The following is a 57,014-nucleotide window of genomic DNA, read 5'->3' as shown; positions in this document are numbered from 1 at the left end:
GCAGCGAGGTGGTCTTGCCGGCGTTGTCCTGTTCGATCATGCGCACCAGCGTGTCGGCCCGGGCCACGAATTCCGGCAGGGTCTCCAGATAGGTGGCGGCATCCGGCTGCGCCAGGGCGCGCGTGGCGGCCGGCTTCATGACGTCGTACCAGTAGGCGGCCACGTCATGCCATTGCTTGCGGATGGCTTCGTCGTTGGGAATGAACAGCGGGCGCGCAGGATTGCCGCGCGCCAGGCGGGCGATGGTGTCATCCATGAGCTGCACCTGCTCGTTGGTGCGGAACTCGCGCCCGGCCTGCGGCCGCATCAGCTCCACCGCCACCCGGTTGGCCCGCATGCGCAGGCTGCCCGTATCGTTGATGGCCGCGCCCGCGCCTTCCAGCTGCCAGGACAGCCACAGCGTCCAGCTGACCATGGACAGCACCACCACGAGCGCCACCAGGGAGCTGATGACGATGCGCGTGGACAGGCGATGCCAGGGCGAAGGCAGGCCGTCGGCTGGGGCGGCGGTATCGGTGGGCTTCATGGCTTTCAACGCGGTCTTGCTGTAGGAATGCTGCGGCTTCCAGTGTAGCCGCTGCGCCTCCTGCTCCCGAGCCAGGCCCTCAAGCCAGCCCCAGGGTACGGCAAATGAAATCCGCGACTTGCGCCGGCTCGTTGAGCGGCAGGCAGGGCAAACCGGTATCCAGCGGCGCGTCGGTGGCCACCGCCACGAAACTGCTGTCTTCCGCATGCAGCGGCGGCTTGCCCACGGCGGGCCGGTACACCTCGATGCGCGGGATCGCGGCCTGCTTGAAGCCTTCGACCAGCACCAGGTCGGCCGGCGACAGGCGCGCCAGCTGCTCGTCCAGCGTGGGTTCGGGCGCGTCGCGCAGCTCGTGGACGATGGCGTAGCGGAACGGCGAGGCCACCATCACCTCCAGGGCCCCCGCCTGGCGGAAGCGCGCGCTGTCCTTGCCGGGCGGCTCCATCTGGAAATCGTGGTGGCTGTGCTTGATGACGCTGACCCGCAGGCCGCGCGCGGCCAGCAGCGGCAGCATCGCCTCGATCAGGGTGGTCTTGCCGCTGCCGGAACGGCCGGCGACGCCGAAAACTGGGGTCATGCAAGCTCCGTGAACAATGGGCATACGATGGGCAGGAATGCGTCCGCCCGCGCCGAGTATGCCAGCAAAGCGCCTGCCACCAGGTCGAAATACCAGCCGTGCAGCGTCAGGCTGCCCGCCTCCACCGCACGCCGCACAAAGGGCAGGTCCTCCAGGTTGCGCAGCGAAATCAGGATGGAGGCCTGTTCGCAGGCGCGCCGGCGCTCGGCCGCGGTTGCCTGCGGCATCTGTTGCAGCACCTGCCTGCGGGCCGGTTCGGCGATGTCCATCCAGCGTTCCAGGTAGTCGGTCTCGCCGTCGCCCCGGGTGCGTCGGTCCATCAGCGCCCGTATGCCGCCGCAGTGGGCGTGGCCCAGCACGATGATGCGGCTGACCTGCAACTGCTCCACCGCGAACTGTATCGCGGCCAGCACGCCTTGCAGGCCGCGGTCGGTGCTGGCCGGGGGCACCAGATTGGCGACGTTGCGCACGGTGAAGATGTCGCCGGGGTCGCAGCCCAGCAGCATGGCCGGATCCACCCGCGAATCGCAGCAGCCAACCAGCAAGGTGCTGGGGTGCTGGCCTTCGCGCAGATTGCGGTAAAGCGATGGCGCGTCCTCGTAGTACTGCTGCTGAAAGCGCTGGAAGCCGTCGACCAGCCGTTCGATATCGCGCATGTCAGCCTCCTGTCTGCGCCATGAAGCGCACGATGCGTTCCGGACGGGCCACGAAATCATGGCGCTCCGGCTTGGCGGCGATACCGGCCCGGATCGCCGCTACCAGTTCGGCGTCGCTGGCGCCCGCGCGCAGCAGGCGACCCAGCGGCACCTGGTCTTCCTGGCCCAGGCAGAGGTACAGGGTGCCGTCCACGCCCAGCCGGACGCGGTTGCAGCTTGCGCAGAAGTGGCGCGACATGGGAGTGATCACGCCCAGCACCGGCGTGCCATGGCCCGTGGTCCAGTAGCGCGCCGGTCCCGCGCCCGCCCCGTTCAGCGCGGGAACCAGGCCGGTTTCGGCGGCCAGCCGCGCGCCCATGGCGTTCAGGTCGGTGTGGGCGTAGCCCTGGCCGCAGCTGCCCATGGGCATGGGCTCGATCAGGCGCAGCACGAAGCCCTGTGCCATCGCGTAGTCCAGCAGCCTGCGCACTTCGGCCTCCGGCGTGGCCGCGTGCACCACGCTGTTGAGCTTGATCGGCGCAAAGCCCGCGTCCTTGGCTGCAGCGAGCCCCGCCAGCACCGATTCCAGGCAATCCCGGCCCGTGATCTGGCTGAAGGCGGCAGCATCCAGCGTGTCCAGGCTGATGTTCAGCCGGTCCACGCCGGCGGCGCGCAGTTCCTGGGCATGGCGGACCAATTGGGTGCCGTTGGTGGACACGGACAAGTCCTGCAATCCCGGCATGGCGGCGATGACGCCGGCCAGTCCGGCCACGCCCCGGCGCAGCAGGGGCTCGCCGCCGGTCAGCCGGACCTTCTGCACGCCCAGCCCGACAAACAGCCCCACCAGCCGCGCCATTTCCTCGTGGCGCAGCCAGTTTGCTGGAGTTTCAAAACCTTTGAAATCCTTGGGCAGGCAGTAGCTGCAACGCAGGTCGCAGCGGTCCGTGACGGAGACGCGCAGATAGTCGATGCGGCGTCCGTAGCCATCCGTTAGAGGTCCCGCAGCCGGCTCGTCCATCATGCGGCGCTCCCGCCGTAGACGCGCTCGGGCTCCTCGCCCTGCAAATCTATGCCCTGGATATCGGCGCGCTCCACCAGCAGCTTGGCATACTGGCGCCAGGCAGTATCGCGGCTCATGGACGACAGCGCGGCAGCGATCTGCTTGTCCACATGCTCGTAGGGTTGCATGCGGCCCTCGATACGGCGCGTCACCCGCACGATATGCAGGCCGTGGCGGGTTTCCAGCAGCTGCGGCAGCAGGCCGCCGGCGGGCAGCGCGAATACCGCCCGCTCGAACTCCGGCACCGTGTCGCCCCGGCCCAGTTGTCCCAGGCTGCCGCCCAGCGCGGCGGACGGACAGTTCGATTGCTCGCGCGCTACCTCCGCAAAGCGCGAGGGATCTTCCAGCAGCTCGGCCAACACCACGTTGGCGTGGGCCCGCAGCATGTCCAGATTCACGCCCGGCGTGACCTGGAACAGGATGTGATCCGCCTCGATCAGCTCGCCCACCATGAAGCGCTGCGGATGCATCTGATAGAAGCGGCGGCAGGCGGCCTCGTCGGCTACGGGCGCGGGCGCCTCGCGGGCCAGCAAGGCGCCGATGGCGCCCTCCTCGTCCGCGGCGTCCAGGCCCAGGCGGCCAGCCTCGTCCAGCAGCACGCGGCGCAGCACCAGGGCAGTGATCGCCTCGCGCATGGGGTTGCCGGCCTCTGCATGCAGCGGCAGTTCGCGTTCCAGATCCGCGTCGTTCAGTTCGACGCCATTGACGATGACAGGCATGTTCGGCTCCTGGGACAGGGAATCAGCGCGGGCGGACCAGCTGCCAGGCGCGGCCTAGGTAGCCCACCGACGCGAAGCCGCTCCAGACGTGGACCAGGCGCGTGAACGGAAAGATCACGAACAGCGTGAGGCCCATGAAGAGGTGCGCCTTGAACAGCAGCGGCACGTCGGCAACATGGCTGGCCGCGTCGCCCTGGAAGGTGACGATGTGCTGCGCCCAGGTCATCAGGCGCACCATCATTTCGCCGTCCATGTGGCCTGCAGACAGCGCGATGGTGGACAGGCCCAGCAACAGCGTGACCAGGATCCACAGCAGCAACAGCTTGTCGCCGGGGCGCGTGGTGGCGCGGATGCGCGGGTCGCTCAGGCGGCGATGGATCAGGATCAGAAGGCCGATCAGGCACAGGCCGCCCATGACGCCGCCGGCCACCATGGCCACGGTCTGCTTGAGCGTGTGCGATACGCCCAGCGTGTCCCACACCACCACCGGCGTCAGCAAGCCAGCCAAGTGGCCGAAGAACAGACCCAGGATACCGATGTGGAACAGGATGTTGCCCAACCGCAATTGCCCACGATGCAGCAACTGCGAACTGTCCGTCTTCCAGGTGTATTGCTCGCGCTCGAAGCGCACGAGGCTGCCCAAGAGGAAGATCGTCAGCGCGATGTAGGGATAGATGCCGAAGAAGAACTGATTCAGGGAGTTCATGATGCGTCGTCCTGAAGATTTAATGAGCCGCGGGCGCGCGGGGATAGAAGCGCACGGTCTGCGCGCCATCGCCCGAGAACGGCCGCAGTAGCGGTTCCACGCCGTCCGCGCCTATGCCGAACGTTTCCATCGCCTCGTCCATGTCGCGCACGGGCGCCTCGGTCTGCTCGCGCGGAACCACGCGGGATTGCGCGCGCAACACCGCGAAAATGCAGGCGTAGGGGCTTTCGCCCTTGGCCAGGCGCGCGCCGATGGCGGCCAGCACGTGGATGGCGTCGTCCAGCAGATCCTGAGCCTGGGCCGGGTCGATGACGCCCAGGAACTCCAGGAACAGCGGCACATGGTCCGGCAATTCGGACACCACCGGCTCGAAACCGTGCTCGCGGTAGGTATCCAGCAGGTCCACCATGGCCTGGCCGCGGTCGCGGCTTTCGCCGTGCACATGCTCGAACAGATGCAGCGAATGCGAGCGGTTGCGGTCGAACGTGGCGACGTAGTTCTCCTGCAGCGCGATCAGGTCGTTGGTGGCCAGGTAGCCGACCAGCGGCTGCAGGGTTTCCTCCGCGTCGGGATAGTCGGCCAAGGCGGTCTCGACTTCGCCCAGCGCGTCCAGCAGCTCGGGTTCCGGGTAGCACAGCAAGGCGGAAAGCAGACGGTACAGACTCATGTTTTTCTCCTTTCCTAGACCGAGGCGGCCTTCTTGCGGGATTTCGGCATCTCGATGAAGATCTCGCTGCCCTGGGGCTTGCGTCCGAACAAGGTGCCTTCCGACACCCCGCCCGAGCAGCCGTTGCCAAAGGTGAAGCCGCAGCTGCCCTTCTCGTTGAAGCTGTCCTCGACCACTTCCTTGTGGCTGCTGGGCACCACGAAGCGGTCTTCGTAGTCGGCGATGGCCATGATCTTGTACATGTCCTGCACGGTGGCCTCCGTCAACCCGACCTGGTCCAGCAAGGCCGTGTCGCGTTCGCCGTGCACGGTCTCGGAGCGCTTGTAGGCGCGCATGGCCAGCATGCGTTCCAGCGCCTGCACCACCGGCGCTTCCTTGCCCGCGGTCAGCAGATTGGCCAGGTAGCGCACCGGGATGCGCAGGCTGGAGACGTCGGGGATCATGCCGCTCTTGCCCACCGTGCGGCGCGGCATCTGGCCGGACTCGGCAGCCGTCTGGATGGGCGACAGCGGCGGGATGTACCAGACCATGGGCAAGGTGCGGTATTCCGGATGCAGCGGGAAGGCGACGCGCCACTCCACCGCCATCTTGTAGACCGGCGACTTGCGGGCGGCTTCGAGCCACGATTCCGGGATGCCCTGTTCGCGCGCGGCGGCAATCACCTCGGGCGAATGCGGGTCCAGGAACAGGTCCAGTTGCGACTGGTACAGGTCTTGCTCGCTGGCGGTGGACGCGGCGTGCTCGATCTGGTCGGCGTCGTACAGCATCACGCCCAGGTAGCGGATGCGGCCCACGCAGGTTTCCGAGCACACCGTGGGCTGGCCGGCCTCGATGCGCGGATAGCAGAAGGTGCACTTCTCGGCCTTGCCGCTGCTCCAGTTGTAATAGATTTTCTTGTACGGGCAGCCGGAGATGCACATGCGCCAGCCGCGGCACTTGTCCTGGTCGACCAGCACGATGCCGTCGTCTTCACGCTTGTAGATGGAACCGGACGGGCAGCTGGCGACACAGGCCGGGTTCAGGCAGTGTTCGCACAGGCGCGGCAGGTACATCATGAAGGTGTTCTCGAAGGTCGAGTACATCTCCTTCTGCACGCCCTCGAACAGCGCGTCGCGGCTGCGCGCGCTGAATTCGCCGCCCAGGTCGTCTTCCCAGTTCGGGCCCCAATGGATCTTGTCCATCTTCTTGCCGGTCAGCACCGACACCGGACGCGCGGTGGGCGGCGTCTGCGACAGCGGCGCCTTCTGCAGGTGCTCGTAGTCGAAGGTGAACGGCTCGTAGTAGTCGTCGATCTGCGGCAGGTTCGGGTTGGCGAAGAGATTGGCCAGGATGCGCAGCTTGCCGCCCTGGCGCGGTTCCAGCTTGCCGGCGGCGGTGCGCTTCCAGCCGCCCTTCCACTTTTCCTGGTTCTCCCATTCCTTGGGATAGCCGATGCCGGGCTTGGTTTCCACGTTGTTGAACCAGGCGTACTCGACGCCGTCGCGGCTGGTCCAGACGTTCTTGCAGGTGACCGAGCAAGTGTGGCAGCCGATGCACTTGTCCAGGTTCAGCACCATGCCGATTTGGGCGCGTATCCTCATGATTGCTTCTCTTCTTGTTGCGTTTCAACCAGCGGACCTTCCAGCCAGTCCACCTTCTTCATCTTGCGCAGCACCACGAATTCGTCGCGGTTGGCGCCCACCGTGCCGTAGTAGTTGAAGCCGTAGGCCTGCTGGGCATAGCCGCCGATCATGTGCGTGGGCTTGAGCACCGTGCGCGTGACCGAGTTATGGATGCCGCCGCGCTTGCCGCTGGTTTCGGCGCCCGGCACGTTCACGATCTTTTCCTGTGCGTGGTACATCAGGCACATGCCCACCGGCACGCGCTGGCTGACCACCACCCGCGCCGTCAGCGTGCCGTTCACGTTGAAGACTTCGACCCAGTCGTTGTCGACCAGCCCGGCCTGCTTGGCCTCGGCTTCCGAAATCCACACGTGAGGACCGCCGCGGCTCAGCGTCAGCATGCGCAGGTTGTCCGAGTACGTGCTGTGGATGCCCCACTTCTGGTGCGGCGTCAGCCAGTTCAGGACCAATTCCTTCTCGCCGTTCGGGTAGCGGCCCAGCATGGGCGCGACCGTCTTGGTGTCGATGGCCGGCTTGTACACGCAGGAGCCTTCGCCAAAGTCCAGCATCCAGCGATGGTCCTGGTAGAACTGCTGGCGGCCGGTCAGCGTGCGCCATGGGATCAGCTCGTGCACGTTGGTATAGCCGGCGTTGTAGCTGACCTCTTCGCTTTCCAGGCCCGACCAGGTGGGTGCGGAGATGATCTTGCGCGGTTGCGCCTGGATGTCGCGGAAGCGGATCTTGTCGTGCTCGCGGCCGATGGCCAGGTGTGCGTGGTCACGCCCGGTGATCTTGCCCAGGGCTTCCCAGGCCTTGACCGACACGTGGCCGTTGGTCTCGGGCGCGAAGGTCAGGATCATCTCGGCCGCATCGATGGCGGTGTCGAGCTTGGGCCGGCCCTGGCTCACGCCCGGCTCGGTCACGGCCTCGTTGATGCCGGCCAGCTCATGCACCTCGTGCTCGGTGTTCCAGTTGATGCCCTTGCCGCCGTTGCCCAGCTTGTCCAGCAACGGCCCCACCGACGTGAACTTGCGGTAGATGTCGTTGTAGTCGCGCTCGACCACGGTCATGTTGGGCGCGGTCTTGCCGGGAACCAGGTCGCATTCGCCCAGCTTCCAGTCCTTGGGTTCGAAGGCCTGGCCCAGTTCTCCCGGGGTGTCGTGCATCAGAGGAGTCAGCACTACGTCGCGGCGCTTGCCCAGGTAGGGGCCGCCGATTTCGCTGAACTTCTTGGCCAGCAGCTTGTAGATCTCCCAGTCGGTCTTGCTTTCCCACAAGGGCTGCACGGCTTCGCTCAGCGGATGGATGAACGGGTGCATGTCCGAGGTATTGAGGTCGTCCTTTTCGTACCAGGTGGCCGTGGGCAGCACGATGTCGCCGTACAGGCAGGTGGTGCTCATGCGAAAGTCCAGCACCGTCAGCAGGTCCAGCTTGCCTTCGGCCGCGTCTTCCTGGTAGGTCACCTCGGTGGGCTTGATCGCCTCGGCTTCGTCGCCGAACACCGCGTTCTGCGTGCCCAGCAGGTACTTCAGGAAATACTCATGGCCCTTGCCGCTGGAGCCCAGGATGTTGGAGCGCCACACGAACATGTTGCGCGGGAAGTTGGCCGGATCGTCCGGGTTCTCGCACGACATGCGCAATTCGCCCGACTTGAGCTGCTCTGCGACGAATGCCACCGGATCCTTGCCCTGGCTTTCGGCCTGCGCCACCACGTCCAGCGGATTGGTGCGCAATTGCGGCGCCGACGGCAGCCAGCCCATGCGCTCGGCGCGGGCGTTCAGGTCGATCATGCTGAGGTCGCCGTAGCGGCCCCGGTCTGCCGTCGGACCCAGGATCTCCTGGACGTTCAGCTTTTCATGGCGCCACTGGCTGGTATGCGCATAGAAGAACGAGGTGCCGTTCATCTGGCGCGGCGGACGGACCCAGTCCGCGGCGAAGGCCAGCGGGGCCCAGCCGAACTGCGGACGCAGCTTTTCCTGGCCCACGTAGTGCGCCCAGCCGCCGCCACTCTTGCCCACGCAGCCGCACATCATCAGCATGTTGATGATGCCGCGGTAGATCATGTCCATGTGGTACCAGTGGTTCAGGCCGGCGCCGACGATCACCATGGACTTGCCTTCGGTGTCGTGGGCATTCTGCGCGAATTCGCGCGCCACCTGGATGACCTGCGCGCGCGGCACGCCGGTATGCTTTTCCTGCCAGGCGGGCGTGTAAGGCACGTCATCGTCATAGGAACTGGCGACGTTGCCGCCGCCCAGGCCGCGGTCCAGGCCGTAGTTGGCCATCTGCAGGTCGTACACCGTGGCCACCAGGGCTTCGCTGCCGTCGGCCAGGCGGATGCGGCGCGCCGGCACATTGCGCACCTGCAGCTCGCCATGCTCGCTGCCGAAATACGGGAAGCCCACGCCGACCACGGCGTCGGATTGGTCCAGCAGGCTCAGCGTGGGTTCGATCTCGCGGCCGCTGCCGCCGTCCTTGGACTCCAGGTTCCAGCGGCCGACCTTTTCGCCGCCGTTGACCGCGCCCTCGCCCCAGCGAAAGCCGATGCTGCCGTTGGGCGCGACCAGGTCGCCGCTCTTGGCGTCCAGCACCAGCGTCTTCCAATCGGGGTTGTTCTGTTCGCCCAGCGCGCCGTCCAGGTGCGAGGCGCGCAGGAAGTGGTCCGGCGCGTAGAAGCCGTCGCGCTCCTTCAGCTGCACCAGCATGGGCATGTCGGTGTAGCGGCGCACGTAGTCGCGGAAGTAGTCCGACGCGCCGGAGAGGTGGAATTCCTTCAGGATCACATGGCCCATGGCCATCGCCAGCGCGGCGTCGGTGCCCTGCTTGGGCGCCAGCCAGATATCGCCGAATTTGACCATTTCACCGAAGTCGCTGGACACGGCCACCGTCTTGGTGCCCTTGTAGCGGACTTCGGTGTAGAAGTGCGCGTCCGGCGTGCGGGTCTGGGGCACGTTGGAACCCCACACCATCAGGTAGGTCGAGTTGTACCAATCGGCCGATTCCGGCACGTCGGTCTGTTCGCCCCAGATCTGCGGGCTGGCGGGCGGCAGGTCGCAGTACCAGTCGTAAAAGCTCAGGCAGGCGCCGCCCAGCAGGCTGAGGTAGCGCGCGCCGGCGGCGTAGCTGACCATGGACATGGCCGGGATCGGCGAAAAGCCGATCACGCGGTCAGGGCCGAACTTCTTGATCGTCAGCGCGTTGGCGGCGGCCACGATTTCCATCGCCGTATCCCAGTCGGCGCGCACAAAGCCGCCCAGTCCGCGCACGGCCTTGTAGCGCTTGGCGCGCTTGGGATCCTGGCTGATCCATTCCCAGGCCGCGATGGGGTCCATGGTCTTGCGGGCCTCGCGCCACATTTCCATGAGGCGACCGCGGATCATCGGGTACTTCACGCGCTGCGCCGAATACACGTACCAGCTGTACGAAGCGCCTCGCGGACAGCCGCGGGGTTCATGGTTGGGCAGGTCCGGCCGCGTGCGCGGGTAGTCGGTCTGCTGGGTTTCCCAGGTGATCAGGCCGTTCTTGACGTAGACCTTCCAGGAGCAGGAGCCCGTGCAGTTCACGCCGTGCGTCGAACGCACCACCTTGTCATGCTGCCAGCGCGCGCGGTAGGCGTTTTCCCACTTGCGGTCCTCGTTGACCGTTTCGCCGTGACCGTCCGCGAAGGTGGACTTCACCCGCGACATGAACTTCAAGCGGTCCAGAAAATGGCTCATTCTCTATTCTCCAAGAGCGCCGGTCCGGCCGGCGCGTACTGCGATCAATGCTGTTGAATCCATTGTGGGCGCGGCCCGCCTGCCGGACCATTCGCCGGTGGCACAGGCCGGGCGCGGCAGAATGACTAGTCACTCCGGCCGCGTCCGTTTCGCTCTAGCAAGGCACCGGCGCATTGCGGCGGGCGTAGTACCACCAGGTGATGACCATGCAGGTGGCGTAGAAGCCGATGAAGCAATACAGGGCCGCCTGCACGCTGCCGGTCATCTCGAGCGAGGTGCCGAAGCTGCGCGGGATGAAGAAGCCGCCGTATGCGCCGATCGCGCCCGAGAAGCCCAGCACCGCGGCCGACTCCTTGGCGGCGTCCGCCTGGGCCTGCTTCTGCGCCGCGGCGCCCTTGCCTTCGGCCGCCTGCGTGCGTTCACGCAGGAAGATCACGGGAATCATGCGGAAGGTCGAACCGTTGCCCACGCCGGTCAGCGCGAACAGCACGATGAACATGGCCAGGAAGCCGTTGAAGTTGCCGGGCTGTCCGGCGACCGGCAGGAACATCACCACGCCCAGCACCGCGACGATCATCGCCGCGAAGGTGAACAGCGTGACCCGCGCGCCGCCCAGCTTGTCCGACACCCAGCCGCCGAACGGCCGCGTCAGCGAACCCACCAGCGGGCCGAGGAAGGCATAGGCCATGGGGTCGACCTGCGGGAACAGCGTCTTGGTCAGCATGGCGAAGCCGGCCGAAAAGCCGATGAAGGAACCGAAGGTGCCCACGTACAGCCAGCACATCAGCCAGTTGTGCTTGCGCTTGAAGATGACGGCCTGGTCCGCGAACGAGGCGCGGGCATCCGCGATGTCGTTCATGCCGAACCATGCGGCGATCGAGGCCAGCGCAATGGGGATCACCCAGATGAAGCCGGCGTTCTGCAGCCACAGATTCTGCTGCGCGCCATTGGCGTTGATGACCTGGGGCTCGCCGCCCGCCACGCCGAACACGCCGATGGAGATCACCACCGGCACCACGAACTGCACCAGGGACACGCCCAGGTTGCCGATACCGGCATTCAGCCCGGTGGCGAGGCCCTTCTTCTCCTTCGGAAAGAAGAAGCTGATGTTGGCCATGCTGGAACTGAAGTTGCCGCCGCCCAGGCCGCACAGCAGCGCCAGGATCAGCAGCGTCGGGAACGAAGTCGTCGGGTCGCGCAGGGCGAAGCCCATGCCCAGCGCGGGAATCAGCAGCGAAGCCGTGGAAATGGCCGTCCACTTGCGCCCGCCGAAGACAGGCACCAGGAAGGAATAGAAGATGCGCAGGGTCGCGCCCGACAGCGCGGGCAGCGCCGTCAGCCAGAACATCTGGTTCTTGGACAGCATGAAGCCGGCGCGGTCCAGATTGACCACCACCACGCTCCACAGCATCCAGATGCTGAACGCCAGCATCAGCGCCGGAATGGAGATCCAGAGATTGCGGTTGGCGACGCGGGCGCCGGTCTGCTTCCAGAAACCGGGATTATCCGGCTCCCAGCGCGCGAGGACTTGAGTGGAAGACATAGGGATACTCTCAGGAGGTGGTGGAGGGAGAGGCGGCGTGTTGCCGGGCAATGGCCGCGCTTTCCGGCCGGAAACTGAAGTGCATGAAGATGAGGGAGACGCAGACGGTGCCGTACAGCAGCATGAAGGCGCTGGAGCGGACGCCCGTCAGGTCGAGCAGGATCCCGAACATGATCGGCAGCACAAAGCCGCCCAGCCCGCCGGCCAGGCCGACGATGCCGGAAACGGCGCCGATGTTTTCGCCAAACTCGTCCGAGATGAACTTGAAGACCGAGGCCTTGCCGATGGCCATGGCGATGCCGACCACGAACAGCAGCACGGTGAAGGTGACCGGCCCGAGCGCGATGCCGAAGCTGCGCGGACCATTGGCCGTCACGATGGTGAATTCCGTCTGCGGGTAGCTCAGCAGGAAGAACGCCACCCAGCACACCCACATCACCCACCAGGTGGTCTTGTAGGCGCCGTAGCGGTCCGAGATCCAGCCGCCGACGGCGCGCAGCACGCCCCCGGGCAGGGAGAAGCAGGCTGCCAGCAGCGCCGCCAGCTTCATGTCGAAGCCGTATTCGCCGATGTAGTACTTGGTCATCCACAGCGCCAGCGCCACGTAGCCGCCGAACACCACCGAGTAGTACTGGCAATAGCGCCAGACGCGCGGGTCCTTCAGCATGGCCATCTGGGCCGACAGGCTGGCGCCGCTCTTGACGCGGTGCGCGGGGTCGGAAGAAGAGAACAGCCAGAACAGGATGGCCGTCACCAGGAGCGCCACGGCATAGACCTGGGGCACGATGACCCAGGCGCCGCCCGCCGCCGCGATCAGGGCGGGGGCCACGAACTTGGTGATGGCCGAGCCCGAGTTGCCGGCGCCGAACACGCCCATCGCCAGGCCCTGCTTGTTGCGCGGGAACCAGCGCGCCACGTAGGGCGTGCCGACCGAGAACGAGCCGCCAGTCAGGCCGACGAACAGCGCCAGCACCAGGAACTGCCAGTACTCGGTGGCGTAGGACAGCAGCCAGATCGGCACCACCGCCAGCAGCATCAGGATGAAGAACACCGGCCGGCCGCCGTAGCGGTCCGTCCAGATGCCCAGCGGCACCCGCACCAGCGAACCGGTCAGCACCGGCATGGCGGCCAGCAGGCCGAACTCGGTTTCGGACAGGCCCAGTTGCTGCTTGATGGGAATGCCCAGCACCGCAAAGATCATCCACACCGCGAAACAGATGGTGAAGGCGAATGTGCTTGAAATCAGGACCCGCATCGGCGCGCCGGCGGAAGGTTGACTTGCTGCCATGGTTACTCTCGCTTTACTCACGAAGACATGTGGCTAGCCTAGGCATGGCGGGCCTTGCGGACCATTCGCCAGCCGACCAGAAGCCCCTTGCCGATGTGACTAGTCACCCCTTTCCTGACGGCCCGGCTTGCGCTGGATCAAGCGGCCGCGCTGGCGGCAACGCGCGGGAGGCATTAATATGCATTTCAAATACACCTTTAAACGCGAAGCCGAAACGGCGCCGCGACTGCCCTCATGAGCACGCTGCTTAGCATCGAAGAACCCGCCGCTGCCCCTCCCCGTCCGCGGCCCCAATGGCGCGCCTTCACGGAAATGGGCTTCCGGCCGCTCTACCTGGCCGGCTGCTTCTGGGCGCTGGCGTCCGTGCTGCTATGGGTGCATGCGCCGGCACGCCTCACGGGCGTGTTGAACGGCATGTTCTGGCACGCGCACGAGATGCTGTGGGGCTTCGTCGCCACCATCGCGGTGGGCTTCCTGCTGACGGCGGGCGCCACTTGGACCGGCAAGAACCCCTTGCGCGGCACGCCCCTGGCCATTTTGTGCGCGGTGTGGATCGTGGCGCGCGCGGGCTATCTCGTACCCGGACGTCCGGCCTTCGTGGTGGCTGCGGCGGCGGACCTGCTGTTCTTCCTGTGGGCCGCGGGCGCGCTGGGCCGCGCCGTCGCCGTCACGCGCAACCAGCGCAACTACGGCATACCCTTCCTGCTGCTGGGCCTGGCCGCCACCAACGCGCTCTACCTCTGGGCCTCGGTCCAGGGCGACTACTTTGCGCTGATGCGCTACTTCAATGCCGGATTGCTGTGCATGGCGGTGCTGACGCTGCTGATCGCGCGCCGGGTCATCCCCTTCTTCGCCAAGCGCGCCGTGGCGGGACTGGACATCCCGCCGCACACCCGCAGCGGCCACTGGCAGCTGGGTACGGGCATCGTCGCCATCGCCTGCCTGCTTGCCGGCCAGCCGCAAGCTGCGGCGCTGGCGCTGGCCGCGACCGGCTTGATCGCCCTGGCGCAATGGATATCCTGGAAGCCCTGGGCGGTGCGCAAGGTGCCGCTGTTGTGGATCCTGTATGCGGGGTATTGCGGCCTGGGCATCGGCCTGCTGGCAGGCGCGGCGCAATTGGCCGGCTATGTGCTGCGGCCCGCCTGGCCCGCCCACGTGATCGGCGTGGCCGGATTCTCGGTGCTGATCCTGGGCATGGTCACGCGCACCGCGCTCGGCCACCAGGGCCGGCCGCTGCAGACCGACCGCAGCATGGTGTTGAGCTATGCGCTGATGATTCTGGCGGCCCTGCTGCGCCTGGCCGCCCTGCTCCCGACCGCCGCCACCATCGGCTTCCTGCATGCCTCGGCGACCGCCTGGGCGCTGGCCTTCGCGCTATACCTTTGGCGCTTCTTCCCCATGATGATCCGGCCGCGGGCCGATGCGGGCAAGACGGCCGCGCCAGTGATGAAGGTGGTGCCGGTCGCTCGGCGTCCGGCCGCCTGAGCCTCAGCCGCGCCCCTCGCGCCGGCGGGTGGCCGCCAGCTGCTGCTTCATGGCCTTGAGCCAGGCCTTGACCTGCTGCATGTCGACGAACTGCGACAGCTCGAATTCGAGTTCGCCTATGTATTCCTCGGCATCGGCGATCTCCGCGTCCAGGTCTTCCATCAGTTCGGAAGGGTCTATGGATTGCGCGGGATCGAAATGGTATTTGGCCTTGAAGCCGTCTTCCGCGGCTGCGATTTCGCCGGCCAGCTTGGCGAGCTGCGCGTCCAGCGCCTGGATGTACTGCGCGTAGCGTTCCTCATCGACGCCAGCCAGACGATCAGGACCGGCAGCGGCCAAGGCTTCGATTTCCGCCAGCGTTTCGGGCGCAGGTGCGGGACTATCGCCCGCCGCCTGGGTCAGCAGCCCTGCGGCATCGTCCTCGTCCTGTCCGTCTTCCGCGCCGGCGTCGTAGTCCGAGCCGGCATGCTTGAGATACAAGGCCTTCAGCCTGTCCGTGTCGCACTCGGCCGGCGTGCCATCCAGCACGATGGCGTCCAGCGTTTCCTGTGCCAGCTGCGCAGCGATCTCGGACGCCAGCGCGCGTTCCGCCTTGGTCAGTTCCTTCTGCTTGCAGGCATGGTCGAAGCAGGCCACCAGCTTGGCCTTCAGTTCGACCTCGACCGTCTCCAGCGGCGCCAGCACGTCTTCGTATTTCTTCTGGTATTCCGGCAGCACGGCCTGCCAGCCGCGCAGGCGGGCGCGCTGCGCTTCGAGCGTGCGCACGAGCGACTCGAATCTCTGACGTTGCGGCGTTCCGGATGCCGGCTGCGCGGCGGACGTGTTTTCTTGCATGGAGGGAACCTGGGCAGGCGGCGCCATAGGCGCCTTGAAATGATCGGAGCGCCATTTTAGGTTACCTGTCCGCCGAACCCTCGGCGGCGTTGTCCTTGGACGTCGTGTCGGCGGGCTCGATGTCCTCGTCGGGCACCTCATCGCCTTGAGCGCTGTCGTTGGCGTCATCCGGATTCTGCGCCGGCGGCCGATGGGCTGGGGTCCCGGGCGGCGGCACGGACGCCATCGTTATCGGATGCAAAGCCAACTCGAATTGGATCTGGGGCATCGCAGCACCTATCAGGAAGTGCGGCGAAATCCGCCGCAGCCCGGTATCAGCAAGCGCCATGCCACAACGCCCGCGCAAGAGGCGTCAGAACCGTGGATTCTTGCCGAACGGCACTTCCGTGTCTGTCGGCTTCTCGAACGACGCGGTATCCCCGTTCAAGTCCGCGACGTGGATCTGGGCCAGCCGCGTCGCCTCGTCTATCGCAACCTGGGCCGAGGCGAAGCGCTCCTCGACGGCTATCCGCTCCTGCGGCGCTCCCGCCGCCGGCGGCACCAGCACATAAGCGATGCTCCAGCTGCCCTGATGCTCAACCGGACGCTCGAGCTCGAAATCCCAACTGGCGTGTTCCATAGGGGCCTCCTGTCGAATCCTGCCTTCATGCTACTGCGGTTTACTTCGGCCTGGGATCGCGGATGCCCTGATCCAGTCCCTCGAATTCGCCGCGCCGCAGGCGCGGCAGGAAATTGGCCATGGCCTGCGCCACGTTGCGCACTTCCTGCTGCACCGCCTGGTCCTGGTCCAGGTCGTCGTGGCTGGTGGCATACGGGCGGTAATAGCTGATGTAGCGGTCCAGCCGCGACGCCGCGCCCGCGTCCATCAGCCCCATCCAGTCCAGCCAATCGGCCAACCCGCGCCGCTGCGCCTCGACGCCGGCCACGTCTCCATGCACCACCAGGCCGTAGGCGCGGCCGGCCAGATGCTTGGGGTATGGCCAACCGGCAAGCTCGACCTGTTTGGCTTTGAGCGGATCCTTGCCGCCAGTCAGCGTGGGATCGGGATTGCCGCCGTCGGCGCACACCAGCCTGTCTATCATCAGCTTCAAGGGGCTGGGCGATTGGTACCAGTACGTGGGCGCCACCAGGATCACGCCATGTGCCGCGACCCATTGCTCGTAGATCCCGGCCATGGCGTCGTTGGACTGCCCCAGCGAGTGGTTCGGATAGCAGCTGCATGGCCAATGGCACAGGGGCATCGCGGTCGACACGCAGCCCTTGCAGGGATGGATGCGGTACTCATATTCGGAAACCAGGCGGCTGAGATCCAACAGGTCCGTCTGCACGCCGGCCGTCTGCAGCTCATCCAGGACGAGGCGCGCCAGCCGCCAGCTCTTGGAGACCTCCCCGGGACAGGTGCCGTCATTGCGCGCGGCGCCGACGATCACCAGGACGCGAGACGGGGTGTCCGGATCGCGCTGAACTGCCTCCGCGCGCTCCAGGCGGTCGCGCGTTTCCTTCCACTCCTGGGAAAGATCGTAATCGGGATCGGCGTAGCCCTGGCCGGCTTTCACCGTGACAGGCGCCTTGCGCCCTGCTTCGTAGCCTTCCCAGGCAATCGCTTCCAGGCGCTCCAGCGCGTCGCGCTCGGCCTCGAACGCTGGATCGTAAAAGCGCCGCATGAAGCGCAGGCGGAATTCTTCCCGCGCTAGCGGGCCGTCGTACTGGCCCTTGCGGACCGTGGGCTTGATTCCGATCATGGCTGCCTCCTTTTGCGGGCCCGGCGGCGGCGTTCCTGCCTGGCGCGAGCGGTACAGGCCGCGGCCAGGGCGAGCAGCTTGTCTTCGTCCAGGCGCTCCGCGTCGACCAGCCCTTCGTCCGCGCCCTCCAGCGCAATAAGCAATTCATCAAGTTTGAGGTGCAACGCCTCGCTGTCCTTGTTCTGGCTTTGTTGAATCAGGAACACCATCAGGAACGTGACTATGGTGGTGCCGGTATTGATCACCAATTGCCACACTTCGGAATAGCCGAACGCAGGACCGGAGGCCCCCCACAGCACAACAGTGATGACCGCCAATCCGAAGGCGATGGGCGACCCCACCCACTTGGTCACATGCGCGGCAAAATGATCAAAGAAGCGCGCTACCGGATGGTCAGCACCGCCCGCGTCGGGTGCAGCCGAACGCTTCGGCGCCGGACGCCGCCTGGGTACGCGAGTGTTGAGCATGCTGGCCCCCTTGCTCCACGGGACATCCTGTTCAGCAAGTTCCGTGCCCGCCCCCGGCCAGGGAAAGAAGACATGCGGCGTGCTAGGCTGACAGGATTGCGGCCGGCGGAGCCCAGATGAAATCCATTCTGCAGTCCGAAAAGCTCCTGTTGCTGGCCTGCGCGCTGGCCGCCGCCGGCTACCTGGCCGATTCCGGCGCAAGCGGTTACGGCCGCCTTGCCAGCCTGGTCGAGACTGCCGTTTTGATCACCGCCATCCTGGCCGCTTCGCTGAGCGTCGCCCGCCACGCCGAGCGTGTCGCGCAGAAGCTTGGCGACCCTTACGGCAGCATGATCCTGACGCTATCCGCCGTGCTGGTCGAAGTCATCGTGCTGGCAATCGTGTCCACCAAGGCCCACTCACCCACCCTGGTGCGCGACAGTATCTATTCGGCCGTCATGCTGGACATCAACGGCATCCTGGGCGTAGCCGCCCTGATCGGCGGTTTCAAGCACGGCGAGCAGGCATACAACGACGATTCCGCCCGAACTTACAGCGTGATGATTCTGACCGCGGTTACGGTCTCGATGATCATTCCGGAGTTCATTCCTCAGTCGCGCTGGCGCGCGTATAGCAGTTTCACGATTGCGGCCATGCTGCTCCTGTATGGCGTGTTCCTGCGCATGCAGACTGGCCCGCACAGCTACTTCTTCAGCTACAGCTATCCGGACAAGAAAACCCGCAGGCCCCTGCCAACCTCAGGCTACCCAACCCGAGGCCAATCGGCGGCGGTCATGGCGATCGGCATCATTGCCGTGGGCGCGCTTGCCGAACTGATGTCCCATTCCCTCGATCGCAGCCTGGAAGGCATCGAAGTGCCTCCTGGCTTGGTGGCACTGATCGTGGCCGGCATTTCCGCCGCGCCGGAAATGCTGACCGCATTGCGCGCGGCGCTCGCGAACCGGATGCAATCGGTGGTCAATATCGCGCTTGGCGCTTCGTTGTCCACGGTGATACTGACCGTGCCGGCGATGGAGGCCCTGGCCTTGATCACAGGTCAGCGCATCGTCATGGCCATGACGCCGGCGCAGACATTGATGATGCTCGTCACCCTGCTGGTGGCGGCAATCAACCTCAATGACGGCCAGACCAACGCGATCGAGGGCATGACCCATTTCATCCTGTTTGGCACCTTCCTCATGCTGCTGGGACTGGGCTTGTAGCGTTCTGACCCGGCTCAGGCGTTCAGATGCGGGCCAGGCGGCCGAATCCGGCGCCGTGAACAGGCGCGCCGCTCCCGAGTCCGGGCATAGGCAATTCTTGGGCCCAACCCGCCGCCAGGGCTTGCGCAACATGCACGGGATCTGCCGTCTTGGCGTGCTCGTTGCGGATGCGGCAGGTCTGCGGGTCCATGGCGAACAGGCCGCGCGCAGATACCCGCGCCTGTTCGATCAACTGCGTGGTCTTGGGAATGCGTATCTGCGCAAATTCACTCAGAGCCGCCGCCAGGCCCGCGTCCGGGCCGTTCAGGCATCGGGCCAGGTGCCAGGCATCCTCCAGCGCCTGGCACGCGCCCTGCCCCGAGGTCGGCAGGGGCGCGTGCGCGGCGTCGCCCACCAACAGCACGTTGCCCCGGCTCCAGCTTGTCAGGGGATCGAGGTCGTGCACGGCGATCAGGCGGATGGCGTGCGCCGGCGTCGCGCGGATGATGCGCGCGACAGGGTCGGGCCATTTCCCGAACAACGCCTCGACCTCCTGGCGCAGGTCCGCCGCAGGCCCGGCCGCGGACAAGGGCCGCGCCTGCGCGCCCGCCCAGTAGACCAGGCCCGGCCGCACCGCCACGGCGCCAAAGCGCTCGCCCGCGCCCCAATAGTCCTGGATGGCGATTTCGTCGACCAGCACACCGTCCGCCTGCGCCACGCCTATCCAATTCACGAAGCCCTGATAAACCGGCGCGTTGTCTCCCGCGACGAATCGGCGCGCCACCGAATCCATGCGGCCATCGGCGCCGATGATCACGGCGCGGGTTCGGGCGCTGCTGGAATTGATGCAGGCGCGGCTGGGTGCGATGGGCCGCCGTTCCTGACGTTTCCCATCGGTAGCCAACGGATAGCGCAACCCGCCCTTATGGGCGCAGACCGAGTACCAACGCGCCAGACGCCAGGCTGGCCACCGCGATCAGCGCCCAAGCACGTTGCGCGCTGCGGGCGCCGAACACGCCTACGCCGATCGCCGTGTATACGACAAAGCTCAAAAGCGTTCCGCCGAGCACGCCGGCAGCCGGCGAGACGCCGGCCCTGGCAGGCCACGCCAGCGCCAGGACCGACATCGCCAGGGCGGATAACAGGTAGCCGCCCGCTGCCGCAGCCATCACGCGGCTCGCGATTCCCCAGCGATAAACTGCATCATCGTGGCTGGCAGGAGGCGCTTTGCGCGACGGCGGCGCGGCGACCGCTGGCACGGCCTTCCAGCGCCGCCCCAGCGCATGAGCCATGCAGGCAAGCAGCAGGCCAAACCCGAGCGCAGTGATCTCCACTGCCGCCTGCGGCCATTCTCCCCGGGCTGCATAGGTCCATGCATGCCGGCCCGTCGTCACCCAGTTCAATAGCGGCAGCCCCAGGCAGAGCACGGCAGCCGCAGCCAGTTGCTCGATCCATGCGCTGCGCGGCGCGCGCAACAGCGCATGGACCAGGGTCGCGGCCCACACGGCGAAGAAAATGCGGATCTCCCAGGCGCTGCGTTCCGGCCAGGCGGCGGGGATCAGGCGGTTCCCGTAAAAGTAGGCGATGCTTGCCACGGCGACGCCCGCCAGCGCCGCCACGTTCAATGCCTCCACGCAACGGTAGACCCGCGCCGTGCCCCTCCCGAATTCATGCTCGCTCTTCTTGCGCCGCTTGATGGAGTACAGCAGCGTGCCGATGGCGATCATGGCGGTTCCCATCAGGCCGCTGAAGAAATACAGCCACTTGATGGTCCATCCGCCAAAGTCTGCCTTGTGCAGGGTTTCGATCGTCTCATGGACCTGCTTTGCTTCAAACCCCTCGTGATGAGCGGGCACGACCTGCAAGACCGCTCCGCTCGCGCCATCGAACACGACGCGGCTGGCATCTGTGAGCAGGCGCGGGGCGGCGCCGGCCAGGGGCTTGCGGCCGGACACCAGGACGATGCCTCGCGCATCGCCGCGACGCTCTATCGTGAGGCGCGCCGCTTCCTGCCCGGTCAGTTCGCGCGCGCGCGACAGCAACGGGTATAGATCCGGAACCCCGTCCAAACCCGGCCCCGCGATGCGCGGCACAGGCTGCGCTGGCGCAAGCTCGGCCTGGTAACGGCGATAGGCGCCGGCGTCTCCGCCATACGCCGCATGCAGCGGCCAGGGCATGTAACTGGTGTAGAAGAACGCCAGGCCCGTGTAGCCGATCATGAAGAGGAACGGCAGCGTCAGCACCGCCGTGGCGTTGTGCGCGTCCAGCCAGCTGCGCAGTCCCTTGCCCGGACGAAAAGTGAAAAAGTCCTTGAAGATGCGCTTGTGCACCACCACACCGGAGACCAGCGCGACCAGCATGCACATGGATATCCAGCCCACCAGCCAGTAGCCCGGCAAGCCGCCGTGCAAGGTGTAGTGGAAGGACATGAAATGCCGGCCGCCCTCGGTCTCGCGGATCTGGGGCGGCGGCTGCACCGCGCCCGTGCGCGAGTCCAGCCAGATCTCTTGGCGTGCGCCGTCGTCGGTGCGCCAGGAAAGTTGCGCCGGCCAGCCGGGCCGGACCGGCAGGGAGATGTCCCAGGCGGAAGCCGCCGCCGCGCGGGACGACAGCTCCTGCGTGGCGCGCGGCAGCCACTGCCGGGCGTCCACGGCCGCGGCGGCGGGATCGGCCGGCGGCCCTGCTTCCATCCAGCGCGTGATGGGTTCCCGGAACACGCTGAGCGTGCCGGTCAGGAAGATCGCGCACAGTAGCCAGCCGCAGGTCAGGCCGCACCAGGTGTGCAGCCATGACATGCTTTGGCGAAATCCCCCTTTCACAACCGGGTCCGCAGGCCGCCGTGATCATCGGCCGACACGCGGCCGGTCACAGCGTACCCCGCAAGGTCAGCATCACGTTGCGAGGCTCGCCGTAGTGGTTGCCGCGCCGGATCTGGCTGACCATGCCGTAGTAGTCCTTGTCGAACACGTTCGCCACGTTCAGGCTGGCGGACCAGTGCTTGTTGATGCGATAGCCCGCGCGCAGGTCCCACACCGCGCGGCCGGGCGCGCCCATCCGCACCGACATGTCGTCATAGGCCTTGTACGAGTAGCCGCTTTGCGCCGAGACGCCGCCGCCGACGCTGAAGGCGTTCCAGCGCCCCGGCAGCTGGTACGTGGTGGACAGGCGGAACAGATGGCGCGGGGTTTCCGCGCTGATCGTCTCGCCTTCGTCGTCGCGGCTGGTGACGTAGGTGTAGCCGGCCATCACTTGCCAACCCGGCGACAGTTCCCCGCTGGCTTCCAGTTCAAAGCCCTTGCTGCGCAGCGTCCCGCCGTTGCGATAGCAATTGGGCGAGGCCAGCGAACCCGGGCAGTTTCCGGGGGCAGACAAGTCCTCCACTGCGATGCCGGACTTCTTCACGGTGAATACCGCTGCGGATAGGTTCAAGCGTCCGTCGTAGAGTTCGCCCTTCACCCCCGCCTCGTAGTTGGCGCCGATGGACGGGTCCAGCGGCTTGCCCGAAGACGTTACGTAGGTGCTCTGCGGCTGGTAGGTGTCCGCATAACTGGTGTAGACCGACCATTGCTGGTCCAGGTCGTAGACCAGTCCGGCATAGGGCGTGAATTCATGCTTCTGCTCATAGTCCCGGGTTCTCGCGCCCGTCAGACCATCGTCGGACCGGTACTTCAGCCAGCTGAACTTGCCTCCCAGCAGCAAATGCAACGGGTCCGCCAATTGCAGGCGCATGCTGCCGTACAGGCTGGTCTGCTCCAAACGCGACGTTTCCTTGCTGCCCCACGCTGGACGCGTGGGCTCAGGAATGGAGGAATGGTCCGGGTCGTACACGTTGATGGGCGAGTCGCTGTCCAGATTCGCCGACTTCTGGTTGACGCGCTGGCGCGACCAGCTGGTGCCAAGCAGAATCTGGTGCGTGCCGCCCAGCGCCTGGAAACTGCCCGTGGTGTTCAGATCGATGCCATCGCTTTTCACGCTCGCATTGTTGAAATAGATGGTATAGAAGCTGGAACCCACGCCGGTCGCCCGATCCACGCCGCCGACCGGAATGGCCACGCGCTGGTCCAGGTCGACCTCGGTGTGATTGAGCGACAGGCGCACTTTCCAGTCCTTGTCGAGCCGGTGCTCGGCTTCGGCGAACACTTCGTTCACCTGGCCCTTCTGCCGGTTCCAATCCTGGATCAGCGAGGTCGAGCGCGAAACGTCCAGCGCGCCGCCGTCGGTATAGCGCGGCAGGCCGAACAACCAATAGCCGTCCGTATCGGTGGCCTGGTGGCGCGCCCCGAACGTCAGCGTCGTGTCGCGCCCGAGATCGGCGTCGATCACGCCGTAGACCAGGGGCGATTTCGACTTCGTGCCATCGTAGAAGTAATGGCGGTCCTGATAGGCGGTCACCAGGCGGCCGCGCACCGTGCCGGACTCGTTGAGCGGGCCGCCGCCATCGAGTTCCATGCGGTAGTTGTCCCAGGATCCCACCGTGGTGGAGCCCTCGAAATGGCCTTCGCCGCGCGGACGCTTGCGCACCATGTTGATCGCGCCGCTGGGATCCGCCGAGCCCAGCATCAAGCCGGCCGCGCCGCGCAGCACCTCCACCCGATCGAAGACGGCGGTGTCGATGGGCAGCCAGCCCACCGGGGCATAGACCACGCCGGCCACGCCGTCGACCAGGTAATTGCTGTCGTCCACCGTGAAGCCGCGGATCGAGAACTTGTGGTTGCCGAAGTTTCTTGCCGTCTTGGTCACGCCGGTGGTCTGCGCCAGCGCCTCGTCCAGCGTGGTCAGGTTCTTGTCGTCCAGCAGCTGGCGCGTGAGCACGCTGACCGATTGCGGCGTCTCTTTGACCGACTGTGTCATCTTGCTGATCGTGATGGCGTCGCTCGTGTATGAGCCGGTTCCTTCGGTGGTGGGATTGCCCACGCCGCTGCCGGTGACTGTCACCGACTGCAGCGTGACAGCGTCGCCCGAGGCTTGCCCGACCACCGTCAAGGTGTACACATTCGGCCTGGCGCTGTTCACACGCACGTTGCTACCGGACAGCAACTGGTCCAGCGCTTCCCGCGGCGTGTAACGGCCGTTGACCGCTGGCGAGCGTTTGCCCGCCACCACGGCCTCGTCGAACAGTACCTGATGCCGGGACTGCTCCGAAAACACCCTCAAGGCATGCTCCAGCGGCTGAGCCGGAATGCTGAAATCCACCTGCGACGCTTGCGGCTGCGCATGCACCGCAGCGGGCCATGCCAGCGCAGCCAGCGCGCCCGCCACCATCGCCGGCATCGCCCTGAGCTGCATGCCCGTCGTCAACGCGCCGCCAACAAGCGCGCCCTTCAACAATCCCCGTCCCATTCCCGCTCCATCGTTGTTGGCCGCTACCGGCCTTGCGGGAGTAAACGGATTCCGGGGCGGGATTGGGAACCCGCACACCACATGCGAATAAAAATAATTTTCAGGCAGGCGCCTGGACGCTCAGCGATCCAGGATCAGGTAGCCGCCGTCGGGCGCGCGCTTGACCTGCACCGGGAGCAGATCCGGCAAGGCTTCCAGGAATGCGGCGGGCGCATTGGTCGCGGCAAAGCCCGAGACCGGCAGGGACTTCAGGCCCGGGCTGGCCAGCGCCACCGGCTTGCCCAGGTACTGCGCGACTTCCTGGACCACTTCGCCCAGCGGCGTGCGCCGGTACACCAGACGGCCATTGCGCCACCCGCCCACGCCGTCCGGCACCGCCGCCACTGCCTGATAGGTGGCGTTTCGCGCATCCACGGTCACGCCTTGTTCGGCGTTCAGCGACAATTCCGGCGTGGCCTTGTCGCGATCGGGCTGCACACGCACACGGCCGTGCGACACCTTGACGACGACCTGATCCGGGGTGTTGCGCACATTGAAGGCCGTGCCCACCACGGTGATCCGGCTTTGCCGTGCATCGACGGTGAACGGACGGCTGGTATCCGGCGCCACGTCAAAGAACCCTTCGCCCTGGTTCAGCACCAGCTCGCGGCGCCGCGGGTAGTAGCGGACCTCCAGCGTGCTGCCGAAATTCAGCGCGACATGGGAGCCGTCGGGCAGGTCCAGCTGACGCACCTCTCCCGCCGCCGTGTTCACGTTCAACACATAACCGGGCGTGTTGTCCCAGCGATACCAACCGTAGCCGCCGCCCACGACCAGCGCCGCACAGGCGGCGGCGAAGGTCTTCGAAAAGACGGGTTGCCCCAGCAGCGCGCCCCAGAAACGCGGCTGGGTGGAGGCCTTCCACGAGGCGCGTCGCGGCAAGCGCGGGGATGGACGGCTGGCCGCCTGCGCGTCGCGGGCCAAGACGGGGCGAGGCGCCTGCGACAGGTCATCCCAGGTTCGCGATACCCGCGAATAGGCCTGCCGATGCGCGGGCTGGGCGGCCAGCCAGGCATGCAATTCCTGCTCATCAGCGTCCGACCAGCTGGCGTCCTGGCGACGCACCAGCCATTCAGCCGCCGCTTCGTGCAAGGCGAGCGTGTCCGGCGAGGCAGAGGAAGACGGTTCGGTCATGACTAGGCGGAGTCGCTATTGTTGTTCTTGTCCAGGCCGGCGTCATCGCCAGCGGGCCGATGCAATTGCTGCATCTGGGCAACCGTAGCATAGTGCACGCGGACCTCGCAGTAAGCGATTGCCCGCGCCAGATGCTTGACCACCATGCGCCGCGATATCTGCATGCGGGCGGCGACTTCGTCCTGTGTCAATCCATCGAAACGGCTCAGCACAAAGGCTTCGCGCTGGCGTTCGGGGAGTTCCTGCAAGGCCTCGCCCAGGCGCGCCAACCGTTGCTGATGCGCGGCAGCGCGCATGGGACATGAAGCATCGCCCGCCGCCAGGGCCCGCACGCCCTCTTCCGCTTCATCGAGCGACACGGTCTGCAGGCGCCGCCCCGCCTTGCGCTCGCGGAATTCGTCCGCCACGCCGTTCAATACCGTCCTGCGCAGGTATGCGCCCTGCTCATCGGAAGAATCCAGCGCGGGATTGGCCGCCACCCATTTGACGACGCCATCGTGCAGCGCGTCCTCGGCGCTGCCGATGCTGCCCTTGAAGCGGGCCAGGCCGCGCATGAGCGGCAAGCGCCAGCGCGCATAGGCTTTGGCGATCGCGCTGGAATTTCCGTTCTGGTCGTCGGCGGATGCGGGCGTCGTGTCGGACGCCAGCAAAGGGTTGCGGCTCATGCGGCGCGGGTCGGTTGAAAGTGGCCGGATTGTACTGAGATTTATTCTCAGTCGCAATGCAGCGCACCCCCAGCCCGTTCACCGGTCAACCCTCGCGCCTCACGGCGCCACTTGATACCCGCGCTGCTGCATGCAATTGCTATATGTAGAGGCCGCTGCCGCATTCTGTTGCGACGCTTCGGCGCGATCCTGGCGGCGGTCCTGGCGTTGCCGCGAACCGCCCACGACCATCCCCGCCGCCGCCGCGTCTTTCGCCTGGTTCTGCCGGTACTGCTGCTTGGCATCGTCGCTCATCCGGTCATAGACCTCCTCGTGCTGATTGCCGCGCACGCTGGCTGCCGCCGCACCCGCAGCCGCGCCCGCAGCGGCGCCACGGACCCGTCCGCCGGATTTAGGATCGTTCGTGCTGGTGCTGGCGCCGCTGCCTGCCAGAGCCTGGCATGCGCTGATGTCCTGCTGGGTGGTTTGGGGCGATTGCCCTTTGAGCGGGGTTACCGTCTGTGCGGTGGCGCACAGGCAGAACAAGGAAAGAAGCGTCGCGGTACAGGGGTGTATGGACTTTTTCATGAAAAACTCCATTGAAGACAAGAAACCCACCACCTTCGAGTTTAGCGCCGCACATCGAAGCCAGCCCAGGAACTGCGCAGCGAAATCCTATGCCAAATGCCTGATTAACGCTGAAACCGCTTGATTGATGAACGGATTTGGCATTCCGGCAAGCTGGAACAATGCGGGGCGCGACCTGGAGCGGATTGGAATATTGAAGCAGGCAGCCTTGCTGCACGTAAGCACTTCAGTAGTGTGAGCAATAGATCAAGCGCAGCTTCGCCGCTCCTTTTGGCCATCCATTTCCAGGCACCCACGGACCGTGACAAGCAACAATCTACGAGAGATTATTCATTCGCTACGCGAACGGCTGACCACCGGCAGACTCGGCGCCGGCATCGTCAGTTCGATGACTGGCAAGCTTGCCGCTGCCGGATACGAATACGACGTGGCCCGGTTTCCCGCGCTTCCTTCCAACCACGCCTGGCCCACCGATTTGCAGGACGCTCCGCAATCCCTGGCTGAGGCCCTGCTGTGGAAAATGGGCAAGTGGGAAGTCTATAGATCGTTCGTCGGATATGTCGCCGATGCCAACAGCGCGCCAAAGACCACCGACGTTGTTTTCTACGCGTTCGCAAAGCATCTTGCGAATTCATCCCGGCCCATCTACGACCAGCACGCCCTGCGCGCGCTCTGGGCCATCGACAGCAGCATGACCCATGGCCAGATCGGACTATGCCGCAGCCTCCTGGCCACTAGGGATGGAAAATGGAAAACCTCGGCCAGCGGCGCAAGCACGTCCGAGGGATATCAACTCTATCTTGATCGCGTGGAGCGGATCCGCGATGAGAGCCTGACTCTGGATGCGCTCGACAAATTGCTGATGCCGCTGGGGCAGGCCCTGAAGCAACACACCGCAGACCGGGCCGACAAAGAGCGCACCACGCACATCACCGAGTTCAACCGGCTCGCCGGTCTTGCAGAGTGACGCCACGCGCCGCCGCATGACATGCCTGGACGCCCCACGGCCTCCAGGCCCCGGGGCTTAATTCGCCTTCTCGTCCTCGCCCTTGTAACCGCTGATATAAGCCCGCCCCGAGCAGCGCACGAAGGCCACGCAGGTCAGGCCGCCACTCTTGGCGTCGCAGATGGCGCGCGCTTCGTTGCGCGCGGCCACGGGGTCGGGATTCTTCGCGGTAAAGCTGGTGCCGCGGCCCTTGCTGCCCTTGCCCCAGGCCATGCCGACGCAGGTGTCGGTATAGGTGAGCACCGTGCGGCAGCCCACGCAGTCTTCCCACTTGAGCAAGGCGTCGACCGCTTCCTTCTCGCTCGGATAGCCATCGGCATAGGTCAGCTGGCCCGAGTCCTTCTCGGCCACGGAGCCCCAATAGCCGCGCGAATCCAGCTTGGCCGACAGGGCTTCGAGCTGGGCGGGCGTGGCGGTGTCGGGCGCCTTCAGGTCGGCTTCGCTGTAGCCCGGGCCGACGCACAGGGGCATGACGGCAAGCTTGCACTTGCCGTCGGCGCTGTCGTTGGTGCAGGTGCGGATGGCCTTCTTCGCGGCGACCTCCGACGACACGCTGGCGCCCCAGAACAGGTCGCCGCGCGAATTGCGCGAGAACGCCACGCAGCTGTCGGAGAATGAGGTGACGCTCTTGCAGCCCTTGCGCCCGGCCTTGTTGCACTTGGCCAGCGCGGCGTCCTGCGCTTCCTTGGTGGAGGTTTCGGGCATGACCCAATACAGCTTGGCGTGCGCTTCGTCGGTGGCCACGGCGCCGTACAGCGTGTCGGCGTGCGCCGCTGGGGCAGCCAAGCCCAGCGCCAGCGCGCCTGCGCCGGCCAATGCGGCCACGGTGGAACGGAACTGAACGAGCAATCGCGCGAGCATCATGGGTGTGCAATATCCAGTGGTTGTGGCGCCGTGCGCCTCGCGATCTGCCATCGCCAAGGCGCCCCCGGGGCGCAGAAACGCGCGGATCGTAGCACGTTACAGTTTGTCTTCCTCTCCCCGCTTTCTCACGTTTCCAGGTATTACGTAACCAATTTTTCAGCGGGAGAAAGCCGATGCGCCACTATTTTTTCGTTAACATTCTGCCCTCGCAGCGCAGCGTCAGACGACCGCCTGCAGGTGTACGCCGCACTGCCCAGTGCTCGGGCGCCGCGATACGACTAGTCACGAAACGAAACTAAAACAAGACAAAATCTTGCGGCCGCTGAATTATGTTCCGGCACGCCGGATCTTTGAGGGAGCTAGGGCTCAGCATGAATAAATCGCGACTCCGTTCGACCTGGTTGCTGGGCCGCGCCCTGCCGGCGGCCCTGGTCCTTGCCGCCTTGGCCGGCTGCGCGCCGATGCCCACGGGCGGCAGTTCCACGCTGCCCTCGCTGACCAACATCTTTTCGTCCGGGCTGTCGTTCTCGCCCAGCGTGAACGTGGCCAAGAACATGAAGGGCCGTCCGGTCGGCGACGCCATCACGGCGCTGGGCGAACCGTCGAAGAAGCGCGGCGTGGGCAACACGATGGAGCTCATCTGGTCGGACTACCAGACCGCGCCCTACACCGAATGGGTCTCGACCGGCACCTCCCAGCAGGTGGTGGGCATGATCCCGGCCACCTCGACCAGCGCCGCGACCCCCGTCTTCCAGAACACCAACCACGGCTATTACAACAACCGCACCAAGGTCTACGAATGCACCGTGGTGATGCGCATGCAGAACAGCGTCATCATCGACAGCCAGGTGGACGGCAATGTCTGCCCCGAATTCATCGCCGCGCTGCGCAAGTGGGCGGGCGAGCGTGAAGCCAACAACTACCGCAGCAATTAAGGCAGCGCCCCCTCTTGTCGAACAAACTCGGAGCCCGCCATTTCCTCGCGGCGACGGCTGACGCCATGCGCCAGCAGGGCCGCGCCATGCTGGCCGCGGCCCCCTGGTCGCTGGCGCTATTCATCCTGTCGCTGCCTTTCGCCTTGCTGATCACCAACCTGTTTCCGTACGGGAATGGGCTGTTCATGGCGCTGGCGCTGATCAACCTGATTGCGTTGGCGCGCATGACCTGCGCCTGGCATCGCGTCGTCCAGCCGGCGGACTTGACGGACGTCGGCGCCACCCGCGGCAGCGCGGCGCAGGCCCGTCATCTGGCGTTGCTCTGCGCGCTCGTTATTGCAGGCACTGCGATGGCCCGCGCCACCGGGGACCTGCCCTATGTGATCTACATGGTGCTGGCGGGATCGAATGACGCCGTGTTCTGGAGCGTCTTGTGCGCCGCGCTGGCGCTGATCTGGGTGCCCACGCTGTACACGCTGGCAATGTATGGACTGAGCCTGCCGCGCGCGGCGGTAGCCGGCGAGTACCGTTTCCACGCCGCGCGCGCCGCCATGCCGTACAAGCCCTGGCCGCTGATGCTGGCGCTGCTCATGTTGATCGCGGCGGCCGGCCATGCCGGCTACATCCTGGGCATGCTCGCGTACGGCTACCCGGACGTTGGACTGGCGCGGGCAGCGATGAGCGCACTGCTCTGCGTCCCGCTCGTGTTTGTGGTGGCAACGATGTATGCGGTTGCCTATCGCGATTCCTGCGAACCGGCTGCGCGGACACTCTCCAGCCGTTCTTGAGCCCGAGTGCAGGCCGTCCAACGAGGCGTGAAGCACGTCTTTTGCTCCCATGCCCTAGTCCAGATCCGACGATCGCGGATACTCGATTTGGAGTATTGCCCGGCCACGCCAGAACTGCAAAAGTCGCTGACAGCGGTTCCCGGGCCACCGCGTCGTCGATCATGATGCCGCAGGCCCCTCCCCCAAGTACTTATGAGCACGAGGAATCAGGAGGTGTCGCCATGGACCCCAAGAGTTTTCATTTCCTGCTTCCAGCGGACAAGCGCCCGTCATTCAGCCCGCTGAACGAGGAGGTACACCCCGACTTCCCCTGGCTGACCGCGAATCGCGCTCGGTCGCGCGGAGCGGACGTCTTCGCGGTCATCGACACGATCGTGATCCACGCCACGGCGGGTTATGCCACGCAGCACGCCATTGACAACTGGAAAGTCAGAAAGGCGAGCGCCCACTGGATCGTCCCGGATGAAGACGAGCCGCAGCATGGCCACTTCGTCTGGTCCGTGGTCGCCGAAGCCAAGGCGGCATTCCATGTCGGGGACGTCAACTACGCGCCGCATCTGGGCCAGGGTCCGAACGTCAACAACCGCAGCCTGGGGATCGAGATCGTCAACACCCAGGATGTCCAGAATTACAAGGACCCCTATTCGGCTTGGCAAATCGAAGCGACGGCCCGGATCATCACCTATGCCTGGAGCAAGTATCCGAACCTGAAGCATGTCATTTCGCATGCCAAGCTGGACCCGAATCGCCGATCGGATCCCGGAATCAACTTTCCCTGGTCCAAGCTGGAGAATCTGGTGTTGTCCCATACTGCGGTAGCGCAACGGAACCCGCTTGTGTTTGCCGCCTATGCCGGCGCGCCGCGAGCCGATTATCCGGGGAACTGCTGCGGGCCCTGATCGCGAAGCCGCTCGAAGCTGACATTTCACTGACTTAAAAACGCGAATAGTTTTTATTCATATAGAATCCGGACTGTCCGTAACCCCATAGCCTGGCAGTCCCGATGTCCCTGCCCCTTTCCACGGGCCCTCATTTCCCACGCAAACGCCTGGTCCTGATCGCCGCCGCGCTGGTCATATTGGCTGCCCTGGCGCTCTGGTACGTCGGGTCCAAGGGCACACCCGCCGCGCGTCCGCCCGAGTATGGGCAGATCCCTGTCGCCGTCGCGATCGAGGCTGCCAGCGCCGGTCCGCTGCAGCGCGACCTGCATGCGCTTGGCACCATCACGCCCCTGGCGCAGGTGACCCTGCGCAGCCAGGTCGATGGCGAACTGCTGAAGCTGCATTTCACTGAAGGCCAGGCCGTGACGCGCGGCCAGTTGCTGGCGGAGATCGATGCGCGCCCCTATCTTGCGGCACTGGCCGCGGCCGAAGGCGAACTGGCGCGCACCCAGGCGCTGCTGGAGAACGCCGAGGCCGATCTGCAGCGCTACCGCAAGCTGGCGCGCCAGGAAGCGGTGTCGGGTCAGCAATTGGATACCGCCGAAGCCCAGGTGCGCGCCTATGCGGCCCAGCAGCTACGCAACCAGGCCCAGGTGGCCGATGCCCGGCGCCTGCTGGACCACACCCGTATCGTTGCGCCCCACGACGGCCGCATCGGGCTGCGCCGCATCGATGCCGGCAATCACGTGCGCGCGGCCGACGCCGACGGCCTGACCACGCTGGTCCAGACCCGGCCGATCTCGGCGCTCTTCAGCATTTCCGAAACGCGCCTGGACATCCTGCGCCAGGCCCAGGCGCGCGACGCCGCGCTGCGGGTCCAGGCCTGGGACGCGGACGACCGCCGTCTGCTGGCCGAAGGCACTTTGGAGGCGCTGGACAACCGCATCCAGGCCGCCAGCGGCACCGTCCGGCTACGCGCGCGCTTCGCCAACGCCGACGAATCGCTGTTTCCGAACCAGTTCGTGAACATCCGGCTGGCGGTGGTACAGCAGGACAACGTCATTTCCATTCCCACGGCCGCGGTGCAGTACGGCTCCGAGGGCGCCTTCGTGTTCGTGATCGGCGAGGACACGCGCGCCACGCGCCGCGTGCTGGAGCTGGGCCCGGCCAACGCTGGCCGCATCGTGGTGCAGGCCGGCCTGGCCGAAGGCGAACGCGTGGTGGTCGAAGGCGTGGACCGCCTGCACGACGGCCGCGACGTGCAAATTGTCGAATCGCAGAAATCATGAGCCTGTCGCGCCCCTTCATCCTGCGCCCCGTCGCCACGTCCTTCCTGATGATCGCCCTGCTGCTGTCGGGCATCCTGGCGTGGCGCATGTTGCCCGTGGCGGCGCTGCCGCAGGTGGATTACCCCATCATCCAGGTGACCACGCAGTACCCCGGCGCCAGTCCGAACGTGACGGCGCGCACCGTCACCGCGCCGCTGGAACGGCGCTTCGGGCAGATACCGGGCCTGAAGCAGATGTCCTCCACCAGCGGCAGCGGCATCTCTGTGATCACGCTGCAATTCGCGTTGGACGTGTCGCTGGGCGTGGCCGAGCAGGAAGTCCAGGCGGCCATCAGCGCCAGCGGCGCGCTGCTGCCTAATGACCTGCCGACGCCGCCCGTGTACCGCAAGGTCAACCCCGCCGACGTGCCTATCCTGACGCTGGCGGTAACGTCGGATTCCCTGCCCTTGCCCCAGGTCTACGACCTGGTCGACACCCGCATGACGCAGCGCCTGTCGCAGTTGTCCGGCGTGGGCATGGTCAGCCTGGCGGGCGGCCAGCGGCCGGCGGTGCGGGTGCAGGTCAATCCCATGGCGCTGGCCGCGCGCGGCCTGCAGCTGGCCGACGTGCAGGAAGCCATCAGCAAGGCCAATTCGAACCAGCCCAAGGGCAGCTTCGACGGGCCGGTGCGCTCGGTCATCATGGACGCCAACGACCAGCTGCAAAGCGCCGAGGAATACCGCGAGCTGATCGTGGCCTGGCGCAACGGCGCGCCGGTGCGGCTGGGCCAGGTCGCCACGGTCGAGGACGGCGCTGAAGACCGCTATCTGGCCGCCTGGGTCGACAAGCAGCCGGCCGTGCTGGTCAATATCCAGCGCCAGCCGGGCGCCAACGTCATCGCCGTGGCCGACCAGGTCAAGGCGCTGCTGCCGCAACTGACGGCCAGCCTGCCCGCCGCCGCGCAGGTCCGCGTGCTGACGGACCGCACCGAGAGCATCCGCGCATCGGTGCGCGGCGTGCAATGGGAACTGGCCTTCGCCGTGGGCCTGGTGGTGCTGGTGACGTTCCTGTTCCTGCGCAACCTGCCCGCCACGCTGATCCCCAGCCTGGCGGTCCCCTTGTCCCTGATCGGCACCTTCGGCTTCATGCATCTGGCGGGCTTCTCCACCAACAACCTGACGCTGATGGCCCTGACGATAGGCGCGGGCTTCGTGGTGGACGACGCCATCGTGATGCTGGAAAACATTGCGCGCTACCGCGAGCAAGGCCACAGCCCCATGTCGGCCGCGCTCAAGGGCGCCGGCCAGATCGGCTTCACGCTGGTGTCCCTGACGCTGTCGCTGATCGCCGTGCTGATTCCGCTGCTGTTCATGGAAGACGTGGTGGGCCGTCTGTTCCGCGAGTTCGCGGTGACGCTGGCGGTCGCCATCCTGATATCGCTGGCGGTGTCGCTGACGCTGACGCCGATGATGTGCGCGCGGCTGCTGCCCGCGCACGAAGCGACGCGCCCGGGGCTGCTGGACCGCATCCAGGCCGGCTACGCCCGTTGGCTGGACCTGACCTTGCGCCATCAACGGCTGACGCTGGCCGTGATGCTGGCGACGGTGGCGCTGACCGGGCTGCTGTACCTGGCCGTACCCAAGGGCTTCTTCCCGACCCAGGACGGCGGCACGCTGCAAGGGGTCACGCAATCGTCCCAGAGCACCTCGTTCGACGCCATGTCGCGGCGCCAGCAGGCGGTGGCCGAGACACTGCTGGCCGACCCCGACGTGGCCAGCCTGTCGTCCTTCATCGGCATCGACGGCATGAACACCACCTTGAATACCGGCCGCTTGCTGATCAACCTGAAACCCTGGTCGGACCGCAGCGCGCCGCTGGCGGACATCATGGCGCGGCTGGATGCGCGCGCGCGCGAGGTCCAGGGCATCTCGCTCTATCTGCAGCCGGTGCAGGAACTCAACATCGAGGACCGCGTGAGCCGCGGCCAGTACCAGTTCACGCTGACCTCCCCCGACAGCACGCTGTTGGCGCGCTGGACCCATGCCCTGACCGAACGCCTGGCGCAGTCGCCCGCGCTGGCCGACGTTTCCACCGACCTGCAAGGCGACGGCCGCCAGGCCTACCTGCAGGTCTCTCGCGACGCCGCCGCCCGCCTGGGCGTGACGATGGACGACGTGGCGCAGACCCTCTACAACGCCTTTGGGCAGCGCCAGGTGGCCACCCTGTTCACGCAGTCCAACCAGTACCGGGTCGTGCTGGAAGTGGACCGCAAGCTGGCGCTGAACCCGGACGCGCTGGAACGCATCCATCTGCAGACCGAGGACGGCCAGGCGATCCCGCTGTCGGCGCTGGCCACCGTCAGCGAACGCGCGGCGCCGCTGGCCGTGAACCACTTGTCGCAGTTCCCCGCGGTCAATCTGTCCTTCAACCTGCCCGCCGGCGGCTCCCTGGGAGAGGCCATCGCAGCGATCGAATCGGCGCGGCAGGAGATCGGCATGCCGGTCAGCGTGGAGCTGCGCTTGCAGGGGGCTGCCGCGGCGTTCCAGGCCTCGCTGTCGAACACGCTGTGGCTGATGCTGGCCGCGGTGGTCACCATGTACCTGGTGCTGGGCATGCTGTATGAAAGCGCCATCCACCCGGTGACCATCCTGTCCACCCTGCCCTCGGCCGCGGTGGGCGCCTTCCTGGCGCTGCTGCTTACCGGGCGTCCGCTGGACCTGATCGCCGTCATCGGCATCATCCTGCTGATCGGGCTGGTGAAGAAGAACGGCATCATGATGGTGGACTTTGCCCTGGAGGCAGAACGCTCGCGCGGCCTGGCGCCGCAGGCCGCCATCCGCGAAGCCGCGCTGCTGCGCCTGCGTCCCATTCTGATGACGACGCTGGCCGCGCTGTTCGGCGCGCTGCCGTTGATGCTGGCCACGGGCTCGGGCGCGGAACTGCGCCAACCGCTGGGCTGGGTCATGGTGGGCGGGCTGCTGGTCAGCCAGGTGCTGACCCTGTTCACCACGCCCGCCGTGTACCTGTTCTTCCACCGTCTGGGCCAGCGCCGCGGCGCCGCAGCCGCCAAACCCGGGGTTGAAGGCCCCGCGCCATGATCCGCGCCTTGCTGCACCGCCCGACCGCCTGCATCTTCCTGGCGATCGCGCTGACCCTGCTGGGCGCGGTCGCGTGGCGGCTGCTGCCGGTTGCGCCCCTGCCCCAGGTCGACTTTCCCACCATCGAGGTGCGCGCCGAACTGCCGGGCGCCAGTCCAGAAAGCATGGCCAGCACCGTGGCCGCGCCGCTGGAGCGCGCGCTGGGCAGCATCGCGGGCGTCAGCGCCATGACGTCCTCCAGCAACCAGGGCGCGACCCGCGTACAGCTGCAGTTCGACCTGGATCGCGACATCAACGAGGCCGCGCGCGACGTGCAGGCGGCCATCAACGCGGCCCGCGCCGAGTTGCCCGCCGGCATGCCGGGCAATCCCAGCTATCGCAAGGTCAACCCGTCCCAGGCGCCCATCATGGCGCTGGCGCTCAGTTCGCCCACCCGTCCCGCGGGCGAACTCTACGACCTGGGCTCGACCGTGCTGGCGCAGAAGATATCGCAGATCAACGGCGTGGGCGAAGTGACCATGGGCGGCAGCTCCCTGCCCGCGGTGCGCGTACAGGTCAATTCCAACGCCCTGGCCCACTATGGCGTGGCGCTGGATGAAGTGCGCCAGGCCATCGCCGACGCCGCGCCCATGCGGCCGCAAGGCCAGCTGGATTCCGCCAGCCGGCGCTGGGAAGTCGGTACGCCCGAACAACCCCGCGCCGCGGGGGACTACGAAAGCCTGATCGTGCGCCACCAGGACGGCGCCGTGATCCGGCTGTCGCAGATCGCACGCGTCAGCGATTCCGTCGAAAACCGCTACAGCAGCGGCTTTCACAACCGCAACCCGGCCGTGGTCCTGACAATCAGCCGCCAGCCCGGTTCGAACATCATCGAAACCATAGGCGCCATCAACCAGGCCCTGCCCGGCCTGCGCGCGCTGATGCCGGCCGACGTGGACCTGACCGTGGCGCTGGACCGCTCGCCTGGCATCAACGCCACCTTGCGCGAAGCGCACATCACGCTGGGGCTGGCCACCGCTCTGGTGATCCTGGTGGTGTGGGCGTTCCTGGGCAATGCACGGGCCGCGGCCATTCCCAGCGTGGCGATTCCGGTGTGCCTGATCGCCACCTTCGCCGTCATGTACCTGTGGGGTTTTTCGCTGAACAATCTGTCGCTGATGGCGCTGATCGTCGCGGCCGGCCTGGTGGTGGACGATGCCATCGTGGTGCTGGAGAACATCTCGCGCCATATCGAGCGCGGCCTCTCGCCGCGCAAGGCCGCGCTGCGCGGCGTGCGCGAAGTAGGCTTCACGCTGGTGGCCATGACCGTGGCGCTGAGCGTGGTTTTCGTATCCATCCTGTTCATGGGCGGCCTGGTCGAGCGGCTGTTCCGCGAGTTCTCCATCACCCTGGTCGCCGCCACCGTCATCTCGCTGGTGGTCTCGGTCGCCATCATCCCCAGCCTGTGCGCCCGCTGGCTCAGGCCCGCCGTTCCCGCCGCGCACACGGCGAACGCGCGTCCATCGCGCATGCAGGCGATCTTCGAACGCCTGCATGCCTGGTATGGCAACACCCTGTGGCGAGTGCTGGGCCATGCCCGCCTGACGCTATTGCTGCTGGCCGGCGTGGTGGGGCTGAATGTCTACCTGTACGTGCAGGCGCCAAAGGGCTTCCTGCCGGTGCAGGACACCGGCCAGTTGGTGGGCTTCGTGCGCGGCGACGACGGCTTCTCGTTCCAGGTCATGCAGCCCAAGATCGACCAGTACCGCCAACTGGTGCTGAAGCATCCGGCGGTGCAGGACGTCATCGGCTACAACGGCGGCAGCCTGGGCATCAGCAATTCCCTGTTCCTGATCCGCCTGAAGCCCGCCGCCGAACGCCAGGAATCGTCGACCGAGGTCATCAACTGGCTGCGCACCAATGCGCCGGCAGTGCCGGGCGGCATGTTCTTCCTGAACGTGGACCAGGACCTGCGCATGCCCGGCGGGTTCGGTAATTCGGGCGACCATGAACTGGCCATCATGGCCAGCGACGTGCCGGCGCTGCGGCAATGGTCGCGCAAGATCTCCAAGGCCATGCAGGAGATCCCCGAACTGCGCGACGTCGACGCGGAAGGCGACGGCGCCACCCAGCAGGTCGTGATCGACATAGACCGCGCCGCCGCGCAGCGCCTGGGCGTGGACATGGGCACCATCAGCAGCGTGCTCAGCAACTCGTTCAGCCAGCGCCAGGTCGCCACGCTGTACGACGCCATGAACCAGTACCGCGTGGTGCTGGAGCTGGACCCGCGCTACACCGAGGACCCCGAGGTGCTGGAGCAGGTGCAGGTGGTCGCCGCCGACGGCACGCGCGTGCCGCTGACGGCCTTCGCCACCTATGACTACGGCCTGGTGAACGACCGCGTGTTCCATGATGGCCTGTTCGCCGCCGTGGGCGTGGGCTTTTCACTGGCCGAGGGCGTATCGCTGCAACAGGCCCTGGCCGCCATCGACAAGACCATGGCCGAGCTGATGGTGCCCTCGTACATCCAGACCCGCCTGGGCGGCGATGCGCGCAACTTCCAGCAAAGCCTTCAGGACCAGCCCTGGCTGATCCTGGCGGTGCTGGTCGCGATCTACCTGGTGCTGGGCATCCTGTACGAAAGCCCGCTGCATCCGCTCACCATCCTGTCGACCTTGCCGTCCGCCGGCGTGGGCGCGCTGCTGGCGCTGCGCCTGGCCGGCATCGAATTCACGCTGATCGCGCTCTTGGGACTGTTCCTGCTGGTGGGCATCGTCATGAAGAACGCCATCCTGATGATCGACTTCGCGCTCAGCCTGGAACGGCGCGAAGGGCTCACGCCGGAACAGGCCATCCACCGCGCCGCCATGCTGCGGCTGCGGCCCATCGTCATGACCAACCTGGCGGGGCTGCTGGGCGCCCTGCCCCTGGTGCTGGGTATGGGCGAAGGCTCCGAGCTGCGCCGCCCGCTGGGCATCGCCATCGTCGGCGGGCTGATGATCAGCCAGTTCTTGACGCTGTACACCACGCCGATCGTGTATCTGGCGCTGGAGAGGCTGCGGTTGAAGTGGAAGGCTGGCCGGCTGCGTCCTGGCCCCGAGGCCTGAAGCAGGGGCCAGCCTGCAGGGTCAGTCCGGGAGTATTCCCGCCGCCTTGATGACCTGCGCCCATTTGCGCTGCTCAGCCCGCTGGAAGTCCGCCAGTTCGCCCGGCGTGCCGCCTGCCGGAATCGCGCCCAGTTCAGCCAGGCGCTGCTTCACCGCCGCGTCGCCCAGGGCCTGGTTGATGGCCAGGGACAACTTTTGCTGCACCGCCTGCGGCGTGCCTGCCGGCGCATACATCGCAAACCAGGACGAGGCTTCGAAATCCGGCGCGCCCAAGGCCTCGGCCATGGTTGGCACTTCTGGATAGTCCGGCAGCCGCTGCGCTGTCGTGACAGCCAGCATGCGCAGTTTGCCGGCCTTCACGAAAGGCGTGCTGGTCAGCAGTGTATCGAACATGACCTGGACCTGACCCGCCACCAGATCGGTCACTGCCGGGCTTGAGCCCTTGTAGGGAATGTGGGTCATGGAGGTGCCGGTCTTGTACTTGAAATACTCCGGCACCAGATGGGAAGAGCCGCCATTCCCCGCCGAGCCGTAGTTCACGCGATCTGGGTGGGCTTTCAGGTAGTCCACGAGCTCGCCCACGGTCTGCGCCGGCATCTGTTGCGGGTTGATAACGACTGCGATGGGCACCGTAAGGACCAGCGCCAGGGGCGTGAAGTCCTTGTTCGCATCGTAGGGAATGCCGGGATAGAGCCCCGGATTGATCGCCATGGTGCCGATGCTGGCCATCATCAGCGTGTATCCGTCCGGCTTGCTGCGGGCGACGTCGCCTGCGCCGATGAAGCCATGCGCGCCGGCCTTGTTCTCGATGACGAAAGGCGTGCCCAAGCGGTCGGAGAGCGCCTTGCCGACCACGCGCGCGGCGATATCGGTCGGACCGCCTGCGGGAAACGGTACGACCAGACGGATGGAACGTTCGGGCCATTGCGACCCGCTACTGCCCAGCGCGGGCTGTGCCACGACAGCGCAGGCAAGCGCGGCAATTCCTAAAAGATGCTTCACGGATTTGTCTCCTGGTATGGTCTGCGGCGCGCGTCAGGCGGCGGTCTGGATGCCGGCTTCGCGTATCAGGCGCGCCCACTTCTTCTGTTCTTCCTGGATGTAGCGCTGCGCGGCCTCCGGAGATCCGCCCATGGCCGTACTGCCCTCAGCGGTGAACATGGCAACTGTGGCCGGATCCGCCAGCACCTTCTCCACTACCGCATTGACGGCCCGGACCACCTCGGGCGGGGTGCCGGCCGGCGCGACCAGCGCCTTCCAGTCCAGCGCCTCGAAGCCCTCGTAGCCGGACTCGGCCACGGTGGGCACATCGGGCAGGATCTCCAGCCGCGCGCGCGAGCTGACGGCCAACGGCCGCAGCACCTTGCCCTTGAGCATTTCCTGCGCGGCCTGCGGCGTGGCGAACATGTAGTCGGTATTGCCGCCCAACAAGTCGTTGAGCGCAGGCGCCGCGCCGCGATAAGGCACGTTAAGCACTTGGAACTTGCCCTGATAGGCGAGCAGTTCGCCCGCCAGATGGCCCACCGTGCCGGAACCCGCCAGCGCCTGCTTGATGGCGCCAGGCTCGGCCCGCGCGTCCTTGATCAAGTCGGCCAAGGTTTGCCAACGTGCGTTGGCCTTGACCACCAGCACGACCGGCAGCGATGCGATCAGGGAGACCGCCGCGAAGTCCTTTTCCGCGTCGAAGGGAATCTGCGGCATCAGGGCGGGATTGATGGCCAGGTTGGCGGTCTGGCCCAGGCCCAGCATGTAGCCGTCCGGCTTGGCCTTGGCGACGAAATCCATGCCGATGTTGCCGCCCGCCCCGGGACGGTTCTCCACCACCACCGACCAGCCGGCCAGCGCAGTGACCTTGGCCGCGATGGCGCGCGCCACTGAATCCGTGCCGCCGCCCGGCGTATAGGGAACGATAAGGCGCACAGGCCGCCCGTTCGGATAGGCGGCTGCGGTCTGGGCGCGCAGCGGCAAGGCCGCAGCGCACATCGCCGCGCCCAGGAAAGCGCGGCGGGATAGCGTGATCATGGTTAGTCTCCTTGTGTGATTTGCCTTGCTTTCAAGGCTGCGATTTCGTCGTCGCGATAGCCGACGCCGCGCAGCAGGGCGTCGGTGTGTTCGCCCACCGCAGGCGGCTGCAGGCGTATTCCGGGCTGGGCGCCGCCCAGCGTGAAAGGCGCGAGCGGCGCCAGGGACTCGCGCCCGTCCTCCAGGGTGATGGGCGCGAGGCCGCCGGTAGCCGCCAGATGCGGATCGTCGAACAGTTGCTCAGGCCGCGTGATCGGCGCGAAGGGCAACCCTTCATGCTCGAACACCGCCGCCAACTCGGCCGCGCTGCGGTCCGCCAAGTGCGAGCGCAGCTGCGGCATCAGCCAGTCGCGCGCCTGCACGCGGTCGTTGTTGCTGGCCAGGCGCGGATCGGCCAGCAGCTCGGCCAAGCCGAAGGCGCGACAGAAGGTGCCCCATTGCTTGTCGCTGACCACGGCCAGGAAGATCTGTTCGCCGCCCTTGACGGTGAACACGTCATAGATGGCCCAGGCCGAGATGCGGCCGGGCATGGGCGCGGCAGCGCGTCCGGTGACGGCGTACTGCATCATGTGCTGCCCCACCAGGAAGACGTTGTTCTCGAACAGCGAGGCCTGCACTTCCGTGCCCTCTCCCGTCTGCTCGCGCTGCGCCAGGGCCGCCATGGCGCCGATGGCGCCGAACATGCCGCCCATGATGTCGTTGACGCTGGCGCCCGCACGCAGCGGATCGCCGGGACGCCCCGTCATATAGGCCAGACCGCCCATCATCTGCACGACTTCATCCAGCGCCGTCCGGTGTTCGTAGGGTCCGGGCAGGAAGCCCTTGTGGCTCACGTAGATCAGGCGGGGATTGCGTTGCTTGAGCGTGGCGTAGTCCAGGCCCAGCTTCTGCATGACGCCGGCCTTGAAGTTCTCGCTCACGATGTCGGCGGAATCAATCAGGCGCAACGCGGCCTCTATGCCCTCGGGCTGCTTCAGGTCCAGGGCGATGCTCTTCTTGTTGCGGTTGAACATGGGGAAGAAGCCCGCGCCCGACCCGAGCAGGCGGCGCGTGTTGTCGCCGCCTATCGGCTCAACCTTGATGACTTCGGCGCCAAGGTCCGCCAGCAGCATGCCGCAGGTCGGGCCCATCACCATGTGAGTGAATTCGACGACGCGGATGTTTTCGTACGGAAGGCGCGGATGGGCGTGGCTGGACATGGGTGTGGATCTTCTGCAAGTAAGGGCCATTACGGCAAAGGCCGGCCTGGCCGCGTGTATCTAGGTCGTAGGCCTGCGGGAATGGCCGATCAGGCCCGCTGGACGAATCCCTTGGGCAAGCCGGCGTCGGGGGTCATGCCATACAACGGCTCGCCGGGCAGGCCGGCCGCCAGCGGCGCGCGTGCGGCAAGGATTCCATCCAGGTCGATGCCGGTGCGCACGCCCATGGCCTCGAACATGAAGACCAGGTCTTCGGTGACGACGTTGCCGGACGCGCCCGGCGCATAGGGGCATCCGCCCAGGCCGCCCAGCGAACTGTCGAAGGTGCGCACGCCTTCCTCCCAGGCAGCCAGGCAGTTGGCCAGGCCCAGGCCACGCGTGTTGTGCATGTGGGCGGCGCCCGCCTTCTCGCCGATTTCCGCGCGCAGACGGTGGAACAGCCGCCGCACTTGCGCGGGATTGGCATAGCCGACGGTGTCCGACAGCCCCGATTCGTCGGCGCCCGCAGCCACGCATAGCGCCGCCAGGCGGATGACCTCGTCTTCGGGCACCACGCCCTGCAAGGTGCAGCCGAAGGCCGTTGAAATGCCGGCCTCCAGCTTCACCGCGGGAGCCAGCTCGTCGCGCAGCCGCGCGATCGCCCGGACCTCCTCCACCATTTCCTCGGGCGTCTTGCGCACATTGGCCAGCGAATGCTCGCGGCTGGCGGAGACCGGCATCGTCAGCTTGTGGACGCCGGCCCGCAGCGCCGCCTCGGCGCCGCGCAGGTTGGGCACCAGCGCCATGACGGTAAGCGCCGGATGGCGCGCCGCATGCCGCACCACCTCGGCAGCATCAGCCATCTGCGGCAGCAGGCGCGCCGGCACGAAGGAAGCCACTTCGATTTCGCGCACGCCAGCCGCGACCAGCGCGTCGATCCAGCGCAGCTTGTCGGCGGTGGGCATGGTCGCCTTGACGGACTGCAAGCCATCGCGCGGGCCAACCTCGCTGATCAGGACGTCGGGTTTGCGGTCGTTGGGCTGGGCCATGTTTGAAATCTCCAATAATTCTATCTAATAGAACGCTGTTTCTTTAGATAGAATTATTGAATTCACCGACCGTAGCTGTCAAGCGCCGGGGCGTACAGGAAAACCACGAGCGGGGCATTAGGCAGCGCCTACAATGCCGTCATTCGTTCTAAAGGATGGAATATGGTCCCGCCCCGGAATCAACCCCACGGAGCCGCGCATGCCGCGTAAAGCCGCCACGGAATCACTGGCCGATACCGATGCCGCCCAAGGCGGCGTGGCTGCGGTAGACCGCGCGCTCAGCCTGATGTCGGTTTATGCGCCGGGGGACAAGGCCCTGTCGCTGGGCGAACTGGCCGAGCGCACGCGCCTGTACAAGAGCACGGTCCTGCGGCTGTTGGCGTCGCTGGAACATGCCGGGTGGATCCAACGCCTGGACGACGGCCGTTATGCCTTGGGCGGGGAGATCGCGCGCCTGCACGGCATCTACGCCTCTTCGTTTTCGCTGGAACACGTAGTCCTGCCCGTGCTGCGCGACCTGGTCGCGGCGACAGGCGAAAGCGCGGCCTACCACGTGCGCCAGGGCGACGCGCGCCTGTGTCTGTACCGCGTGGATTCACCGCACCCGGTGCGCGACCACATCCGCGCAGGCGATCTGCTGCCGCTGGATCGCGGCAGTGGCGGACGCGTATTGACGGCCTATGACCCGGTGCTGGGCCACGCGCCGGGGCCTGAGCAGGAGCTGTACGCCCGCATCCGCACCGACGGCTATTTCGCCGCCATCGGTGACCGCCTGGCGGAAGTGGCGGGCATATCCGCGCCCGTCTTTCTGCTCGATGGCGAGATCGCCGCGGCGGTGACGCTGACCGCGCCCGTCCACCGTTATGTCGCCGCCCATCTGGCGTCGGTACAGGAGGCGGCGCGACGTCTGACGGGGAAAGTCGGTTAGCAGACCCGGGCACGGCGGGCATTGCTGCAGCCAGGCGGTACAAGAGAACCCATGCTTGCGTACGACGGGCAAGGCCGAAGCGGATAAACAATGCACTTCCGCCACCGCTGGAGTCCCCCGAGACTGGGTCCTTGAGTCGCCGGCGCCCGGACTGCGGGATTCCGATGCTCGCCCCGATGGGGCTGCGCTTCGGATCCCTCCGCCCGGACACCGGCTCACGGCATCTGCCCATGAACGGGACCCAAAGCCAGTGCATCAGGCGACTGCCAGCCGAGGACCCCGGAGCCATCCGAAGCGCAGCCCCACCGGGGCGAGCATCGGAATGGCGCAGGGCAGGCTCGGCGGCTAAAGAACTCCGGCATCCGCAAGCTCGAAGCCCTAGCGTTTCAGTTTTGTGAGACAGGGTTCTTGAGTCGCCGGCGCCCAGACTGCGGGATTCCGATGCTCGCCCCGGTGGGGCTGCGCTTCGGATCCCTCCGTCCGGCCACCGGCTCACGGCATCTGCCCATGAACGGGATCCAAAGCCAATGCATCAGGCGACTGCCAGCCGAGGACCCCGGAGCCATCCGAAGCGCAGCCCCACCGGGGCGAGCATCGGAATGGCGCAGGGCAGCCTCGGCGGCTAAAGAACTCCGGCATCCGCAAGCTCGAAGCCCTAGCGCTTCAGTTTTGTAAGACAGGGTTCTTGAGTCGCCGGCGCCCAGACTGCGGGATTCCGATGCTCGCCCCGGTGGGGCTGCGCTTCGGATCCCTCCGTCCGGCCACCGGCTCACGGTATCTGCCCATGAACGACCAGCGCATTGGAAATCAGGGCTGCTGCCCGCCAGGCAGCACCAGCTTTTCCAGGTAGTCCAGGTCCTCGCGCACCAGCCGCAAGGACTCGCTCACGTCCGGCGACCTGGGGCGCCGCGACGCGTCGCGCAGCAATGATTGCACCGCCATATCGGCCATGATGGCCGCGACTTCGGCGCGGCTCAGCCGGCCATCCGGCTTGTACCACCACGCAGACCAGTTGCACATGCCGATGAGACTGAAGGCGGCGACGTGCGGATCGACCATGCGGAACTGGCCGTCGCGGATGCCGTTTTCGATGACGCGGCTGAAGTTCTCCAGCACGTTGCGGCGCGACGCCTGCACGGCGGCGCGCTGCTTGGGCGTCATGTCGGCCTCGGTACGGTCGGCCACGCGGAATTCCGCAGTGCGCGACAGGATCAGGTCGGCATGCCGCGTGACCAGCGCGCGCAGCGCCTCGACCGGATCCAGGTCCTCGCGGGTGGCGGTCTCGCCGGCCATTTTCTTGGCCGCGCTCAGCACGTCCTCGGTCAGCGAACGCAGGATCTCGTCCTTGCTCTTGAAGTAGTAGTAGACGGCGGTGCGGCTCAGTCCCAGGGATTCGGCAATGTCCTGGATGCTGGTGCCGCCGCTGCCGCGCTTGATGAATAGCGTCGCCGCGGCGTCGAGTATGGCGGTGCGCAGCGCTTCGCCCTTCAGCGCTCCCTTGGTGCTTGCGTCGTTCACGTTGCGATGTTCCTCGAATGGACCGTCCGGGACGGCCCCGTCCCGAAATTATGGCATGCGCGTTTACGTCTCCAAGCCGCGCCGGCCGGCGTTTTCCCGTGAGTGAGTCCCCAATTTTTGACGCCACTGTCAGTTTTTTAAATTTAATTGACACTAAAGTCAAATATTCGTCTAATACGTCAAACCGAGGTCCCAGGACCATCGCCACAGGAGACGAATGTGACTACCGCCGCCCCCTCCAGCCAGATCACCGCAGGCTTTCTCAACACCGATTGGAATCCGCGCGACCTGCCCGCCGGCGCCTCGACCCGCAACGTCGTGCTGCGCACCGCCGACGGCGCCGCCACTTCCGGATCGCTGTACCAGCCGGCCGGCCCCCGTCCCGACACCGTGGTCTGCGTGATGCATCCACGCGAGTTCATGGCCTGCCACTACCTGATCCCCGACATCGTCGGCGCCGGTCTTGCGGCGTGGTCGCAAGGGGCGCGCTCGGTCGGCAACGATCTCAGGCTGGAACACGAACAGGCGCTGCAGGACGTGGCCGCCGGCCTGCGCTTCCTGCGCGAACAGGGCTTCAAGAAAATCGTGCTGCTGGGCAATTCCGGCGGCGCCGGCCTGTACGCGTTCTATGCGCAGCAGGCCGGCCTGCCCGCTGGCGAGCGCGTCGCCCGCACCCCGGGCGGCAAGTCCAGCGGGCTGGATGAACTGGACATGCCCGAAGTACACGGCCTGGTGCTGGTGGGCCCGCACCCGGGCCAGGGCTCGCTGCTGCTGAACTGCATCGATCCGTCCGTCGCCGACGAGAACGACGCGCTGTCGGTAACGCCGGACCTGGATCCGCTGGCGCCCGAGAACGGTTATCGGCCCAAGGGCCAGGCGCGCTATGCGCCGGAGTTCGTCGCCCGCTACCGCCAGGCGCAGCGCGACCGCGTGGCGCGCCTGGACGCGCAGGCGCGGCAGATGATCGCCGACCGCCTCGCGGCCCGCGCCGACGTCAAGAGCGGCGCCGACGCCTCGGCCGAACGCCGGCGCCAGGCCGCGCACACGCCGGTGCTGGTGGTCTGGCGCACCGACGCCGACCTGCGTTGCCTGGACCTCAGCCTGGATCCTTCGGACCGCCACCCGGGCTCGCTCTGGGGCAAGGATCCGTACGCGTCGAACTACGGCGCCGTCGGCTTCGCCCGCTTCTGCACGCCCGAGAGCTGGCTGTCGACCTGGTCCGGCCTGTCTTCCAACGCCAGCATGGCGCGCACCGCCGGCGGCATCAGTCAGCCCACCCTGATCGTCGAATACACCGGCGACCAGGCCTGTTTCCCTTCCGACGTGCGCGCCATCCACGACGCCATCCCCGCGCCGGACAAGACCCACCTGCGCATCCGCGGCGACCATCACGGCCGCGCGCTGGTTGAAGGCGAAGAACCCGGGCGCTACGCGGCCGGCCGCGAACTGGCCGCCTGGCTGCGCCTACGTTTCCTGTAATCCGAATGCCGACGGAGCAAGTCATGACTGCAACTCCCAAGACCCCCGCCCCCCTGCGCCTGCACGGCGTGGACCACACGGCGCGGCCCACCTGGCGCCTGCGCGAAACCGTCGCCTTCTATCGCGACATCCTCGGCCTGCCGCTGGTGCATGTGATCTCGGCGCGCGGCTGGGGTCCCGCCACGCACCCGGACTTCCTGCATTTCTTCTTCGACAGCGGCCAGGGCAGCACCATCGCCTTCTTCTACTACCTGGGTTCCGACGAACCCGAGGCGCTGCGCGGACGCAGCCGCATGCGGCCGCTGCCGGAAGACCACGTGTTCGACGCCACGCATACCGCCTGGCTGGTGGAAAGCGAGGACGAGCTCAAGGCCTGGAAGCAGAAGTTGCAGGATGCCGGGCTGGAAGTCTCGGTCGAAACCCGCCATGAAGTGATCGAATCCATCTACGTACGCGATCCGAACGGCTATTTCATCGAATTCACGCGCAAGCTGCGGCCGCTGGGCGAAGTCGACTCGATCGACGCCGCCCTGACGCTGCAGGCGGCCATGCAGGCCGAAGCCGATGCGGAATCAACCGGCGGGCGCATCCAGCACATCGACGACGTCTGGGCGCGCAAGGCGGCGCTGCTGGAAGACCGGCTGGAGCTGGCGGATGGCCGCGTCGAACCGTCCGTGCGGATCTTCGTGCCGCGCGTCGAAGAGTTTTCATCCCTGGTCGAGGACGCCTCGGGTCGCGAAAACTGCACCGTGGTGCCGGGCGAGCATTTCGACTGCATCGTCTCCGACGGCCCGGTGGAATTCCAGCGCAAGGCCCTGGGACTCAAGCCCGCCGTCTGGTATGGCTTGTTCACCGGCGGCGTCAGCGGCACGATCGACGTACTGGACCGGGACCGCGTGCGGATCTCGGCCGCGCGGCACTGAGACACGGGCCTGGAGGAGACCATCATGCGAGATATACGCCACCCCATAGAGGGCGTGATCTACCACCACCCCGAGCGGGCGCGCCAGTACTTCGCCAGCGGCGCCTGGGAACCTTCGACCGTCGGCGCGGCGCTGCACGCCACCGCCCAGCGCTGCCCCGAGCGCACCGCGCTGATCATCGACGAAGGCAGCCTGAGCTTTCGCGAGCTGGACGAACAGACCGACCGGCTGGCCGCCGCGCTGCTGAAGCTGGGCCTCGCGCCCGCGGACCGCGCCATCTTCCAGATGGGCACCACGCTGGAAACGGCGCTGGCCCTGCTTGCCTGCTACAAGGCGGGGATCGTCCCCGTCTGTTCCCTGCCGCAGCACCGCGAACTGGAGATCGGCCAGTTGTCGCGCCAGACCCGCGCCCGCGGCTATTTCGTGCAGGCCGACTTCGGCAAGTTCGATCTGCCCGCCTTCGCCGCCGGCATGCTGGCCGCCAGCGACACGCTGGAGCACCTGGTCGTGGCGCGCGGCGACTCGCCGCATGGCGTGTCCCTGCACGCGCTGCTGGATGCGATGCCGCTGGCCGAGGCCCGCCTCATCCTCGCCGAGCAAGGCCCCGGCTGCGAAGACGTGCTGAGCTTCCAGCTGTCGGGCGGCACGACCGGCATGCCCAAGATCATCCCGCGCTTCCATGCCGAGTACCTGGGCCATTCACTGGCCTGCGCCCGGCGCTACAAGATGCAGGACGACGACCGCATCATCTGGGCCCTGCCCTTGCTGCACAACGCGGCCCAGGTCTATGTGCTGATTCCCGTCATCGCCATGGGCGTTTCCGCGGTGCTGATGCCGCGGGTCGACGTGCCACGCATGCTGGAACTGATCGAGCGCCACCGCGTCACCCGCGCCATGTCCATCGGGCCGATAGCGCCGCAGATCATGGCCTTCGCCGACCTGGCGAACTACGACCTGTCGTCCCTGCGCCTGTTCATCACCATGAGCGCCGCGGACCGGCTTGAAGCGCACCTGAACGTGCCCTGCTCCAACCTGTTCGGCATCACGGAAGGATTGCTGCTGGGCTCGCCCGCCGACGCGTCCGAGTACGAACGGCACCATACGCAAGGCCGCTCGGGCTGTCCCGAGGACGACATCCGCCTGCTCGCGCCCGGCACCGAGGAACCAGTGGCCGAAGGCCAGATGGGCGAACTCTGCTTCCGCGGCCCCGCCACGCTGCCCGGGTTCTTCGACGCTCCCGCGGCCAACGCCTCCGCGTACACCTCGGACGGCTATTACCGCACCGGAGACATGATGACGGCGCGCGTGGTCGATGGTGCAACCTGCTACGCCTTCGAAGGCCGCCTGCGCGACAACATCAACCGCGGCGGCGAGAAGATCGGCTGCGAGGAAGTCGAGGCGCTGGTGGGCGCGCATCCGGCCATTTCCGAAGCGCGCCTGGTGGCCATGCCCGACCCCTTCTATGGCGAAAAAGGCTGCATCTTCATCATCGTCCGGCCCGGCCACACGGCGCCCGGCCTGACGGAGCTGGCGGACTTCCTCACCGGCCAGGGGCTCGCCAAATACAAGTGTCCGGAACGCATCGAGCAGATCGAAGCCTTCCCCGTCACCAAGGTCGGCAAGCTCGACAAGGCGGCCCTGCGCCATAGCGTCGCGGAAATGCTCAACCAGGAAGCCGCCAAGGCCCGGGAGAACGGCAATGACCAGCACTGAATACGTCCTGAGCGAAACGCCTTTCATCGTGCGCCGCCGCGTCAAATGGGGCGACTGCGATCCCGCGGGCGTGGTCTACACCGTCACGTTCGGCGAATACGTGCTGTCGGCCGCCGAACTGTTCTACGGCCACCTGTTCAATGGCACGCCGCAGCGCATCAAGGATGAGCACGGCTTCGGCACGCCGACGCGCGCGCTGTCGTTCGACTTCCAGGCCTCGCTGTGGCCGGACGAGGAATTCGACATGTGCGTCAGGGTCGAGGAAATCCGCACCCGCACCTACACCCTGCACGTCGCCGGCAGCGTGCGGGGCCAGCCCGCGTTCGACGCCAGGCTGACCCCGATCTGCGTGGCGCGCGGCGAACGGCGCGCCATCGAAGTACCCGCCGCGCTGCGCGGCGCGCTGCAGTCATATCGGCAAGCCTGCGCGCAGGCCGAAGCAAACAGGAGTGAAGCCAAATGAAGATCGCTGTCATCGGAGCGGGCCCCGCCGGCCTGTACTTTTCGCTGCTTGCCAAGAAGCATGCGCCGCAGCATGAAATCACCGTTTACGAACGGAACCCGCGCGGCGCCACCTACGGCTGGGGCGTGGTGTTCTCGGACATCGGCCTGGCCTTCCTGCGCGAAGCCGACCCCGAATTCTTCAAGGCCTTCGTCGCGCACCACGAACGCTGCGACTACATGGAGATCATCCACCAAGGCGCCCGCGTCCAGGTCCAGGGCAACCATTTCTCGCGCACGGCCCGCATCGACATGCTGGAAGTCCTGGAAAAAGCCTGCCTGGAGGCCGGCGTCCAGATCCTGCACGAACAGCAGATCGACGACGTGGAGCGGCTGGCCGCGGAAGTGGACATGGTCGTGGCCGCGGACGGCAGCAACAGCGCCGTGCGCAAGCAGTACGCCGAACACTTCCGGCCCAGCTTCGAACGCCGCCGCAACAAGTTCGCCTGGTACGGCACACGCCAGCGCTTTCATCCGGTATCGCTGATCTTCCGCGAAACGGACCACGGTATCTTCATCGCGCACAGCTACCAGTACAGCAAGGACCTCAGCACCTTCCTGGTGGAAGTGGACCCGGGCACCTGGCAGCGCGCCGGCCTGGACACGGCCAGCGAGGACGCAAGCCGCCAATATTGCGCCGAGGTGTTCCGCGCCGACCTGGGCGCCAACGAACTGCTGGGCAACCGTTCCCTCTGGTTCGAGGCCAACATCGTGCGCAACGAACGCTGGTCGCATCGCAACATCGTCCTGCTGGGCGATGCGCTGCGCACCGTGCATTTCTCGCTCGGCTCCGGCACCCGCATGGCGATGCAGGATGCGATCGCGCTGCACCATGGGCTCACGCAACATCCCGACGACACGCAGGCCGCGTTCGCGCACTTCGAGGCGCAGCGCCGTCCGGCATCGGCCAACTTCCAGACCGCCGCCGCGCGCAGCCTGGACTGGTACGAGAACGTGGCCGACAAGATGCACCTGGACCCCGTGTCCTTCGCCTACGACTACATGCGCCGCACGGGCCAGGTCAGCCACGACGACCTGCGCCAGCGCGACCCCGGCTTCGCCGCCGCCTACGAGGCGCTGCACCCGGAGGCGGCAGCGGTGTCCTGAGCCACGCACCCTTTTGCTGTAAGTACCCGGCCGCGGCGCATCCGCGCATGCGGCCCCGACGATAAGCGGCGCGGGGAAGCGCCGCAAAAACCATCCATGGAAAGTGGAGGAGACATGAAAAATACTCTCTGGTGCATGGCGCTGACCGGCGCCCTGGCCTGCGCCTCGGCACAGGCCCAATCCGACAAGTACCCCGAACGGCCGGTGCGCATCGTGCTGCCGTATTCGGTGGGCAGCGGCCCCGACGCCGTCGCCCGCATGCTGGGCGAACAGCTCACGGCGGCCTGGAAGCAGCCGCTTATCGTGGAGAACAAGCCCGGCGCCAACGGCTGGCTGGCGATCGGCGAGGTCAAGCGCGCCACGCCCGACGGCTACTCGCTGGCCGTGGTGGACAACACCCACATGACGCTGCAGCCGCAGCTCTACCGCAATCTGCCCTTCGATCCGGTCAAGGATTTCGTCCCTGTGGCGCCGATCTACACCACGCATTTCTTCATGGTGGTGTCGGCCTCGTCCCCCTGGAACAACGTCACCGACCTGATCGCCGCAGCCAAGGCCCAGCCCGGCAAGCTGACCTACGGCACCTGGGGCATGGGCAGCGTGGCGCATGTGGGCACCTCCATGTTCCAGACCGCCACGCAGACCAGCATGACGCACGTGCCTTTCAAGGACCTGGCCCAGCTCTACACGGCGGTGGCCAATGGCGAGGTCGACTGGGCTTTCGGCACGGCCGCCACCGTGCAGAACCTGTACCAGGCCAAGCGGGTCAAGCTGCTGGCGCTGGCGGCGCCGTCCCGCCTCGGTTCCTACGCCGACGTGCCCACGGTCAGCGAGGCCGGCGGCCCCAAGGACTTCGAGTTGAAGACCTGGGTCGCGGCCTTCGCGCCCAAAGGCACGCCGGATGCCGTGGTCAAGCGCATCAACGCCGCCATTGCCCAGGCCGTGGTCACGCCCGCGGTGCGCAAGCGCTTCGAGACCTATGGCTTCGACGCCTGGCCGCAGGATGCCGCCGTGCTGGCCCAGGCCCGCGACGCGGATTCGGCGCGCTTCGCGGCCGTGGTCAAAGAGGCCAATATCTCGCTGGACTGAAGCGCAGTCCCGGGGCCGCCCGCGGCGGCCCCGCTACCCTTCCGGCGCCTTGGGCGTGGCCGTCAGCCGCTGCGCCATGAACTCCAGGAACTCGCGCGCCAGCGCCGGCAAGGTCCGGCCCTGCAAGGTCAGGACCTGGATGCTCCGCTGCCGCATTTCGGGATTGCTGAACGGCACCGCGACCAGGCCTTCGCCGTCGCGCTGTCCGAGCACCGTCAGGTAGCCCGACAGCGCCACGATGTCGCTGCCCGGCAGCATGGGCAGGAAGGCCGCGGAATGATTGGACACGTAGGCCGGCTCGATGTGCAGCCCGGCGTTGGCGCAGGCCGCGTCAAACAGCTGCCGCACCGTAGTGCCATGGTCGCCCAGCGACAGCGGCACCTTGGTCAGGTCGCGCACGCCAAGGCTGCGGCGGCTGGCCAGCGGATGGTTGCGGCACATGACCGCATAGACCGGCGCGCGCACCAGCAGTTCGGTCTTGAGCCGGTCGTCCTGCGCGGTGGTGTAGCGCAGCGCCAGCTGCGACAGGCCCTCCAGGATCTGGCGGCTGACCTCCTCGGGGCGCTCCACGTGCAAATGGAAACGGGCCTCGGGCCTGACCCGCTTGAACTCGGCCATGCACATGGGCAGGAAGCGGTGGGCGAAACCCTCGGTGCAGGCCAGGCGTATGGTCACGTCGCCCAGGTGGCCGCGCTGCCGGATCTCGGTGGTGACGCGCTCGGCTTCCAGGGCGGCGGCATTGGCGTAGGCCGCCAATTGGCGGCCGGCTTCGCTCAGTTCCATGCCGCGCGCCTGCCGCTCGAACAGCGCGATACCCAGCCCGTCCTCCAGCTTGGCGATCTGCCGGCTGACGGCAGAAGCCGCCACGTGCTGTGCCGCCGCGGCGCCCGCGATGGAACCGCAGCGCGCGACCTCCAGGAAATACCTCAAGCCCAGCGAAATCATGGCGGCCCCTCTTATCCATGCCTTTATGGCAATGAAAGAATGCTAATTATCTAATTGTGGCATGTAGTGAAGCGTAATAACTTTGTGCCTCCCTCTGCATCCCATCCCAGGCACCGAAGTGACACGCGAACAAGCCCTGCTCCAAGCCGTTCAAGCCTACGACAACGGCGACCTGCATGCCGCGCTGGCCCGCCGCGTCGCCTACGCGACGGAAAGCGAAGTGCCCGACCAGGCGCCGGCCCAGCATGCCTACCTGAACGAAGAACTGGTTCCGCTGCTCCAGCAACTGGGCTTCGCCTGTGAGGTGCACCCCAACCCCTCGGGCGCCGACCTGCCCATCCTGGTGGCGCGCCGCATCGAGCAGGCCGGTCTGCCCACGGTGCTGATGTACGGCCACGGCGACGTGGTGCGCGGCAACGCCGCCAAGTGGGAAGCCGGCCGCGATCCCTGGCGCCTGCAGGTCGAAGGCGACCGCTGGTACGGACGCGGCACCGCCGACAACAAGGGCCAGCACAGCATCAATCTGGAAGCCTTGCGCCAGGTCATCGCCGCGCGCGGCGGCAGGCTCGGTTTCAACACGACCTGGCTGATCGAGACCGGCGAAGAAGCGGGCTCCCCCGGACTGGCCGCCTTCTGCGAGGCACAGCGCGAGGCGCTGGCGGCGGATGTCTTCATTGCCAGCGACGGCCCGCGGCTGAGCGCGCAGCGTCCCACCCTGTTCATGGGCTCGCGCGGCGCGGTGAACTTCGAACTGAAACTGCGCGCGCGCGAACGCGGCTACCACTCGGGCAACTGGGGCGGCCTGCTGGCCAACCCCGCCATCGTGCTGGCGCACGCCATCGCCACGCTGGTCGATGCGCGCGGCCGAATCACGGTGCCCGGCCTGCGCCCGCCCCCCATCCCGGAGGCGGTGGCCGGGGCGCTGGCCGACCTGGAAGTCGGCGGCGGCGAGGACGACCCCGACATCAACGCGTGGTGGGGTGAACCCGGGCTGAGCGCGCCCGAAAAAGTGTTCGGCTGGAACAGCCTGGACGTCCTGACCTTTGGCGCCGGCGATCCGGCCAAGCCGGTCAACGCCATACCGCCCGAGGCCGTGGCCTGGTGCCAGCTGCGTTTCGTGGTCGGCACGGACTGGCGCGCGCTGGAAACGCACGTGCGGGAACACCTGAGCGCGGCGGGCTTCGAGGACGTGCAGGTGCGCATCGGCATGCAGGCCGGCGCCACCCGTCTGTCGCCCGACAATCCCTGGGTGCGCTGGGCCGCGGCCTCGCTGGAACGCAGCACCGGCAAGCGGCCGGCGCTGCTGCCCAACCTGGGCGGCTCGCTGCCCAACGACATCTTCGCCGACCAATTGGGACTGCCCACATTGTGGGTGCCGCATTCCTATCCCGCTTGCGCCCAGCACGCGCCCAACGAACACCTGTTGGGCAGCGTCGCCCGCGAGGGGCTGGCCATCATGGCTGGCCTGTACTGGGACCTGGGCGATCAGGGCAGCGCCCTGCGCCAGGCGGCTGCGCGCCCGTCTTCCAACGCCAACTGACCGGAATCTCCGACATGAACGTCAAACTCCGCGCCGCCCTGGCCGCCGCAAGCCTTGCCGCCGCCGCGCATGCGGGCGGCGTCCAAGCCGCCTATCCAGAACAGGCAATCAAGATCGTCGTACCCTTCACGCCGGGCGGAGCGACCGACGCCGTGGCGCGTCTGCTGGCCAACAAGCTGTCCGGCAAGTTCGGCCAGCCGGTCATCGTGGAGAACCGCCCCGGCGCATCCACCGTGATCGGCGCGGAAGCGGCGGCGCGCGCGCAGCCTGACGGCTACACCCTGATGCTGTCGGGCAGCACCACCTATACCGTGCTGCCGGCGCTCAAGCCCGGGCTGCCCTACGACCCGCAAAAGAGCTATGAACACATCGCCATCGTCGCCATGGCGCCCGTGGTGCTGCTGGCCAAGAACGGCCTTGCGGCCAGCACTGCGCAGGAAGCGGCGGCGCTGGCCCGGCAGCAAAGCGCCAAGGGCGGCCTGATGTACGGCACCTTCGGTCCCGGATCCGCGCCACACCTGGCGGGCGAGATGTACGCCGAGGCCGCGGGCGCCAAGATGTTGCCGGTGCCCTACAAGGGCAGCGCGCAGCTGGTCACGGCCATGATAGGCGGCGAGGTCGACCTGGGCGTGGACACCGTGTCTTCCGCCGCGCCGCAGGTCCGCGCCGGCAAGATCCGCGCGCTGGCCGTGACGGGCGAACGCCGCATGCCGCAACTGCCCGACGTGCCGACCTTCGCGGAAGCCGGCATGGCGGACGTTTCTTTCGTGGGCTGGTACGCGCTGGTGGCGCCGGCGCGCACGCCGGCCCCTGTGGTGGATACCCTGAGCCGCGCCGTGGCGGAAATCATGGAGGATCCGCAGGTCCGCAAATCGGTGGCGGACCTGGCGCTGGATCCGGTCTATCTGCCCGGGCCGGCATTCAAGGCGCAGATCACGAAGGAACTGCACACCTTTTCCGAAGTAGCGGCCCGCGCCGGCATCACGCTGGACTAACCGCGGCAGCTTGACGCCTGGCCTCAGTCCGGTTGGGTGCGGGTGATCTTGGACCCTTCCAGGCCCATGCCCGCCATCAGCCCCTGTCCGCCGAATGGCACGGCATAGACATCCTGGCTCAGGGTGGTGGTGGTAATGCTGGCGGCATAGCTGTCATCCACCACGACCAGGCTGGGGCCGGCGCCAAGCGACCAGCCGTCGCTCTGGTCCAGGTACCGCATCGCCGGCTCGTTCATAAAGAACAGCGCATAGCTGAACTCCTGCGCGCCGGCCTGAAGACCGAACGATACGGCCGATATGTTGTAGTAGGCCTGGACCTTGCCGCGACGGATGAGCGCGCCGTCGCCGGTTTCCGCGCCGACCAGCAGGCCGCCCTTCAGAATGCGGGGAAACACCAGCACGCCCACTGCCTTGTTGCCCAGTACACGCGTCTTGGGTTCCTGCTGGTACAGGCGATCCAGCGCACTCTGCGCTTCACGGCTGAGCTCGGCCGCGGACTCCGCCCTGGCCTGCGGCGCCAGGAAGATACAGGCGACCCACAAAAAAAGGCTGGCCCAAAGCCAGCCGCGGATACTCATAGGCAAAACGGACGCGCGACGCATACAGCCCCCTGATCTCGAAAGGAAAAGGACGGCAAGCGCCCGACGCGCTCGCCCCGACTTGCCGGATCAGTATTGGCAGGCGCCGATGCCTTGTCAAGATACACATGCACCTGGCCGCAGCGGCGACATCAAACCCTGGGCGGCGTGGTCTCCCTTTCCGGATGGCGATGCCGGCCCAGGGCTTCGATGAAGGCGGTCACGCTCTTGGCGGCGGCCGCCGCGTCCATCCTTAGCAGTCCGCCATCCGCCGTATCGGCGGCCAGGCCCGCCGCGGCAAGCAGCTGCACGCCCTCGCCCATGCCCATCAAAGTCTTCCCGTGGCGATAGGCGTCGCGCAGGAACTCGAGCGCGCGTCCGTCCGATTCCAGGCGGGCCACCGCAGCCTCGCCGCCCGCCGCAACCACGCCATCGAACAGCGCCGAAGGATGGTTGTCCAGGGAAGCATCGGCATCCAGCGTGCCGCCCCCGGCGGCCGGGACGGGCCCGATGCGCTGCCCGACGAGCCGCACGATGGCGCCCGCCGCGATCAGCGCCTGGGCTACGGCGGACACGCTCTTGCCATCCGCGCCCTCCGCCACCAGGATTGCGACCTTGCGCGTGGCGATGCCGCCATCCCCAGGGCGCGCAGCCAATGACAATGCCGGCGACACCTCGACTTCCGGCTTGGGCGGACGCTCGATCGCCCGCGGCAAGGGCGCGGGCAAGGCCATGCCCAGCTGGTCGGCCACGCCCTGCGCCAGTTCTTCGGACACGTTGCGCAGCGACGCGACCATGCGCTGGCGCACCGCCGGCACCGTGACCTTGCTTAATTCAAAGGCATAGGCGTCGGCGATGTGGCGTTTTTCCCAGTCTGCCTGACTGTCGTAGAACAGCGTCGCCTGGTTGTAATGCTCGGCGAATTTTTCAGGATGCCCTCGCAGTTCGTCGCCCGTCTCCGGCTCCGGAAACGACACGAAGCCATCCATGCCGGCCTGGAACGGACAGCCGCCGGCAAGCGAGTTGGGCTC

The 57,014-nt window shown here is 66.7% G+C and carries 48 protein-coding genes and 1 pseudogene (2 of these 49 only partly in view); 18 read left to right on the top strand and 31 right to left on the bottom strand.

Annotated features, from left to right (window positions below):
- From IB258_RS02060 to IB258_RS02010, 11 genes are all read right to left on the bottom strand, one after another.
- Window positions 1-526, bottom strand: partial view of a type IV pili methyl-accepting chemotaxis transducer N-terminal domain-containing protein gene (locus IB258_RS02060; RefSeq protein WP_054454726.1) — the 5' portion only. It extends 1,412 nt beyond the left edge of the window; only the first 526 of its 1,938 coding nucleotides appear in the window; it begins with the start codon at window positions 524-526; the stop codon falls past the left edge of the window.
- 79 nt (window positions 527-605) lie between these two features.
- Complete coding sequence (gene mobB / locus IB258_RS02055; RefSeq protein WP_192352047.1) at window positions 606-1,103, bottom strand: molybdopterin-guanine dinucleotide biosynthesis protein B; 498 nt, start codon at window positions 1,101-1,103, stop codon at window positions 606-608.
- Window positions 1,100-1,759 carry a carbonic anhydrase gene (locus IB258_RS02050; protein ID WP_054454736.1) on the bottom strand — a complete coding sequence of 220 codons (660 nt, stop codon included), beginning with the start codon at window positions 1,757-1,759 and terminating at the stop codon, window positions 1,100-1,102. The genes mobB and IB258_RS02050 overlap by 4 nt, the downstream gene beginning before the upstream one ends.
- 1 nt (window position 1,760) lies before the next feature.
- Window positions 1,761-2,759: a GTP 3',8-cyclase MoaA gene (gene moaA / locus IB258_RS02045; RefSeq protein ID WP_119451156.1), complete on the bottom strand. Its 999-nt coding sequence runs from the start codon at window positions 2,757-2,759 to the stop codon at window positions 1,761-1,763.
- Entirely contained in the window at window positions 2,756-3,517 is a 762-nt protein-coding gene (locus tag IB258_RS02040) for a peptidylprolyl isomerase (protein ID WP_054454740.1), read from the bottom strand. The genes moaA and IB258_RS02040 overlap by 4 nt, the downstream gene beginning before the upstream one ends.
- Window positions 3,518-3,539: 22 nt before the next feature.
- Window positions 3,540-4,223: a respiratory nitrate reductase subunit gamma gene (gene narI / locus IB258_RS02035; protein ID WP_054454742.1), complete on the bottom strand. Its 684-nt coding sequence runs from the start codon at window positions 4,221-4,223 to the stop codon at window positions 3,540-3,542.
- A gap of 19 nt (window positions 4,224-4,242) precedes the next feature.
- On the bottom strand, window positions 4,243-4,890 hold the full coding sequence (gene narJ / locus IB258_RS02030; protein WP_192352046.1) for a nitrate reductase molybdenum cofactor assembly chaperone: 648 nt from the start codon (window positions 4,888-4,890) through the stop codon (window positions 4,243-4,245).
- Between the two features lie 14 nt (window positions 4,891-4,904).
- Window positions 4,905-6,470 (bottom strand): nitrate reductase subunit beta, encoded by a 1,566-nt coding sequence (narH, locus tag IB258_RS02025; RefSeq protein WP_175160663.1) that lies wholly within the window; start codon window positions 6,468-6,470, stop codon window positions 4,905-4,907.
- Window positions 6,467-10,207 carry a nitrate reductase subunit alpha gene (locus IB258_RS02020; RefSeq protein WP_175213289.1) on the bottom strand — a complete coding sequence of 1,247 codons (3,741 nt, stop codon included), beginning with the start codon at window positions 10,205-10,207 and terminating at the stop codon, window positions 6,467-6,469. Before IB258_RS02020 ends, narH begins: the two co-directional genes overlap by 4 nt.
- Window positions 10,208-10,361: 154 nt before the next feature.
- Complete coding sequence (locus IB258_RS02015) at window positions 10,362-11,750, bottom strand: NarK family nitrate/nitrite MFS transporter (protein WP_054454746.1); 1,389 nt, start codon at window positions 11,748-11,750, stop codon at window positions 10,362-10,364.
- 10 nt (window positions 11,751-11,760) lie between these two features.
- Window positions 11,761-13,038 (bottom strand): nitrate/nitrite transporter, encoded by a 1,278-nt coding sequence (locus IB258_RS02010; protein WP_054454748.1) that lies wholly within the window; start codon window positions 13,036-13,038, stop codon window positions 11,761-11,763.
- Between the two features lie 234 nt (window positions 13,039-13,272).
- On the opposite strand from IB258_RS02010, the gene IB258_RS02005 reads away from it, so the two are divergent.
- Window positions 13,273-14,523: an NnrS family protein gene (locus IB258_RS02005; protein ID WP_192352045.1), complete on the top strand. Its 1,251-nt coding sequence runs from the start codon at window positions 13,273-13,275 to the stop codon at window positions 14,521-14,523.
- A gap of 3 nt (window positions 14,524-14,526) precedes the next feature.
- Here the strand turns inward: IB258_RS02005 and IB258_RS02000 are convergent, their stop codons facing one another.
- The 5 genes from IB258_RS02000 to IB258_RS01980 all read right to left on the bottom strand — a co-directional run bounded on the left by IB258_RS02000 (window position 14,527) and on the right by IB258_RS01980 (window position 17,566).
- Window positions 14,527-15,357: a hypothetical protein gene (locus IB258_RS02000; RefSeq protein ID WP_175213287.1), complete on the bottom strand. Its 831-nt coding sequence runs from the start codon at window positions 15,355-15,357 to the stop codon at window positions 14,527-14,529.
- A gap of 61 nt (window positions 15,358-15,418) precedes the next feature.
- On the bottom strand, window positions 15,419-15,625 hold the full coding sequence (locus IB258_RS01995; RefSeq protein ID WP_125470364.1) for a hypothetical protein: 207 nt from the start codon (window positions 15,623-15,625) through the stop codon (window positions 15,419-15,421).
- An 84-nt stretch (window positions 15,626-15,709) separates the two neighbouring features.
- Entirely contained in the window at window positions 15,710-15,976 is a 267-nt protein-coding gene (locus IB258_RS01990; RefSeq protein ID WP_119451151.1) for a hypothetical protein, read from the bottom strand.
- A gap of 40 nt (window positions 15,977-16,016) precedes the next feature.
- A complete protein-coding gene (locus tag IB258_RS01985; RefSeq protein WP_054454755.1) occupies window positions 16,017-17,099 on the bottom strand; it encodes a flavodoxin family protein in 1,083 nt (360 codons plus the stop codon).
- Complete coding sequence (locus IB258_RS01980; RefSeq protein WP_082401036.1) at window positions 17,096-17,566, bottom strand: low affinity iron permease family protein; 471 nt, start codon at window positions 17,564-17,566, stop codon at window positions 17,096-17,098. Before IB258_RS01980 ends, IB258_RS01985 begins: the two co-directional genes overlap by 4 nt.
- Window positions 17,567-17,682: 116 nt before the next feature.
- Here IB258_RS01980 and IB258_RS01975 point away from each other — a divergent pair, with 116 nt between their 5' ends.
- Window positions 17,683-18,768: a calcium:proton antiporter gene (locus IB258_RS01975; RefSeq protein WP_054454757.1), complete on the top strand. Its 1,086-nt coding sequence runs from the start codon at window positions 17,683-17,685 to the stop codon at window positions 18,766-18,768.
- A 22-nt stretch (window positions 18,769-18,790) separates the two neighbouring features.
- Here IB258_RS01975 and IB258_RS01970 read toward each other — a convergent pair.
- From IB258_RS01970 to IB258_RS01945, 6 genes and pseudogenes are all read right to left on the bottom strand, one after another.
- A pseudogene (locus IB258_RS01970) lies at window positions 18,791-19,564 on the bottom strand (FAD-dependent monooxygenase); the annotation flags it as partial.
- Window positions 19,565-19,670: 106 nt separating this feature from the next.
- Window positions 19,671-21,542 (bottom strand): PepSY domain-containing protein, encoded by a 1,872-nt coding sequence (locus IB258_RS01965; protein WP_192352044.1) that lies wholly within the window; start codon window positions 21,540-21,542, stop codon window positions 19,671-19,673.
- A 70-nt stretch (window positions 21,543-21,612) separates the two neighbouring features.
- Window positions 21,613-24,087, bottom strand: a complete 2,475-nt coding sequence (locus IB258_RS01960) for a TonB-dependent siderophore receptor (protein WP_175180852.1) — start codon at window positions 24,085-24,087, stop codon at window positions 21,613-21,615.
- Between the two features lie 120 nt (window positions 24,088-24,207).
- Window positions 24,208-25,260, bottom strand: a complete 1,053-nt coding sequence (locus tag IB258_RS01955; protein ID WP_192352043.1) for a FecR family protein — start codon at window positions 25,258-25,260, stop codon at window positions 24,208-24,210.
- Window positions 25,261-25,262: 2 nt separating this feature from the next.
- On the bottom strand, window positions 25,263-25,925 hold the full coding sequence (locus IB258_RS01950; RefSeq protein ID WP_119451146.1) for an RNA polymerase sigma factor: 663 nt from the start codon (window positions 25,923-25,925) through the stop codon (window positions 25,263-25,265).
- 99 nt (window positions 25,926-26,024) lie between these two features.
- Window positions 26,025-26,492 carry a YMGG-like glycine zipper-containing protein gene (locus IB258_RS01945; RefSeq protein WP_054454766.1) on the bottom strand — a complete coding sequence of 156 codons (468 nt, stop codon included), beginning with the start codon at window positions 26,490-26,492 and terminating at the stop codon, window positions 26,025-26,027.
- Window positions 26,493-26,793: 301 nt separating this feature from the next.
- Between IB258_RS01945 and IB258_RS01940 the strand changes: the two genes are divergently transcribed.
- Window positions 26,794-27,459, top strand: a complete 666-nt coding sequence (locus IB258_RS01940) for a hypothetical protein (protein WP_192352042.1) — start codon at window positions 26,794-26,796, stop codon at window positions 27,457-27,459.
- Between the two features lie 57 nt (window positions 27,460-27,516).
- Here IB258_RS01940 and IB258_RS01935 read toward each other — a convergent pair whose 3' ends face one another.
- On the bottom strand, window positions 27,517-28,362 hold the full coding sequence (locus tag IB258_RS01935) for a DUF4189 domain-containing protein (protein ID WP_192352041.1): 846 nt from the start codon (window positions 28,360-28,362) through the stop codon (window positions 27,517-27,519).
- A gap of 371 nt (window positions 28,363-28,733) precedes the next feature.
- Between IB258_RS01935 and IB258_RS01930 the strand changes: the two genes are divergently transcribed.
- The 6 genes from IB258_RS01930 (at window position 28,734) to IB258_RS01905 (ending at window position 38,418) form a co-directional block, all read left to right on the top strand.
- Window positions 28,734-29,297, top strand: a complete 564-nt coding sequence (locus IB258_RS01930; RefSeq protein WP_054454773.1) for a hypothetical protein — start codon at window positions 28,734-28,736, stop codon at window positions 29,295-29,297.
- 14 nt (window positions 29,298-29,311) lie between these two features.
- On the top strand, window positions 29,312-30,085 hold the full coding sequence (locus tag IB258_RS01925) for a hypothetical protein (protein ID WP_192352040.1): 774 nt from the start codon (window positions 29,312-29,314) through the stop codon (window positions 30,083-30,085).
- Window positions 30,086-30,306: 221 nt separating this feature from the next.
- Entirely contained in the window at window positions 30,307-30,984 is a 678-nt protein-coding gene (locus IB258_RS01920) for an N-acetylmuramoyl-L-alanine amidase (RefSeq protein WP_054454776.1), read from the top strand.
- 104 nt (window positions 30,985-31,088) lie between these two features.
- Window positions 31,089-32,255, top strand: a complete 1,167-nt coding sequence (locus IB258_RS01915) for an efflux RND transporter periplasmic adaptor subunit (protein WP_192352039.1) — start codon at window positions 31,089-31,091, stop codon at window positions 32,253-32,255.
- The gene (locus tag IB258_RS01910; protein ID WP_192352038.1) at window positions 32,252-35,332 is read left to right on the top strand and encodes a multidrug efflux RND transporter permease subunit; all 3,081 of its coding nucleotides are present in this window, start codon (window positions 32,252-32,254) and stop codon (window positions 35,330-35,332) included. The genes IB258_RS01915 and IB258_RS01910 overlap by 4 nt, the downstream gene beginning before the upstream one ends.
- A complete protein-coding gene (locus IB258_RS01905) occupies window positions 35,329-38,418 on the top strand; it encodes an efflux RND transporter permease subunit (protein WP_175180847.1) in 3,090 nt (1,029 codons plus the stop codon). Before IB258_RS01910 ends, IB258_RS01905 begins: the two co-directional genes overlap by 4 nt.
- 21 nt (window positions 38,419-38,439) lie before the next feature.
- Here IB258_RS01905 and IB258_RS01900 read toward each other — a convergent pair whose 3' ends face one another.
- The 4 genes from IB258_RS01900 to IB258_RS01885 all read right to left on the bottom strand — a co-directional run bounded on the left by IB258_RS01900 (window position 38,440) and on the right by IB258_RS01885 (window position 42,667).
- Window positions 38,440-39,420 carry a Bug family tripartite tricarboxylate transporter substrate binding protein gene (locus IB258_RS01900; RefSeq protein WP_370539800.1) on the bottom strand — a complete coding sequence of 327 codons (981 nt, stop codon included), beginning with the start codon at window positions 39,418-39,420 and terminating at the stop codon, window positions 38,440-38,442.
- Between the two features lie 33 nt (window positions 39,421-39,453).
- Complete coding sequence (locus IB258_RS01895) at window positions 39,454-40,440, bottom strand: tripartite tricarboxylate transporter substrate binding protein (protein WP_054454785.1); 987 nt, start codon at window positions 40,438-40,440, stop codon at window positions 39,454-39,456.
- 2 nt (window positions 40,441-40,442) lie between these two features.
- Window positions 40,443-41,639, bottom strand: a complete 1,197-nt coding sequence (locus IB258_RS01890; protein WP_175160637.1) for a CaiB/BaiF CoA-transferase family protein — start codon at window positions 41,637-41,639, stop codon at window positions 40,443-40,445.
- Window positions 41,640-41,728: 89 nt separating this feature from the next.
- Window positions 41,729-42,667, bottom strand: coding sequence for a hydroxymethylglutaryl-CoA lyase (locus tag IB258_RS01885; RefSeq protein WP_192352037.1), 939 nt, complete (start codon window positions 42,665-42,667; stop codon window positions 41,729-41,731).
- A 199-nt stretch (window positions 42,668-42,866) separates the two neighbouring features.
- Between IB258_RS01885 and IB258_RS01880 the strand changes: the two genes are divergently transcribed.
- Window positions 42,867-43,595, top strand: coding sequence for an IclR family transcriptional regulator (locus IB258_RS01880; protein ID WP_054454791.1), 729 nt, complete (start codon window positions 42,867-42,869; stop codon window positions 43,593-43,595).
- An 807-nt stretch (window positions 43,596-44,402) separates the two neighbouring features.
- On the opposite strand, the gene IB258_RS01875 is transcribed toward IB258_RS01880, so the two are convergent.
- A complete protein-coding gene (locus tag IB258_RS01875) occupies window positions 44,403-45,113 on the bottom strand; it encodes a TetR/AcrR family transcriptional regulator (protein ID WP_054456834.1) in 711 nt (236 codons plus the stop codon).
- 219 nt (window positions 45,114-45,332) lie between these two features.
- On the opposite strand from IB258_RS01875, the gene IB258_RS01870 reads away from it, so the two are divergent.
- The 6 genes from IB258_RS01870 (at window position 45,333) to IB258_RS01845 (ending at window position 51,925) form a co-directional block, all read left to right on the top strand.
- Window positions 45,333-46,592 (top strand): alpha/beta hydrolase, encoded by a 1,260-nt coding sequence (locus IB258_RS01870; RefSeq protein WP_192352036.1) that lies wholly within the window; start codon window positions 45,333-45,335, stop codon window positions 46,590-46,592.
- Window positions 46,593-46,615: 23 nt separating this feature from the next.
- Window positions 46,616-47,515 carry a VOC family protein gene (locus IB258_RS01865; protein WP_192352035.1) on the top strand — a complete coding sequence of 300 codons (900 nt, stop codon included), beginning with the start codon at window positions 46,616-46,618 and terminating at the stop codon, window positions 47,513-47,515.
- Window positions 47,516-47,539: 24 nt separating this feature from the next.
- Entirely contained in the window at window positions 47,540-49,228 is a 1,689-nt protein-coding gene (locus IB258_RS01860; protein ID WP_054456831.1) for an AMP-binding protein, read from the top strand.
- A complete protein-coding gene (locus IB258_RS01855) occupies window positions 49,215-49,691 on the top strand; it encodes a thioesterase family protein (protein ID WP_054456830.1) in 477 nt (158 codons plus the stop codon). The genes IB258_RS01860 and IB258_RS01855 overlap by 14 nt, the downstream gene beginning before the upstream one ends.
- Window positions 49,688-50,836, top strand: coding sequence for an FAD-dependent monooxygenase (locus tag IB258_RS01850; RefSeq protein WP_192352034.1), 1,149 nt, complete (start codon window positions 49,688-49,690; stop codon window positions 50,834-50,836). The genes IB258_RS01855 and IB258_RS01850 overlap by 4 nt, the downstream gene beginning before the upstream one ends.
- A 114-nt stretch (window positions 50,837-50,950) precedes the next feature.
- Complete coding sequence (locus tag IB258_RS01845; RefSeq protein WP_175160628.1) at window positions 50,951-51,925, top strand: tripartite tricarboxylate transporter substrate binding protein; 975 nt, start codon at window positions 50,951-50,953, stop codon at window positions 51,923-51,925.
- Between the two features lie 33 nt (window positions 51,926-51,958).
- On the opposite strand, the gene IB258_RS01840 is transcribed toward IB258_RS01845, so the two are convergent.
- A complete protein-coding gene (locus IB258_RS01840; RefSeq protein WP_054456827.1) occupies window positions 51,959-52,870 on the bottom strand; it encodes a LysR family transcriptional regulator in 912 nt (303 codons plus the stop codon).
- A gap of 118 nt (window positions 52,871-52,988) precedes the next feature.
- On the opposite strand from IB258_RS01840, the gene IB258_RS01835 reads away from it, so the two are divergent.
- The gene (locus IB258_RS01835; RefSeq protein ID WP_192352033.1) at window positions 52,989-54,410 is read left to right on the top strand and encodes a M20 family metallopeptidase; all 1,422 of its coding nucleotides are present in this window, start codon (window positions 52,989-52,991) and stop codon (window positions 54,408-54,410) included.
- Window positions 54,411-54,424: 14 nt separating this feature from the next.
- On the top strand, window positions 54,425-55,405 hold the full coding sequence (locus tag IB258_RS01830) for a tripartite tricarboxylate transporter substrate binding protein (RefSeq protein ID WP_119451129.1): 981 nt from the start codon (window positions 54,425-54,427) through the stop codon (window positions 55,403-55,405).
- A gap of 23 nt (window positions 55,406-55,428) precedes the next feature.
- Here the strand turns inward: IB258_RS01830 and IB258_RS01825 are convergent, their stop codons facing one another.
- Together IB258_RS01825 and IB258_RS01820 are read right to left on the bottom strand one after the other, a co-directional pair.
- The gene (locus IB258_RS01825; protein WP_225588717.1) at window positions 55,429-55,983 is read right to left on the bottom strand and encodes a lipid-binding SYLF domain-containing protein; all 555 of its coding nucleotides are present in this window, start codon (window positions 55,981-55,983) and stop codon (window positions 55,429-55,431) included.
- A 152-nt stretch (window positions 55,984-56,135) separates the two neighbouring features.
- Window positions 56,136-57,014 carry the final stretch of a catalase gene (locus IB258_RS01820; RefSeq protein ID WP_192352032.1) on the bottom strand. The gene runs 1,515 nt beyond the window's last position, so only the last 879 of its 2,394 coding nucleotides appear in the window; its start codon lies off the right edge, out of view; the stop codon is at window positions 56,136-56,138.

It is taken from the genome of Achromobacter sp. ACM02, from assembly GCF_014851605.1.
Lineage (GTDB): Bacteria > Pseudomonadota > Gammaproteobacteria > Burkholderiales > Burkholderiaceae_B > Achromobacter > Achromobacter aegrifaciens.
Note: the sequence above shows the minus strand (reverse complement) of the source record. Positions and strands in the feature narration are given on the sequence as shown.

Excerpts from the sequence above, each read along its gene's own strand:
- mobB (WP_192352047.1), bottom strand. The coding sequence starts at position 1,103 with ATGACCCCAGTTTTCGGCGTCGCCGGCCGTTCCGGCAGCGGCAAGACC.
- IB258_RS02050 (WP_054454736.1), bottom strand. The coding sequence starts at position 1,759 with ATGCGCGATATCGAACGGCTGGTCGACGGCTTCCAGCGCTTTCAGCAG.
- moaA (WP_119451156.1), bottom strand. The coding sequence starts at position 2,759 with ATGATGGACGAGCCGGCTGCGGGACCTCTAACGGATGGCTACGGACGC.
- IB258_RS02040 (WP_054454740.1), bottom strand. The coding sequence starts at position 3,517 with ATGCCTGTCATCGTCAATGGCGTCGAACTGAACGACGCGGATCTGGAA.
- narI (WP_054454742.1), bottom strand. The coding sequence starts at position 4,223 with ATGAACTCCCTGAATCAGTTCTTCTTCGGCATCTATCCCTACATCGCG.
- narJ (WP_192352046.1), bottom strand. The coding sequence starts at position 4,890 with ATGAGTCTGTACCGTCTGCTTTCCGCCTTGCTGTGCTACCCGGAACCC.
- narH (WP_175160663.1), bottom strand. The coding sequence starts at position 6,470 with ATGAGGATACGCGCCCAAATCGGCATGGTGCTGAACCTGGACAAGTGC.
- IB258_RS02020 (WP_175213289.1), bottom strand. The coding sequence starts at position 10,207 with ATGAGCCATTTTCTGGACCGCTTGAAGTTCATGTCGCGGGTGAAGTCC.
- IB258_RS02015 (WP_054454746.1), bottom strand. The coding sequence starts at position 11,750 with ATGTCTTCCACTCAAGTCCTCGCGCGCTGGGAGCCGGATAATCCCGGT.
- IB258_RS02010 (WP_054454748.1), bottom strand. The coding sequence starts at position 13,038 with ATGGCAGCAAGTCAACCTTCCGCCGGCGCGCCGATGCGGGTCCTGATT.
- IB258_RS02005 (WP_192352045.1), top strand. The coding sequence starts at position 13,273 with ATGAGCACGCTGCTTAGCATCGAAGAACCCGCCGCTGCCCCTCCCCGT.
- IB258_RS02000 (WP_175213287.1), bottom strand. The coding sequence starts at position 15,357 with ATGCAAGAAAACACGTCCGCCGCGCAGCCGGCATCCGGAACGCCGCAA.
- IB258_RS01995 (WP_125470364.1), bottom strand. The coding sequence starts at position 15,625 with ATGCCCCAGATCCAATTCGAGTTGGCTTTGCATCCGATAACGATGGCG.
- IB258_RS01990 (WP_119451151.1), bottom strand. The coding sequence starts at position 15,976 with ATGGAACACGCCAGTTGGGATTTCGAGCTCGAGCGTCCGGTTGAGCAT.
- IB258_RS01985 (WP_054454755.1), bottom strand. The coding sequence starts at position 17,099 with ATGATCGGAATCAAGCCCACGGTCCGCAAGGGCCAGTACGACGGCCCG.
- IB258_RS01980 (WP_082401036.1), bottom strand. The coding sequence starts at position 17,566 with ATGCTCAACACTCGCGTACCCAGGCGGCGTCCGGCGCCGAAGCGTTCG.
- IB258_RS01975 (WP_054454757.1), top strand. The coding sequence starts at position 17,683 with ATGAAATCCATTCTGCAGTCCGAAAAGCTCCTGTTGCTGGCCTGCGCG.
- IB258_RS01965 (WP_192352044.1), bottom strand. The coding sequence starts at position 21,542 with ATGTCATGGCTGCACACCTGGTGCGGCCTGACCTGCGGCTGGCTACTG.
- IB258_RS01960 (WP_175180852.1), bottom strand. The coding sequence starts at position 24,087 with ATGGGACGGGGATTGTTGAAGGGCGCGCTTGTTGGCGGCGCGTTGACG.
- IB258_RS01955 (WP_192352043.1), bottom strand. The coding sequence starts at position 25,260 with ATGACCGAACCGTCTTCCTCTGCCTCGCCGGACACGCTCGCCTTGCAC.
- IB258_RS01950 (WP_119451146.1), bottom strand. The coding sequence starts at position 25,925 with ATGAGCCGCAACCCTTTGCTGGCGTCCGACACGACGCCCGCATCCGCC.
- IB258_RS01945 (WP_054454766.1), bottom strand. The coding sequence starts at position 26,492 with ATGAAAAAGTCCATACACCCCTGTACCGCGACGCTTCTTTCCTTGTTC.
- IB258_RS01935 (WP_192352041.1), bottom strand. The coding sequence starts at position 28,362 with ATGATGCTCGCGCGATTGCTCGTTCAGTTCCGTTCCACCGTGGCCGCA.
- IB258_RS01930 (WP_054454773.1), top strand. The coding sequence starts at position 28,734 with ATGAATAAATCGCGACTCCGTTCGACCTGGTTGCTGGGCCGCGCCCTG.
- IB258_RS01920 (WP_054454776.1), top strand. The coding sequence starts at position 30,307 with ATGGACCCCAAGAGTTTTCATTTCCTGCTTCCAGCGGACAAGCGCCCG.
- IB258_RS01915 (WP_192352039.1), top strand. The coding sequence starts at position 31,089 with ATGTCCCTGCCCCTTTCCACGGGCCCTCATTTCCCACGCAAACGCCTG.
- IB258_RS01910 (WP_192352038.1), top strand. The coding sequence starts at position 32,252 with ATGAGCCTGTCGCGCCCCTTCATCCTGCGCCCCGTCGCCACGTCCTTC.
- IB258_RS01905 (WP_175180847.1), top strand. The coding sequence starts at position 35,329 with ATGATCCGCGCCTTGCTGCACCGCCCGACCGCCTGCATCTTCCTGGCG.
- IB258_RS01895 (WP_054454785.1), bottom strand. The coding sequence starts at position 40,440 with ATGATCACGCTATCCCGCCGCGCTTTCCTGGGCGCGGCGATGTGCGCT.
- IB258_RS01890 (WP_175160637.1), bottom strand. The coding sequence starts at position 41,639 with ATGTCCAGCCACGCCCATCCGCGCCTTCCGTACGAAAACATCCGCGTC.
- IB258_RS01885 (WP_192352037.1), bottom strand. The coding sequence starts at position 42,667 with ATGGCCCAGCCCAACGACCGCAAACCCGACGTCCTGATCAGCGAGGTT.
- IB258_RS01880 (WP_054454791.1), top strand. The coding sequence starts at position 42,867 with ATGCCGCGTAAAGCCGCCACGGAATCACTGGCCGATACCGATGCCGCC.
- IB258_RS01865 (WP_192352035.1), top strand. The coding sequence starts at position 46,616 with ATGACTGCAACTCCCAAGACCCCCGCCCCCCTGCGCCTGCACGGCGTG.
- IB258_RS01860 (WP_054456831.1), top strand. The coding sequence starts at position 47,540 with ATGCGAGATATACGCCACCCCATAGAGGGCGTGATCTACCACCACCCC.
- IB258_RS01855 (WP_054456830.1), top strand. The coding sequence starts at position 49,215 with ATGACCAGCACTGAATACGTCCTGAGCGAAACGCCTTTCATCGTGCGC.
- IB258_RS01850 (WP_192352034.1), top strand. The coding sequence starts at position 49,688 with ATGAAGATCGCTGTCATCGGAGCGGGCCCCGCCGGCCTGTACTTTTCG.
- IB258_RS01845 (WP_175160628.1), top strand. The coding sequence starts at position 50,951 with ATGAAAAATACTCTCTGGTGCATGGCGCTGACCGGCGCCCTGGCCTGC.
- IB258_RS01840 (WP_054456827.1), bottom strand. The coding sequence starts at position 52,870 with ATGATTTCGCTGGGCTTGAGGTATTTCCTGGAGGTCGCGCGCTGCGGT.
- IB258_RS01830 (WP_119451129.1), top strand. The coding sequence starts at position 54,425 with ATGAACGTCAAACTCCGCGCCGCCCTGGCCGCCGCAAGCCTTGCCGCC.
- IB258_RS01825 (WP_225588717.1), bottom strand. The coding sequence starts at position 55,983 with ATGAGTATCCGCGGCTGGCTTTGGGCCAGCCTTTTTTTGTGGGTCGCC.